This is a genomic window from Vreelandella janggokensis (assembly GCF_031451615.1).
In the GTDB taxonomy this organism is placed as follows: domain Bacteria; phylum Pseudomonadota; class Gammaproteobacteria; order Pseudomonadales; family Halomonadaceae; genus Vreelandella; species Vreelandella janggokensis.
Genome location: NZ_JARWAJ010000007.1, coordinates 1 through 52737 on the forward strand (window position 1 = coordinate 1; position 52737 = coordinate 52737).

The following is a 52737-nucleotide window of genomic DNA, read 5'->3' on the forward strand; positions in this document are numbered from 1 at the left end:
CCCGTTTGTCGGGAACAAACGGGAACCGCTTTAGCGGGCCCGAAGGGCGAGTCTCAGGATGAGACGAGTAAAGTAGCGGAGAGCCGCCCTGATCATCGTCAGGCACCTATCCCGCAGAAACCCCCGAGCACATCGTGCTCGGGGGTTTTTGTGTGCGTGGAAGAAAACCGCTATTGAAAAGGCGGCTTGCGCCGCCCTTAAAAACGATGCTGGTCATTAACCGCAGATCACTTCCAGCGCTTCAATCAAGCTGTCCATCTCGTCATCGGTGCCGATGGTGATGCGCAGGAAGTTGTTGAGTTCCGGGGTATTGAAATGACGGACCAGGATGCCGCGTTCACGTAAGTCAGCAAATATCTGAGCCCCTGCATAATCAGGGTGCTGGGCAAGCACAAAGTTAGCCTTGGAGGGCAATACCTCAAATCCCAGCACTTCAAGGCGCTGACGGGTACGCTCACGGGTGGTAATCACATGCTCGCGACAGGCTTCAAAATGCTCGACATCCTTCAGTGCGGCGATGCCCACCAGGCTGGCCAGACTATCCACGGGATAAGAGTTAAAGGAATCCTTTACCCGCAGCAAGCCATCAATCAATTCCTCCGAACCTACCGCATAGCCAAGGCGCAGGCCTGCCAGGCTGCGGGATTTGGAGAATGTCCCGGTAACGAGCAGGTTGGGGTAGCGGTCAATCAACGCTACAGCGCTCTCAGCGCCGAAATCGACATAGGCTTCATCCACCAATACCACACGATCCGTGACCCGGTTAAGCAGCGACTCAATGACCTCCAGCGAGTGTGCGTGGCCGGTAGGTGCATTCGGGTTGGCAAAGATAACGCCGCTTCGATGAGTTTCCGCCGTCAACGCATCGATATCGACTTCCCACTGCTTATTGAGTGGGTGCTTACGCAACTCAACGCCATAAAGATTGGCGTAAACGGGATAGAAGCTGTAGGTAATCGAGGGAACGTCTAGCGGCGCGCCATGGCGGAAAAACGCCTGAAAGGCAAGGGCGAGCACTTCATCGGAACCATTACCGACAAACACCTGGCTGCTGGCTACCTTAAACGTCTCCGCGAGCGCCTCACGCAGTGCTGTAGAGGTTGGGTCCGGATAGAGACGCAGATGATCGGTTGCATAATCGCGGAGCGCGTTGCCGACACCAGGGGCAGGCGGGTAAGGGTTTTCATTGGTATTGAGCTTTACAAGCTGCTCACGTGGCTGCTCACCGGGCACGTATGGCGTAAGTTCGCGAACGGCCGGACTCCAGTATTGGCTCATGGGGGTAACCTGATTATCCTTGCAAGATAGCCCATGGTCGCTTGAAGGCTAACTGAGCGCAAGCATTCAGCTCTCAGGGGTGGGCGTCGCACCTTGTAGGCGTTATGCTGTCACAAGTGCGCGTAACAAAGAAAATGTCCAACACGATAAGGAGAGACCCAATGCAACTCAGGAGTTTGCTAGCCGGTTCGGCTATGTTGGCACTTCTAGCTGGCTGCGCGAGCGGCCCAATGGAACAGCCGCAAGAAGAGGAAGCGACCGCACAGGCGACTTATCAGGGCTCACTGCCTTGCCGTAACTGCGACGGTATCGATCTGGATGTCACCATGATGGGTGAAGAAATGAGTGCTGCAGAAGAACGCACCTTCACGCTGAATGCGTCCTATCGCAACCATCCGCAAAATCCACCGGATGAAAACTATCAAGGTAATTGGGAAGTTCTCAGTGGAACTCCATCGAATCCCGATGCCACTGTTTACGAGCTGACGCCTAACGGCGATGGCCAGATCTATTACTTTTTACGCATCGATGAAAGCACCTTGGAGTTGATCGACCCCGAGCGTCGTCGCTTTGAAAATGGTGAAACGCTGCAGCTTACCCGCCAGTAACGGCACATGTTGCACATGTAAAGGCGGCCATTGGCCGCCTTTTGTGTATGTAATGAATGAAATGGAGGCTCACTGCGGTGGCAAAAGCCAAAAGCGCTTTCGTTTGCACCGAATGCGGTGCGGAATACCGGAAATGGCAGGGGCAATGTTCCAGTTGCCAGGAATGGAACACGCTAAGCGAGGTGCGTCTGGCCAGTGCCCGCCCCGGCAGTGGAGCTGGTGGCACCGGGCGGGCAGGCTATGCGGGGGATCACTCTCGACAGATTGTAGACCTTGGCCAGGTTGATCTCAGCGAAGTCCCGAGGCTAACGTCGACCTTTGCCGAATTTGACCGTGTGCTGGGCGGTGGCCTAGTGCCAGGTTCTGCGGTGTTGTTGGGTGGTAACCCTGGAGCAGGGAAGTCGACGCTACTGCTGCAAACCGCCTGCAAGCTGGCCCAGCAACGACGTATCGTCTACGTGACGGGAGAGGAGTCGCTTTCTCAGGTGGCCATGCGTGCCCATCGGCTGCAGCTCCCCACCCAAGGCTTGAAGATGCTGGCGGAAACCAGTGTGGAGACCATTCTGGCAGTAGCCGAACGGGAAAACCCCGAGGTTCTGGTGATCGATTCGATTCAGACCATGCACCTTGAAGATATCGCCTCGGCACCGGGTGGGGTTGCCCAGGTACGTGAGTCGGCCGCGGCTCTCACTCGTTTTGCCAAGCAAACGAATACCGTTCTGCTATTGGTGGGGCATGTCACCAAAGATGGCACGCTGGCAGGGCCGAAAGTACTTGAGCATATGATTGATGCCTCGCTGTTACTTGAAGGTGGGGCCGACTCCCGTTTTCGTACCCTGCGCGGCCAGAAAAACCGCTTTGGCGCTGTCAACGAACTGGGCGTGTTCGCCATGCTCGAGCAGGGCTTGAAAGAGGTCAAAAATCCCAGTGCGATTTTCTTGTCCCGGCAGGAAGAGCAAGCGCCGGGCAGCCTGGTAATGGTGGTCTGGGAAGGCACGCGACCTATATTGGTAGAAGTGCAGGCGCTGGTGGATGAGTCGGCGCTGGGTAATCCACGGCGGGTGGCGGTGGGCGTGGATCAGAACCGACTCGCCATGCTATTGGCTGTTCTTAACCGCCATGGCGGCTTGTTTACCGGCGACCAGGACGTATTTTTAAACGTCGTGGGGGGCGTCAAGGTACTCGAAACCAGCGCGGACCTGGCCGTGCTTTTGGCAGTTGTTTCCAGCCTGCAAAACCGTGCTTTACCACGAGAACTGGTGGTGTTTGGTGAAGTCGGCCTGTCGGGCGAAATACGTCCGGTGCCGAGCGGGCAGGAGCGGATTACCGAGGCGGCAAAGCATGGCTTTCAGCGAGCCATTGTGCCACGCGCCAACGCCCCGAAACAGCCACCAAAGGGGATGGAGGTCATCGCCGTGGATAAATTGAGCGATGCGCTCGATGCCCTCTAACCGGTTGCGATTGGGTTACACTGAATTGATATCAATGAGCCAAGGAGAGACACCATGAGTTCCATTCGATTAACGCAATACAGTCATGGTGCTGGCTGTGGCTGCAAAATTGCGCCCGATGTCTTGGATCATATTCTTGCCAAGGCAGGCCCTGCGGCCAAGAATAAGCGGCTTGTCGTCGGTAATCAGGGGCGTGAAGACGCGGCTGTTTATGACCTGGGTGACGGTCGCGGCATGATTGCCACCACTGATTTCTTTATGCCCATTGTCGACGATCCGTTTGATTTTGGGCGTATTGCCGCCACCAATGCGATCAGCGACGTCTACGCCATGGGCGGCACCCCGGTCATGGCGTTGGGGATTCTGGGCTGGCCCCTGGATAAATTAAGTGCCGACGTCGCCGGTGATGTGGTGGCCGGGGCCCAGGCCGTCTGTCGTGAACTTGGCGTGTCTCTGGCGGGAGGCCATTCCATCGACGCGCCCGAGCCGATATTTGGGCTGTCGGTGAATGGCCTGGTGGAGCTTGATAAATTGAAGCTAAATTCCCATGCCAAGCCCGGTGACCTGCTGTTCCTTACCAAACCGATTGGCGTTGGCATGCTCACGACGGCGGAAAAACGTGGCCTGCTAGCCGCGGGCCATCATGGGTTGGCACGCGAAACCATGCTGCAATCGAATCGTATTGGGGTGCCGCTGGCTGAGATAAAAGGCGTGAATGCCATGACGGATGTCACCGGGTTCGGCTTGGCTGGCCATCTGTCCGAGATGTGCCGAGCCAGTGGTGTCATGGCACAAATTGATTTTCGTCGCTTGCCGCGCCTGGCTGAAGCGGAAAGCTATCGTCGGCAAGGGGCAGTGCCTGGTGGTACGCAACGCAATCGCGATGCGCTGGGCAGTGCGCTACCCGATATGGATGAAGCCCACTGGCAATGGCTGTGTGATCCACAAACCTCAGGTGGCTTGCTGCTGGCGGTCGATCCGGCGTGGGAAGACGATGTCGAACGCATTGGACGTACGTTCGGGCTGACGTTGCAGCCGTTTGGGAAGCTCAAAAAGCCCCAGGGCGAGTCACTGATTGAGGTTATCGGGTGATATTGCCAACGGTGTCTGCCGATCTTCAGCTTATTCGTCAGGGCCATCCATTGATTGATGTACGCGCGCCTGTTGAGTTTGCCAAGGGGGCCTTGCCCGGTGCTGTCAACTTGCCACTGATGGAAGATGAAGAACGCCGCCGCGTCGGCATTGCGTACAAGGAACAGGGCCAGCAAGCGGCGATTGCACTGGGCAACGAGCTGGTCAGCGGGGCCGTCAAGGAGGCCCGTATGGCAGCTTGGCGGGATTATTTGACCCGTCACCCCGAAGCCGTGATTTACTGTTTTCGAGGTGGCTTGCGCTCGCAAATTGTTCAGCAGTGGCTTGCCGAGTCAGGCGTGGTCAGGCCACGTATCGAGGGAGGCTGGAAAGCGCTGCGCCAACGCCTGATCGCCCATATAGACGTGGCGGCTCAACAGCCACTGCTGATAGTGGGCGGTTTGACGGGCTGCGCTAAAACGGTGCTGGTCAATCGCTTAGCCAATGGCGTCGATCTGGAAGGCTTTGCCAAGCACAAAGGCTCCGCCTTTGGTCGTTCGCCTGAGCCTCCACCTTGCCAGATCGACTTTGAACACCGATTGTCAAAGCGCTTGCTTGCGCTTCCCGGTCCTCTGGTGGTGGAAGACGAGTCGCGGCAAATAGGTGAAGTGAATGTGCCGTTAAGCTTTTGGGGTGCGATGGAACACGCGCCGCGTTTACGCGTCGAGATGCCCCTGGACTGGCGTCTGGAGCAGCTGCGGCGCGACTATATTCTCGATCTCGAGCACGCCTACCGGCTCCGTTACGGGCCTGAAGAAGGGTGGCAGCGAATGTGTCGGCAGCTAAGTAACGCCTTGTTGCGGTTGAAGAAGCGACTGGGCAACGCGAGGTTGCAGCGGTTGCAGAGGCTGCAAGCACTGGCTTTTACGGCGCATGAGCAGGGCAATACACAAGCGCACGAGGCTTGGCTAGCCCCGCTGCTCACGGAATATTACGACCCCATGTATCGCTATCATCTGGAACGCCAGCGTGACGCTGGTGTACCTGAATACCACGCGGGGGACTGGGAAAGCTGCCTGGCGGCGGCCCGCCAATGGAGCCTCGACCAGACAACTGCTCGCTAAGCAATCGAGATGGTTAGAGCGATGCGGGGCGAAGCCACTGACTCAGCAAGCGGTCAAGCAGTGCCGCCAGTGTGTCAAAGCGCTTGGGGCTCTGGCGTATATCCGCCTCGGTCTGCAGGAAGTCGCGGCGTTCTGCCTCGAGAGGATGGCGCGCCAATAGCGGCTCGATACTTTCTTGAGTGACTTCAAGGTGGCATAGCAGCCCGACCACGCGGCCTGCGTCCCAACTGAAGCCCTGAAGCGGTGCCGCTTCGCTCCCCCCGCAGGGTAAGGCATCATCGGGCAGGCTGAAGACATAGCGATGCCACATGAAGGCATCGAACTGCTCGGGCAGGTCGATGGGACTTTCCGGTGCCAGGTGGATGGTGTGCCAGCCTGATTCGGGGTAGGTGCCGAGGGCGACCACGCTGCCGAGCGCGTCGGCGATCCATAACGCTCCCAGGCCAATACCCAGTAAAGGCTTCTGGCCATCCAGATAGCGATTAATCAGCTTGTTTTCGGCCTTGAACCAGGCCGGTGGCTGTTCGATGAAGCGGTCTGGCCCGTCCAGAACGATAAGGGCGTCACTATCGCTGGCGCGTGGGACCAACTCATGATCATAGAGATGAAAAATGGTGAAGCTGTGCCCCATACTGGTTAGCCAGTCGGTTAATCGGGCGGGTCCATGGTCAGGGCCGTGCTGTAGCAGATGAATATGCATGGTAATCTCCTCGCCGGCCTTGCGGCAATTTGCCAACAGAGGCTGCCGACACGATGGCGACGATAACGTATTGTCCGGCGTTCACCAATAACTTGAGTCACTCAATCCAGGAATAGCGTATGGCGTCCACCAATCCCCCCGGCTTTTATCAACGGCTACAACAGTTGCCGCTAGCCGCTCAGCAAGCATTTATGGCCGCACTCTGTGAGCGACTACTGCCCAACTATGCGCTTTATGAACAGACCACCGGGCATGGCGATGGGCATACGCTGCGGGCGGTGCTCAACCTGGTCTGGGAGCGCCTCAGCGTGCCCGGCGCGAGCATCGATTTTGCCCGTCAGGCAGAAAAACTGGCCGAATGTGAGCCGCCCGAAGGCGACGAAAGCTTTGGCGCGCGTCGGGCTCTGGATGCGGTCGTGTCGATATCGGCATTGCTGGATACGCTGCAGGGCGAGTCGCCGGAAGCCGTGCTGGATGTCAGCCGCACCTCACGCGCCGGGGTACGCGCCTTTATCGAGCTGACCGAAGGCGAAGAAGACGCCAACGCGCTGGCGCTCCTCATCCGTGACCATCCATTGACGGAAGACGAAAATAACTTCCAGGACGCTGTTTTAGAAGAAGTGTCGCAGCCGCTGACCAAAGACACCCTGAAAGATATTCGCCAGCTTGGCCGTAATGGCGGCGTCAGTAACCTGGGATTATCGCTGGACGACGCATAACGCTGGCCGCCGCCGGACAAGTCGACGGCTTTGAGCGGGTCACAAGCGCATGTCGATACCGCGTTCGGCCATGTAACGCTTCGCTTCAGGAATGGTGTATTCACCGAAGTGGAAAATGCTGGCGGCCAAGACGGCGTCAGCGCCGCCTTTCAGTACCCCGTCAACGAGGTGGTCCAAGTTGCCTACCCCGCCCGACGCAATCACCGGCACGCTGACCGCTTCTGCAATCGCGTGGGTCACCCCCAGGTCAAAGCCTGACTTGGTGCCGTCGCGGTCCATGCTGGTGAGCAGTAGCTCGCCTGCACCGAGGTCCACCATCTTTTTTGCCCACTCGATGGCATCCAGCCCTGTCGGGCGGCGTCCACCGTGGGTGAAAATCTCCCAGCGTGGCGGTTCACCCTCGCCGGATACCTTTTTGGCATCAATGGCCACCACAATGCATTGACTGCCGAAGCGCTCAGCCGCCTCAAAGACGAAGTCGGGGTTGGTGACCGCTGCCGTGTTGATGGAGACTTTATCGGCGCCGGCATTCAGCATGGTGCGAATATCGTCGCAGCTGCGGATACCGCCGCCCACGGTAAGCGGAATAAACACTTCCCCCGCAATACGCTCCACCATTTCCACCGTGGTGGCGCGGTCTTCATGGCTCGCGGTGATGTCCAGAAAGGTGATCTCATCGGCGCCCTGCTGGTTGTAGCGCTTGGCGATTTCCACCGGGTCACCGGCATCGCGGATACCCACGAAATTCACGCCTTTGACCACCCTGCCTGCATCGACATCCAGGCAGGGAATAATGCGTTTGGCGAGACTCATTTACGGCCTCCCGTCAGTTGATCGCTCAGGCGCTGGGCGTCGGCAAGGTCCAGGCTGCCTTCATAAATAGCGCGTCCGGTGATGGCGCCCAGGATGCCGCTATCAGCGACCTTGCAAAGGGCTTGGATATCGTCAAGATTAGTCACACCACCTGAGGCGATGACCGGTAGGCCGCCTTCTCGGGCAAGCTCCGCAGTCGCCTCGATATTGACGCCTTGCATCATGCCGTCTCGGGCGATGTCGGTGTAAACAATGCTCGATACACCGTCGTCGGCGAAGCGTTTGGCCAGATCGGTGGCCTTGAGCGTGGAGACCTCTGCCCAGCCGTCGGTGGCCACAAAGCCTTCCTTTGCATCGAGACCGACAATGATATGGCCCGGGAAAGCGCGGCACATATCAGTGACGAAATCCGGCTCTTTCACCGCTTTGGTGCCGATGATGACATAAGAAACGCCTGCCTTGAGGTAGTGCTCAATGGTCTCGGCCGAGCGGATGCCGCCGCCAATCTGAATGGGGAGGTCCGGATAAGCCCGCGCAATGGCCGTCACTGCGTCGCCATTGACCGGCTTGCCTTCAAACGCACCGTTCAAATCCACCAGATGCAGGCGGCGTGCCCCCGCTTCCACCCAACGGGCGGCCATGGCAACGGGGTCATCGCCATAGGAGGTGGCATCGTCCATTCGGCCTTGCTTCAAACGGACACACTGGCCGTCTTTGAGATCAATCGCGGGAATTACCAACATAACCAAACCTCTTAAGGCGTCCAGGTGACAAAGTTTTCCAGCAGGCGTAGACCCGCGCGGGCACTTTTCTCGGGGTGAAACTGCACGGCGAAGGTGCTGTCGCGGCCGATGGCGACATGAGCATTCACACTGCCATAGTCCGTTGTACCGAATACGTGAGCGTCATCCGCCGCTTCCACATAGTAGCTATGCACAAAGTAGAAATGTTCATGCTGCTCGATGCCTTCCCATAGCGGGTGCGGCTGACGCTGATGTAACAAGTTCCAGCCCATATGTGGCACTTTCAAGCGCTGGTCGTGCTGGTCGCGCATGGTGGCGGGAAAGCGCTTCACGTTGCCAGGGAAAAAGCCCAGACAATCAACGCCACCGTTTTCGTCACTGCGTTCCAACAGCATCTGCTGGCCTACGCAGATACCCAAAAGCGGCTTGGCCTGGCGCGTCAGGATGTCGTCGACCAATCCGCGTAGTTCAGTCCGCTCCAGTTCGCCGACGCAATCGCGGATCGCCCCCTGGCCAGGCAAGACCAGCCGGGTGGCCCCTAAAATGCGTCGTGGGTCACGGGTAATGACCACGTTTTCATGAGTAACATGCTCGAGTGCCTTGGCGACCGAGTGCAGATTACCCATGCCATAGTCGATGACAGCGATGGTCATTAAGCGCTCCTTATAAGCTTCCCTTGGTCGAGGGCATTTGCCCTGCCATGCGCGGATCTTCGCTAACCGCCATGCGCAGTGCCCGGCCGAAGGCTTTGAAAATGGTCTCGACCTGGTGGTGAGCGTTCAGGCCCTTCAGGTTATCGATGTGCAACGTAACACGTGCATGATTGACGAATCCTTGGAAAAACTCGGCAACCAGTTGGGTTTCGAAGTGGCCGATGGTGTCGCGTGTAAAGTCTGCCTTCATATACAAACCGGGGCGACCCGAGAAATCCACCACGACACGGGATAATGCTTCATCCAGCGGGACATAGGCATGGCCGTAGCGATAAATGCCGCGCTTGTCGCCCACGGCTTCGGCAAATGCCTGGCCAAGCGTGATGCCCAAATCCTCAACGGTGTGGTGGTCATCGATGTGCAGGTCGCCCTTGGCATTGATGTCGAGGTCTATCATGCCATGACGTGCTATCTGGTCGAGCATGTGATCGAGAAACGGTACGCCGGACTGTCCAGACAGGTGACCTTCGCCGTCAAGGTTGACGCTGACGCTGATCTGCGTTTCGTTGGTGTCACGGCTTACCGTGGCGATTCGCGCTGACATCATGCAACTCCTGCGCTGTTGCGCACTCTAGAAGAAAGCCGATGGCCCAAATGAACATACCACCGAGCGAGAAGGATAAAGCCTTCTGCAAAGCGGCCATTATAGTGAATCGGTGCCCCCATCCGCTACAATGCTTAAAAGGTAACCGCCTTCCATTGTGAAGAAAAAGCAGCCTTGCTGCGTTGGTGAAGAGGAATACTCCATGCCGGTGACACTGCATTACGTCGACCAAGCCCGGTGGCAAGCCGATGAGCAAGTGCGCCTTGATCTGATACGCATCTATTATGATGCGCCACAGGACCGAATGCCCAGCCAAACGGTCGAGCCTTTTATCGAGCAGCATTTGCAGCAGCATTTTTTCGGCTGCGCCCATTTCAATGACCGCTTATTGGGGGCTGTCGCGATCAAACAGGGTCAAGACGGTGCCTGGTGGCTATCAGATTTGTGTGTTCGCAAGACTACCCGGCGCCGGGGCGTAGGGTCCCGTTTGATGGCGTTACTCGGTGAAAAAGCCAAGCAGGATGGGCGTGTCTTGCGCATCGCCACGTCGTCGCTACCGTTGGCCGACCGCGTCTTGTTGTCAAAACTGGGGTACCGGCCTGTCGCAAATACTGAAAAGCCGTCTTTAGAGGCCCCGGTAACCAGCGATTTTGTTGAATTAGACCCTCGTTGAATTAAACCCACAAGGAAAGGGTAATGAGACAATTATTACGCATTGTACTCGCTGCAATTGGTATTTTGGCGATTGTGGCTGTCGCGGCTGTCGTGTACGTAACGACATTTTTAGACCCGGAGGACTTTAAGCCTCGCCTCACTGCCGTGGTCGAAGAACAAACAGGACTGAACCTGGATCTGGATGGACCGATCAACTGGTCGTTTTATCCGCGTATTGGCGTCAGCGTAGAGACGGCCAATGCCAGGCTTCCCAGTCAAGATGAAGAAGACACGGCGTTTGCGGCGGTCGACCGTGCCGAGGTCAGCGTCGCTTTTGCGCCCTTGTTACGCGGTGAAATAGCCGTTGATGGCTTGACCCTGAACGGCGTGCGTTTAAATCTGCAGCGCAATGCCGACGGCGAGGGCAACTGGGAGCCGCTTCTGGACAGGCTTGTAGAGCAAAGCGAAGAAGCCGAAACCGTGCTGGCGCCAGCGAGTGCGGGTCCCAACGTGGATGCTGGCAGCCTGGAAGTCGTGCTGAGTATTGCCAATGTCAATATCAGCGGGGCCAATATCCGTTTCCGGGATGAGCAGGCCCAAGCCCTGTGGCATGTGCGAGACCTGAATGTCTCTGGTAGTAACGTCAATCCTGTTCGTGCCTTTCCGCTTAAGGCCATGTTCACCTTGACCAAGCACAATAACCTGGACGCTGAGGCATTGGAGCGAGCGCCCAATATATCAAGCGATATCGGCCTTGAAACACGCATGCAACTTGGCTTGTCAGAACAGAAGTTTGTGCTGGAAAACACCCAACTTAGTACGCGCACACGGTTTGAGGCTGAAGGCGAACCGCAGCAGTTCGACGTATCAGCGACTGAAGCCATTGTCCGGCTCGCTGAGCAGCAACTGAGCATTCGCGATGGAAAGCTGGAAACCACTCTTCGCCATCCGGAAAACTGGGATGGTGGGCTGGCGCTGGCGCTTGCGTTTGGTCTGGATGGAGACTGGCAGGCGCAAACCGCACGGTTAAAAGAACTGCAACTGACCGGGCCTGATAACCTGCGTGTCAGCGGTCACCTTAACGTGTCGCAATTCCGCGATGCGCCGGAATACCAAGGTCAGTTAACCGTCGCGCCATTCACCTTGCGCCCGTGGTTGGCTCGGTCGGGTGTGGTGCTTGAGACGACAAGTGAAGCGGCACTCAGCGATGTTGCCATGACCAGCCCCATTGAAGGGGACTTGCAGAAAGTATCGCTACCCAGCCTCTCGCTGGTAGTGGATGACAGTACTTTTACTGGCAATATCGCGTCGCGACTGGACGGGTCGCGTGTCGACTTTGATCTTCAAGGTGACGTGCTCAACCTGGACCGTTATCTGCCGCGCCAAGAAACCGAACAGCAAGCAAGCTTGGAGGTTATCAAGGCCGCCGTTGCCGACGGCCCGGCTGAGCTCCTGCCCCAGGCGTGGTTGGCGTCGTCAAGCGTGAATGGCAGCCTGAATATCGAGTCGCTTGAGCTGGCGGGCATGGCGTTCAGCGATGCGCGCCTCCAGATGCAGGGCGATCAGGGGCTGCATCAGCTAAGCAATTTTGAAGCGGGCTTTTACAAAGGCGAATTGACCGCGAGCGGGCGCATAGACGCCACTCAGGATGAACTGCAGTGGGCGCTTTCACCCACCATGCAAAATGTTCAGGTAGCGCCGCTTATCGAGACGTTGAGCGAGGGTGATGAGGCGTCTCCGCTGAGGGGGCGACTTAATCTGAGCGGAGATCTCACAACGCGCGGTAATCAGCGCGAGGCATTGCTGCGCCACCTGAATGGCGACCTGAAGGCCCGGTTAACGGAGGGCGCCATTCTCGACATTAATGTCTCTCAAGAGATGTGCGAGCTTGCTGCCCGGCTGGAAGGCGAGGAAGTCCAGCGTGACTGGTCAAGCGATACCGCCTTCGATGAGTTTGCCGCAACGCTGCAGATTCGAGACGGCGTGGTGCGCAGCGACGACTTGATCATCACCGTGCCGGGGATCGAGGTAAAGGGCGAGGGCGAATACGACCTCACCAGCCAACGGTTTGATACGCATGCCAATGCCGGGCTTGTGGATACCGCAGATGCCGCGTGCGATGTGAATCCCCGTCTTGAAGCACTGCCGTTGCCATTGCGTTGCGAGGGCCATATCAGCGACGCCCGTGGCGAGTGGTGTCGTTTTGATCGTGATGCTTTTCAGGGTGCTGTTGTCGAGCTCATTCAGGAAGAAGCCGGTGGGCAGGTAAGCAAAGCCCTTGAGGAACGCCTGGGCGAATCGCTTGATTCACTTGACGAACGTCTGGGTGAAGGCAGTGGCAATGCCTTGCGTGAGGGGCTGCAGCGTTTATTTGATTAGTGGCCATCAGCCCGAACAGCGCCGGTCTTGAATCGGCGCTGTTTTTTTATATCAGCGCAATGCTTGATTAAGGAGTTTGCATGACGGACATGCCCGCGCCGCGGCTGGCCGCTGAGGTGTTTCAACAGCGTTTGCTAGACTGGTTTGACCGCTACGGTCGCCATGATCTGCCCTGGCAATCACCGCGCAGCGCCTACCGCGTTTGGGTCTCTGAAATCATGCTGCAACAGACCCAGGTGGCCACGGTCATTGCCTATTTTGAGCGCTTTATGGCGCGTTTTCCGACGCTGGAGGCACTGGCCGAGGCGCCTCAGGATGAAGTGCTACACCTGTGGACCGGGCTAGGTTACTACGCCCGAGCGCGTAATCTGCATAAAGCCGCGCAAGTGGCGCTTGAGGCCCACAACGGGGAACTACCCACCGACAGCGTCGAGGGGCTCATGGCGCTGCCTGGCATCGGCCGTTCGACGGCGGGAGCGATTATCGCCCAGAGCACCGGGCGGCGTGCTGCTATCCTGGATGGCAACGTCAAGCGTTCGCTGACGCGCTTGCATGCGGTGGCGGGCTGGCCGGGTAAACCTGCCGTAGAACGCAAACTGTGGGCCCTCGCTGACTACTACACGCCCGATTCCCGCGTGGCGGATTACACCCAGGCCATGATGGATTTTGGTGCCACGCTATGTAAGCGCAGTACCCCGCTTTGCGGGCATTGTCCTTTCAATGATGTCTGCCTGGCCTACGCGCAAGGCGAGACCAAGCGCTATCCTGAATCCAAGCCCAAGAAACCCTTGCCCACGCGGGAAACCATCATGTTGATGCTTTACGACCCAGACGGACGGGTGTGGCTTGAGCAACGTCCGGCAAGCGGGCTTTGGGGTGGGCTTTGGAGCCTGCCGCAGTTTGACAGCCAAAGCCAACTGGCCTCATGGTTGGATGACCATGTGCTGGGGCCTGAGCGTTTGCCACCTCTGGCCTGTTTTCAGCATACCTTCAGCCATTTTCGTCTGGCGATTACCCCGCAGCCAGTCAGTTGCGATAGGCTGAAGGAAGTGCGCGAAGGAGGTGTCTGGTACGACCCCAGCCAACCGGCTGAGCTCGGCCTGGCCGCCCCCGTAAAGTCGCTGATCAATCAACTTACCCCTTTCACACTGACGTCGACGCCAGGGCACGCTTGACCCTGAGTAGCCGCTAAGTCTAGGAGCCATCTCATGCCGCAGACCGTATTTTGCCGCAAGTATCAACAAGAGCTGGAAGCCCTGCCATTTCCACCCCTGCCGGGGAAGCAGGGCCAGGAAATCCAGGCAACCGTTTCCAAGCAGGCCTGGGAAGACTGGCAGGCATTGCAAACGCGCTTGATCAATGAAAAACACCTCAACATGTTAGACCCCGAGGCTCGCGCCTACCTGATGGAGCAGATGCAGCGCTTTTTCGATAACCAGGAAACTGACCAGGCCGAAGGTTACGTGCCGCCGACACAAGCCACATAACTTGCCGACAAAACGGAAAGTTTTATAAAGGAGTTGACGAAAAGCCGAGATTCTTGTTTAATACGCACCGTTGGCAGCGGCCAGATAGCTCAGTCGGTAGAGCAGGGGATTGAAAATCCCCGTGTCGGCGGTTCGATTCCGTCTCTGGCCACCACACTGCTGGGGTATCGCCAAGTGGTAAGGCACCGCTTTTTGGTAGCGGCATTCCCAGGTTCGAATCCTGGTACCCCAGCCATTGCCGACTTTACGTGTAGCCGACATAGCTCAGTTGGTAGAGCAACTGACTTGTAATCAGTAGGTCCCGGGTTCGACTCCTGGTGTCGGCACCACTAAAAAGTGGTTGATAGCAACACGTTACGAATACTGAAAAGCCACCCAAACGGGTGGCTTTTCTCGTTTGCGTAACACCTTGCGTAACAAAAACCTACGGCATGAAAATTGCCGATCCCGCCTTTATCCCCACCTGGTTACTCGCCCGAGTTCGGTACATGCGGAATGCTCAGGTCGTAAATATCCATCATGGATGCTGACCGGTGGCCACTCGCTTGCTGTTTGTCGTGAAGGTTCCCCTTCGTATCCGTAATGCCCCGGCGCTTGAGGTCGTGAAGGCTGAAGCGCTCTTCCTGTGTAATCACTCCCTGTTCTAATGCGCGCGTAACAAACCGCTGCCAGGCCGAGTCAAAGCTGCTCTTGCGCAGGGCGTCACCGTTCCTGGACACAATCAGCGGCCGCCGTTCTTCCAGCATAGGTATCGCCCGCCCTCGCTTCTGCCAGATCTCGTCGCGGCGTTTGTGCGCGGTATCAATCGCCTCGCGTAGCCGTGGGGTCCACGTCACGATGTTATCGCGACTGCCTTTGCGGCGGTTGGTCAGCAGCCCATGCTCGGTGATGTTGGCATCGGTAAGCGTCACTACCTCTATCCCGCGCAGGCGGCACAGGTAGGAGATCTCCATCGTGATCCACAGGTACGTGGGGCAGGAGCCTATTTGCCCGCGCCTTGGGTAGTCATTGCCGCGCTCTCGGGCGTGAGCGATCAACTTCGCCATGATGGGGCCTGTGGGCAAGCGCTGCTGCTTGCGTTCTTTCGCGTGCTCAACGCCTGCCGCCGGGTTTGAGTCGCAGTAACCGCGGTTGATGCCCCAGCGAAACAAGCGACCCAAGTACCGCGCGATGTGGTTGGCCTTTGACGGCGTGCCGGCGGCGGCAATCTGGTCCACCAAGCGTTGCACGAGCGCTGGGCTGAACTGCTTGGTCGATAGCTCGCCCAGGGGCTTGCCAATTTTAGTGGGTATTTTCAGCAGCGAATCACGACAATACTCGTAATCCTCGCGCGTCTTGGGGGTTAAGGCTTGGCACTGGGCGGATTCATGGAAGCGCTCGCACAGATATTTGAGCGAGTGCTTGTCAATGCCATCCTCTTCCTCGGCAATCTTATGCAGCTCTGACAGCGTTGCCTTGGCGTCCGCGACGTTTCTCCGGCGCTGGCGCCCGGCTTCGTCACGCGTGAGCATATACCAGCGTCCATGACCCCGATGGTCAAAAAATACCCCGCCCGGGATGCGACTTTGATCGATGTGGCCGGGGATGTGCGGGTTGTGCTTACGGGGCCTGGAGCGTGTTTTCATAGGATGTCGGTCGCTTCAAGTGTGTCGTTGCTGCTGGCGGGGGTTAAGCCGCCTGCTTGGTTGATGAGTTCTATTGTAGTCCAGGGGCCAAGGCGCCCCTGGAAAACCTGAACGCCCTGGTCACGCAAGCAGCGGGCCACGTCCCCTGGGCGCTGATAGCCGGTGATCTGTTTGAGATCTTCGCACGATAGAACCGTATTCGTACCCATGTGTGCTACTCCTCATTAGTCGCCCGTGTAACGCTGACCGGCCGGGCCATACCCTCGCCCGTCACGCCACTTATGTTCGTCGCGGGCCATGCTGTCTTCCATTGCTAGCTGGCGCTGCTCCTCGAGGAGCGATTGCACTGCCGGATTACCAGCAATACGCCTCAGGTTTAAGAGCTCGTCTTGCTGGCGCTGGATAATGCCGGTGGCCACCGTGGCGAGTTCCCAGCGATCGGCTGGTGTTTCGCCGTCATCGCGAACCTTGCCCAGCCCGTAGCAGTGGCCACAGGGCTTGTCGCGATTGCCTTTGATGTGGTCGTGCCCGGAGCCCATGCAAAGCGGGCAGTCGTCGGGCGCGAGCTCTCGCCAGTTGGCCAGCCAGTCCGCCTGTGTCGTGGCGCTTTGAATCCCTTTATCGAGATCCTGGTAGATCACCAGCCACTGCCCATCGAGGGACTCTGTGCCCTGGTGCTGTGCGACTTCGTGGTAACGGCCACCGCGCTCGCGGTGGGTGTGGGTTGGCTGGGTCATTGGTGGCCCTCGGCATGCTGACGTAGTTCTTTCGCTCGCTGACCCAGAAGATCAAAAGCAGCATCCCAGCCAGCGTCAAAACCATCCTCTTGGGGCGTATCCTCATGAGGCCCTGATTGAAACTTAACAAGCTCTAGCGCCTCTGCCTGCTTGATTGCATCGCGGCGGGCGAGGCTGGTGGCGGGCGATTCGTACATCGCGGCCTTCCATTCCCCAATGTCCTCATCTAACTCGCCTGCACCCTCAAGCGCGGGCACTAGGTCGTTCTCTACCAGCAACAGGCTTCCTCTTAATGCCTCTTGCAAACGCTCAACATGTGCCGCCAAGGCGTCACGCTCTTCGACCAGCTCCTTAACTAGCTGTGGCTCAATGCCCACAATCTCATTGCCCAGCGACTTCTGAATCTCACCGAGCGATTCACAGGCCGCGACAAACATGCGCTTATGCCTTCCTAGGTCCTCGATCACAACGTTTACGCCCTCGTGGGCTGCGCCAATGTCACCTTTGTTGCCTGTCATTTCTGAGATGGTCGCTAAGTGGCTGTGGTATTCGTCTCGCTCCCTTAGCGCTTCAAGTATCTGTTCGATGGAGAGCTGTTGGCCGTCCTTTAGAATTGCCGCGCCGTCATCGCAAACGCCTTGTGTATATTCGCTCATATCGCCATGTCCTCCTGAATCGCTTCTCTGGGCTCGGGCCGATTGGCTACGTCAAAGCACGCCATGTGTGGATCCGGTTCGTGTGCATTGCAGATTTGCGTAGCGAATACCTGCACCCCGTGGCGATCGCAACGGCCGTAAGGTGTACGGCTTGGCTTTTGCTGCAGCGAAGAGCGCTGCTGAAAAGGGCAGTGCTTATCTTCATCAAAGCCCTGGTGTCCGTAGTGCTGGCAGCTAACGCACGCCCTGGGTGAGTGCATGAAAGGCTCGGCGACTGTCGGCTGATGATTCACTTCCCGCCTCCCAGCAGCGGCATGCCGTCTTCGTCCAGCTGCGCGCCGGCGGGGAGGAAGTCGGTACCAGGCGCGCGCTTGAGTAGTTTCAGCCGCTCGTTTTCGGTCCGGGCGGTGTCGATCACCTGTCCGGAGATCTCGCCCACCGCCTTGGAGCGCTGAATTTCTTCTTTCAGGTCATCGCCGGTTAGAGATTCATCGCCTAGGCGTTCAAGCTGGGCAAACAGGTGGTTGCGTAGGTCATCGATCTTGTTTTTCATACCTGCTTGCTCCTGCGGTTGATTTTGCGGTTCAGTGCCCCGCGTAGCTGAATAAGCTGCGGCAGCGGGGCCGGTAGATTGTGATAAGTATTGCGGCGCATCAGGTCGGCACGGCTGATCAATTCGAGGTTCCCTGGGACGAAGTTGCGCTTATCGCCATCACGGAAGATGACAGCATGTCCAGGTGGCACAGGTTCGCCGTGATGCTTCTCCCATTCGATGTGGCTGACGGCTACAAAGTCATGGCTAGTGATGCCTGTATCGGTCATCTTGCGTTCCAGATAGCCGTCTTTGGTGACGCGCTCGGAGCCGATCGGCAACCAGGAGGCAGGGCGATGTCCTTTCTTGAAGCGGCCACGCTCGCTGCCTGGTGGGCTAAAATGAGTGCCTTTGTTCCAGGGGGCTTGACCAGGCTTAAAGCAGCCGGGCTTTTCGCGCTCCATGTACTCGGCTGACTTTCTCCAACCGTGATTAACAGCCTGGTTCTGAATGCTTGACTCACTGCGCCGGAAGATCCGGCCCAGGGTGATGTTGTCCGTGTCTGGATAGGCTTTCTTCAACGCCGCCAGATCTTCCGGCGACCAGGTCTTGCCGTTGTTGGCGAGGTAATCGGTCACTGGCTGCCCCCTAACATTTTGCTAGCGTCGGCAATATGCTTTAGCGGCCGCGCAAGGGCAGTGCCCTTGGCCAGATCAATGCAGCGGCTTAAGTCCTCACGCCGCTGGCGCTCTTGCTCGCCTATCGTCAGGCTGCCGCGCTTGGGTTTGGTGATCAGGTCCATGCCGCGTTTGCCGGACATGTAGCGGCTGTATACGGTTCCTGCTGCGATTCCGTAGATTGCCGCCAGCTTCGATAGTGACAATTCCTCACCGCTGTACGGGTCGTTTACCAAGTGATCAAGCTTCGGCACGGACAACCTCCTGGGCGATTTCCTCGCGGTGAAGCTGCTCGACGTCGACGATCTGCATACCTACTCGATGTGCAACGTGCAGTTCCAGGTGAGCGCCCTTCGATGCCTGCCAACCGGGCAGCAGGGCGATGGTGTCGCAGGTGAGCATTTGGCGTAGGTCCTGCCTCAGGTACTCTTCCCAGCTGAGCTCCTCGGTTTCGCTTTGCTTCTCTGCCGGGTTGACGACCTCATAGCCAAGCGCCCGCAGCTGGTGAGCCGTTAAGTGGAACGCGCCAAAGTTCAGACCTGGTAACCCCGTCATGGGGCCGCTGATGTAGATGCGTTTCATGATTGGCCCTCGCTATTGCGCTGAACCTCACCACCGAGCCACTCAACGATTCGTTCCACGCTGTCGCGCAGGCATTCCGCCATAAGCAAAAAGTCGCTTTCCAGGCGGGCTAAAGCATCGTCGCCATCGTCTAATTCATCCGCCACTTCAATGAGCGCGTCACCGAAGCGAATCGACTTGAGCGCCAGGTCGTCATGCAGGATGAAAGACAGCTGGCCTTCGATGTTGAGCGCCAACTTGCTGGCCTGCCGGCCGCTTTCGAGCAGCTGCTGCATTTCGTCTGACTCGAGGTCCACCTGGCGGCCGCGTACCACGCCGTCATCGCCTTTGGCTTTTAGCTCCACCTGGTCGCCCATCTGAAGGTCAGCTGGGCGGCTGGCGGGGTCGCCGAGCCACGTTGTCATGGCGCGCATGGGCAGCGTCTGGGATGCCAGCGGGGTAACGCTCAGGCTGCCCAAGGTTTCGCGCAGCAGGTCGAGCACATCCTCAGCGCGGATGCGGCTGCTGGCGTTGATGCCAATAAGCTGGCGCTCGGTATCCCACCACAGGTCTATTTTCTGGCTGCGCACGAATGCCCGGGGCAGCAGATCCTCGGTCACCTTCTCTTTGAGCGCGGTCTTCTCTTTGCGCGTGACCTTGCGTCCCTCGGTGGCTTCGATCTCGGCTACCAGATCATCGACTTCCTCTTTAACCACTGACGCGGGGAGGATGCGTTCTTTGCGTAGGGCGCTGATAAGGCGGTGGCCCTGAATCTCATGGAGTAGTTGTCCACCGCCCTGCCGACCGGCTGGCGCTGTCCAGCCAAGGCGGCGAGCATCGGCGTTACCCATCGGTTGGTTCTTATAGCAGGCCAATTGCTCGGCTAGCTGCTCGGCGCTTAGCTGAACGGCTGCATGGACGCGGTAGAGGTGAAGGTGTTTGAACCACATGTTAGGAGTCCTTTTGTTTTGTCTGGTCGCTGCCCTTGGCTGGCGCTGGCTTAAAAATCCGGTCGAACTGTTCTTCAAAAGTCATGGCTTGTTCACATGCCGCCTACCATCACGCGCGGGACGTCTTCGGCGGGGTAGTTGGGGTTGTGGTAGCACCACTCTGATTTGATGCGGTGCGGGAAGTGGTAGCCGTCGCAGTAGCAAGTCAGGTGACGCCAGCCGCGCTGGTCCGCCCATTGATCAATGCGTAGTGAGTTAACGTTGCCGCAACTGCGGCACCGCACCGGGCGCAGGTAGTCGTTTGGATGCTTGGCCTTCACTTGGCGTGCATCACACACGCGGCAACGGCAATGGCGGCGCCTGTCTCCCACGAGGACGACCTGGCCGTGTTTATTGCGGACTATCACGCGACGGCCTGCTTTGCCGCGTCGTACTGCTGGATAGCCCAGACGATGGCGTAGCAGCACCAGAGGTAGTGGCCTTTCCACTTCTTGCAGTCGACTTCCCAGAAATCCTGAAAAAACTCTTCGTCGTTGAAGCGGAATTCCAGAGCAGCTGTGATAGCGGTGTGCTCGTTATCAGCCTCGCCAAGCACTTCTATTTCGACTGCCTCCCAGGCTTCGGCTTTGTCCTCTTCATCCCAATCCTCGGTGGCGACTTCAAACCACTCGGTAATTTCCGATCGGAACTTTTCGGGCTGCCATTCTTTGGTGATCTCTTCCGGCGCAATGCTGGGGCCGGCTTGTAGCTTTTCTTGCCAATAGCCGGGGTTGATACGCAGCTCTTCATCGCGGAAAAACTTGAACATGTCCTCAATGCGCTGAAATACGTAACAACCCATGTCGCCGCTGATGCAGAGGAAGCCTGGCCAAGTAGTGATGTTGAAATAGCGGTCGTTACTCTCAGGGCGCGCGCAACGCAGGTGGCGATGCAGTCCTTCATCGTGAATCACCGTTAACTGGTGCTCGGTGATCGTGTCCTGGAAGCGCTCAAGCGGCGTTTTCTGAATAGCTGTCATCGTCATCACCTCAAAACTGAACAAGCTGGTTATCGGTAGACGCGTCCGGCATCGCGTACTGTGCTGGCGCGTACTCATCCAGCGCTGGCCCTGCTGGCCGCATGCCTGGGCATTGCTCGGCCACGTTGATGTTGTCGTCCCAGTCGCGATGTCCGGATCGCTTACTAAGCGGCACGCCGCGGGCTTCCTCAGCAGCGAACACCGCCACGCCTTCGCAGTACTGCATAACGGTCTGCTCTTGTTCGGCCTCGGCATCGTGGCCCGCCAGGGCGCCCATGGTGCCGATGATCGCGACCAATGCCGCCGCCCACAGGCCGTTTTTCGTTTGCTGTTTCATGCGGCTTGCTCCTGCGTGGCGTTGGCTTCGAGTGGGTGGCGCAGTAGGCAAATGCGGCCTTCGATGTGGGCACCCCACAGCACATCACGCAGGCAGTTGCGGGCAGCTTCTTCGGTGGGCATGGGCTTCGCCATATCCACAACAACGCGGGTGCCGTAAGCGCCGGTGAACGCGGGTAGGTAGCCGCCTTCGACCGGCTCAGTATCAATCACGGTGTTGTGCAGCGTGTAGCCGTCGGCCATGGCGAATAGGCGCCAGTGCTGGATCAGGAAAAGGATGCTTGTGGTGTGGTTCATTGGTTCGCTCCCTGGCTCTGGTGTGCGCGAACGCTGGAGAGCATGTCTTCAAGGTTTTCCAACGCCAGCACCGGTGACGTGACCGGCGGCAGGTCGGTGGTGAATACCTTTGGCTCTTGATTGGTAAGCCTTTCGATCACTGACACGCTACTAGGGGCCAAAGTCAGCACGACATGGCGGCCTTGCTTGATGTTCATGTCCATCACACGGTCGGATAGCTCGTGTACGCGATTCCGCACCAGCTGCTTGATGGTTTGGTCGTGGATGCTCATGCGTAGAGGCTCCCTACGTTCCGGCGGCTAACGGTGCGGCTGGCGCTTACTTGGGTGCGGGTGCGCACCGGTGGGCGGTGGCGCATGGCCTCGGCGTCTGGGTTGATGCCACTCACAAGCAGGGCAACGAGTAGCGGGGCGATCCAGCCGCGGCGCATGGATTCAGCTACAGCGCCAGCGGCTTTAAAAACGCCAAGCTTTTGGTAGCACTTGGTTAAGCTCCTGCGGACCGTTTCGTGTGAGCGACCGGTAGCCTGGGCAATCTCTTTGTAGGTGTGGCCACCAGCGAGCAGCATGAGGTCGGTGGCTTCGGTGCGGGTAAATCCGAGGCTTCCGCGCTCTGGGTTTATCTGGGCTTTCCAGTTGCCTTGTGTGATTTGCATGTTGGTTCCCCTTGCGTGCTTGTTGGAACCATTAAAGTACCTTTAAGGTACATAGTCAAGGATGGTATGTTCTTTTTAGGTACATGTTCAGGCAAAAATAAACCGCCTGTTTGGGCGGTATTCATTGATAGGTACCAAAAAACCCGCCTTTCGACGGGTCCTTTTTTGATAATCGGTTATTTTTATGCGGCGCTGGCGGGCATCCTGTTTTGAATAGCCTGGCCGATTGATCTAGCAACAGCGGGGCTGGCGCCTTTAATTTTCAGGTTTGCTTTGAGTGCTTGGGGCCCGTAACGCTGGGTATAGACACCAAAGAGCTCGTCGGCATAGGAACCAGACAATGAGATTACGTCGTTGTAATCAAGGATCACCGTCTCGTTTTGCTTGGTCAGAGCTTCGATACGAGAGCGCTCCTGGGCAGCTGTGATACGGTTAGCCAAGGAGCCTTTATATTTCAGTGTATTAGGCATGTTTATTGCTCCTAGAGTAGGGCGGCTTGGCGAGAGCTACAGCAAGATGTCATCTAGAATATCTTGCACATCGTCATGAAACGGCTCTTCTTCAAGAATACGGCCAAGCTCGCTAATATTTAATCTACATGCGATTGCTACACCTTTCCAGTGTGGCATCGCACAAAAATAACCAAATTCGTCATTCTTTCGTGTGTGTGGGTTCGAGACCATTAATGTGTCTCCCGTCGCTACCCACAGATAACCGTTGTAACCGGTGACGAGCTGCATCAGCTTTGCTAAACCAAGCCCCTGGTGATTGTTGCCGTCGTGCCAAGGGCGTGCGTCAGCTTGTCCTTCGAAAGGATTGCCCATGCCATCTTCAGGAATCATCTGGGCAAACTCATCATGATCTCTGTCTTTCGTCGTGTTTCGTGGGGTGAGGCACCACCTGATCGCAGACTCATCATCTACAACGTCTGGGACGCCAATTCGCTGGCACTCTCTTAAAAACCCTTTCCCCTTATCAGCAACAGAGAACTCTATGACAGGATTGTTGGGGTTCCAGTTCAGCGCCATTGAAAACCCCATGCCTTCAGCGTGCGCCCGAACGTTATCATGTAGCTCGCCGATAACAGAGCAAAGCTGTGCAATACCTGGCTGATCCTCTACACGTAAGCGAATGCTGTTATTTGTCTCTGACGTGGCAGCATCAACATCATCTGCATTTTGCAGCATCTGAATAGGGCTGTAGTTAACGCCCTGATTGACCCTATTGAATTGATAACCGTCGATGCCGGTCAATTTATAGGGCACTTGCATCGCCTCGAGCAAGCCGCGATGGTTATCAGGGTCTGCATAATGCAGGTCACGAATTTTCCTATCATAGCCAATACACGTGACGGTGGTGATAAAACCTGGCGTGAGAAACCCGCTTGGAATGTACAGCAGACCATTCTGTTCAGGTGCAATATTTTGCTGGTTTGCCACCGCGTAACTGATGCCGCGTTCTGCCATGCATGCCTCTAAAATCTTAAAATGAACGATTGCTTATTTAATGCATGCCCCGCCACGCAGTACGATCTTGTTAAAGCTTGGTCTTGGCTTCTACTGCTACACCGAGGATCCGACAGTTGCCGTTGATTGGAATAAGCGGGTAAGCGGGGTTGAGAGGCTTCAGGTAGCGCTGCCCGCCGTCAACGATCAATTTTTTGAACGTCGCCTCGTTGCTTTCGTCCAGCTGGGCCACAACGAGCTTGCCCGGGGTGGGCTCGATACCGGTATCGACCAGCACCAGGGTGCCTTCGGGAACGCTGGGCTTTACCCCCGCGGGTGCCGTCATCGAGTCGCCGGTCACTTCCAGCCAGAATGCGGGGCCCTTGGCGTCATAGTCGGTGGTCTCGTGCCGTTCTTCCATGCCTGCAGGATAGGGAACAATGCACTCTGCGAACCAGCCCGCCTGCACTTCCGATACTACCGGGTAGCGGTGGTAGCGGATCGGCTGCGCGGCTGGAGCTGTGTTGGCGTCGTAGCTAGCATCTGCATCACGCGTGCCGCTCTCATGGTCATAGTCCAGCCACCCTGAGGGCTTCCCAAAACAGCTCTCTATATGCCGGGCGAGCTTACTTCCAATGTTTTTGGTTGGATTTGCGCCCATCACTCGGCTCATTTGAGTCGGTTCGCGGTCTACCTTAATGGCGAACGGAGTTGTGCCGCCTGCCTCTTTGGCAAGTTGCCGCACATTTTCTAGGCGTATTTGGGCGATTTCCTTCATATCCATATTGAACGCTATTTGTACTCTAAGGGTACAGTGCCTTTACGGTACAGTTTTTGCGAGCTACTATGTACCAAATTGGTACTTAAGAGGGCGCGGAAATGGGCCAAAGCTCGCATAGTGAGTTCTGGAAGTCTTTATCTATTGGTCAGCGAGAGAACATTGCCGATTCGGCAGGAACATCGGCTGAGTACTTGCGGCAAGTGCTTGTTTATGACCGTCAGCCAAGCGCTGATATGGCAAAGCGCCTGGAAAATGCGACAGCTGGCGCTTTGACCCGCCAAAGCCTGCGTCCAGATTTGTTCGCCGATATGCAGGTGGCCTCTCAATGATTCCAGTTTATCCAACGCTGCCCACCAGCACAGCGCCTGCGATGTGTCTGTTCGGGCATACAGTGTTTTGCGGAGAGAAGTGATGAGCAATCAAGCCAATAGCAGCAAAGAAACGTTTGAAGCCCTTAGTGGCCTTGCCCAAGAGCAAGCCTGTTCAGTGCTGGCGCATTATCTGAAGGACGGTGGCCCTGTGACAGGTAACGACGCCAGGGAATCGGTCGAGGAGGCCGCCCGCAACATCCGGGCGGCTTTTGCAGAGCTAGAGGGTATTACTCCTCTTGATCAAGACCCTGGTAATAAGCAGCCAGATCGCGGTGAAGGTCAATGAGGTTGGCGGCAATGGCTTTGCCTTTTCCCTTTTCGGTGAGCGTATTCGATTTTATGTCGGCTGCTCTTAGCAGTTCGAGTACAGCTTCGTGCGCTGCTTCGTTGGCGCTCTCTGATAGAGGTCCGTTCATAGATAAAGCTCCTGACTTGATGTGTGGAAACTTCAGGTTAACAGAGCTTTATCCGGTGACGGTCGAGGGCGCTTTTTTCTTTGGTTGTAAGCGATCTTCCATGGGTTTTTGTTCAGGGGGTGTGGTATGAGCACTGCAAACGACGAACAGCGAGATCTTGATGTGGCAAATGCCGAGGTGCTTTTAGCCAAGCATGGGTTAAGTACGCCATGTGCCGTGCTGCGCCCTGCGCCAGAAGTGGTGCAGCGGGAATGGGAAAAGCGCTGCAGGCGCCAGAAGTCAGAAGCGGCGTTTGCAACAAAACTTTCTGATTTGCAGCAGTGGCAGCTGGAGGTACAGCTTGGGCAGTTGATTAAACAGGCAACGCTCGCCCGTGAAAGCGCTGAGGAATCCGAGATCAAGGCGCTGAAAGCGCGTTGGGATGAGGCCGAGGCGCTTGAGTCTATCAGCGAATGCCGCAAGTGCCTCGGCCTGACGGATGGGCCTATTGGTCAGCTAGATGGTCGGGACGATGATGCTTAACCATTTCGATAATAAAATCCATGTGGTGCTGGCCTCTATAAGCGAGTGGCGGAAGTCCTTTTTCAAGAAAGGCGACAACTTCGTAGGCCTCTTCCGGCAGCTTGAACGTACTCAATTCACCAGTGAGCGCAGCGATAATTTTGCTTTTGTTTGCGCTCGGCAAATCAGAAATGTGCCAACGGTTTACAAGGGCGGCTTTCAGCTGCAGTACACCTATGTTTTCCCCAGGCGCCAAGGCTGGCCCAAATTCCTGCCTTACGTGATCGCAATAGCATTCAACCAGATAATCTTGAAATGCTACATGCATAACGTCCACCAGCATATTTGGCTGCATCGCATCCAGGCTATCGATCTTTCCGCCAGACGCATTGTTAAGCGCAATTTGCCATCTGCTGTCGTAATCAATCGCTTTTGCCACGTCGCTTTCCTTCTATTAGTGGACAGTGTTGCAACTACCACCTTAGAGGATGGTGGCGTGGCTTTCTATTGTGGGGGTGGCCATGTCCGTTGAAGCAATGAGCTGGGCCCTTCATCAGCAAGCCGTGACCGATCCCGCTGCAAGGGCGGTGCTGTTCGGGCTGGCTAACCATGCCAATCATGAGGGGCGCCATGCCTTTCCGAGCGTGAACTTGATCTGCCGTTATACCGGGCTGGCGACCCGCACTGTGAAGGCCAAGCTAAAGCTGCTGGTGGATTATGGTTTGATCCGCAAGGGTAACCAGCGGGTAGCTGCTGCCATCATCGACCGCGCGGATCGTCGCCCCACTGTGTACGACCTTGACCTAACCAAGGGGCTCGATAAGACGTCCATCGGTGACGAGGAACGGGATGCAACACCTGCACCCCGTAATAATAAACGGGGTGCGCCAGAAACACCCCGCGAACCTAACGGGGTGCATTTCACTGCAGAACGGGGTGCGAGAGATGCACCCGAACCGTCCTTAACCATAACCCCCTCTCTCTCTAACGCGAGCGAGCCAAACGTTTTTCAGCAGGCGGCGCAGTCGACCGATGACGGAACACCACCGCCCACCGGTGCCCGCCGGTTTGCGATGACGCTCGACTGGCAACCCGATCCCGAACACCTGGCCACGGCCTGCTGGCGCATCGGCTTGCCTACCGACACGACCCCCGAGCCGCACCAGCTGGCCAAGTTCACCGCGCACCATGCCGACCACCCAGAGCGCCAGCACGGTACCGGCAATTGGCACGCCAAGCTGGCTGACTGGCTGCGCAACGACCTCAAACACGCCCCCGCTCAATCGTTAGGAGCCGACCATGCAAACCGCACAGGATCTCACTCAGCAGGCCGTTGCCGCGATGAGCGCGACGCCGTCCGCCAGCAACTCGCCGACCCATACGACACCAGTTGGGCGGAGGACTTCTGGGAAGACGAGCCAGATACCTCCGGAGCGCAAGGAAGCAATCACCGCCCTGGTGAGCAAGGTATTTACCCGGCTGGAGGCGATTTTCCCGAGGACGTTTTCGAGTGCGTTTCCGACGGTGGACATGCTGAAGCTCAGCCGCCGGGAGGTGGCGCAGGAGCTGGCGCGGTGGCCGATGCTGCCCACGAACCAGACGATCGAGCGGGCGTTGAGCGAGATCAAGCGCACGGGGAATACCTGGCCGCCGACGATCCCCGAGTTAATCGCGAAGCTTCAGCCCAGCGCCGAGGATGCGGGTATGCCGAACAGCGCTGACGCATGGCGTGAGGCCGTGAACCATGCGCACCACCCAGCCGAGCATTGCTGGCGCCATGAGGCGGTGAGGTTGGCAGGGCAAGCGGTGGGCTGGTGGGAATTGACCCACACAACGGCGCAAAGCACGTGGCCACGTCTGGAACGACGCTTTGAGAAACATTACGCCGCACTGGTTAACCGCGTGCTGGCGGGTGAGGAGCTGCAGGCCCAGGGTTTGATTGGCCATGAAGGCAGCGAGACCCGGGGCGCTAAAGCAGAACGGGCAAGCCGCGAAGCTGCCCAGCAACAAGCCGAAGCGGCGGGAATGCCGCACCGCATGAACCCAGAGCAGGGCATGCGTTCATTACGCGCCGCCCTTGGAGGACGTTAATCATGAATACCGCATTTCAACCAAGCGGCAATGAAGTGAAGCAGGCCGCGTTCAATGAGCACCGCCGCTCTGGAAAGTTGAGTTCCTCACGTGGCGTTGTGATTACCACGCTGGCCAGCCAAGGACCGATGACCCGCAATCAGTTGGCGACTGCCACCGCGTTGCCTTTGGCGAGCATTTGCGGTCGCTGTCGTGAGCTTTTGGATCTCGGCTATATCGATGTTGCCGGTATGAGCGCTGATTCACCTGCTCGCCAGGTGCTGCAGCTGACTGGAAGCGGCAAGGGATTGGTGCTGGAAGCGTCAGAGATAGCTGGAGAAAAGCGAGGTGAAGGATGACCAAAGCGAAAAACTGGAGCCATGCCGAGCTTTGCGAGATCGCCGTCAAATGGCTGAGGCGACCAAATAGCAACAACGGCCATGGCTGCCATGTGGCTGTGAGTGAAGTGCGTTCAGGTTGGACGGGTGAAGTGCCGGATGCCATTGGATTCCGGCAAGCAGGCTATGCACCCCACGACGGCTCAGTGGTCGTTGAGGTGAAGGTTAGCCGCTCGGATTTCCTGGCCGATAAGAAAAAGCCGCATCGGATCGAAGGTGGCTTGGGCAATTGGCGGTACTTCATGTGTCCAGAGGGCATGATTGAACCGGATGAATTGCCCGACGGCTGGGGGTTGCTGTGGGTGAATAGCCGTGGCCACGTCAAGCCAAAGGCTGGCGCCGCCTTCGCGCTATGGCAGTCGAGTAACTATCGCTCTCACCAAGGAGCTCTTGCCGACTTCCGTCAGGAAAGCGACTGGAACGGTGAGCAGTTCATCCTGGTGAAGCTTTATGCCCGCATTGGCGATCCTGAAGCCGTTAATCAAAAGCTTCGCGAAGCGTGGGGTGAGCATGCCCGCATCGCCAAGCGCTGTAATGGAATGGCAGAGGAGATAAGCGACCTGAAACGTAAGCTGAGCCAAGCGAAACGTGATGACGCCTACGGCATTGGTGAGCTATCAGCAGGCTTGGATGGCTTGCGAAAAACGGCAGGTGACCGGAAAAGCCCCAGTCGACCACTAACAGCGCGGGGTGGGTCATGACTCAGTATAAAGGCGGTCAACAAGCCCGCTGCGCCGCCATGCTTTGCCAGAATCCCCGGTTTTGGCTCTATCTGGATCACCGTTGGCGCTCGAGGAACGCGCTTGAGTTTCGCCAATTCCCCGATGGTACGTTTAAAGCGGCGGGCGCCACTCGATGGCTCCGTAAGGCATGCGGCATCCAGAGCCGCGCCGAACTGGATCATAACGATGATGCTAGCGCGATGTTCGATAGAGTCATGGCCAGCTATCAGAGCTGGGAACGTCAGCAGCGCTTAAATGAGCGCATAGCAGGGGGTGAGGCTTGAGGGCAATCAGGGCTTCGTCAGGGGCAGCGGTAAAGCGCCGCGCGCCGTCTCACGATTATGAGGGGAGTGAGCAGAAAGCGTTGATCAGTTGGCTGCATGGGGAATGGCGTCGAGGTAGCCAGGTGGGGCAGGCGTACCCAGTGACTTACCACGTGCCTAATGGTGGCCAGCGCAACAAGAAAACCGGCTCTGACCTCAAGGCGCAAGGCGTGAAGGCGGGTGTCTCTGACCTGGTCGTTATGGAAGCGCGCGGAGGGCTACATGGACTGTACCTGGAGTTTAAAGCCACGCCGCCCAGGCATTCGGCTATTGCGTCGACTCAGCGCGACTGGCTGGCGCTGGCGGATGATCGAGGTTATGGCGCCGTGCTTGCGCGTGGGCTTGAAGAGGCGCGCGCGGTGTTGCGGGCGTACATGGCATTGCCGTTAACCGAGGTGGTCGGTGATCGCCACTGCCTTGAAGTTGGTACCGACTGGAGGAAGTGATGCAGCTACCGCCGAGCGTACAGCAGATAGCCGACGTGATCGGGGCAGATAAGGCGCTGACGATGGTTCGCCACCTGCGCCAGCGGTGCAGCGGTAAAACGCTGTATGTCTATGTGCCCAAGCCTGAGCGGTTGCACGCCAACCATGCCCTGGTCGACATGCTGGGGTACGCGGACGCCATGGCGCTCTGTGAAGAGTTTGGCGGCACGCATCTTTATCCGTCTCCCTGTAAGTACCTGCAGCGGGCAATCAGGAACCGGGTGATTCTCGCGCTTCGCGACACTGGCCTGTCCGCGGATGAGGTCGCTCAGGAATTGGCCATGTCGCGTAAATGGGTGGCCAACGTTATCGATGCCCGCGACATGGTGCGCCGCGGCGATAGCATCGAGGTGGTCGCCCGATCGGTAAAGATCTCGCCTTTAACCCTCGGCTACATCCTCGACATTGATGTTGAAGACGTTGGGCCAGTTACGCGCCGTGGTGAACCTCGCCAAGCCAGTCCCCAAATGCCTCTTGGCCTTTGAACTACATATAGCGGAGCGCTCATAGATCCACGCCATAGACTTCTCTCAACGTTTATGTGGAGGCAGCTATGCATTGTGGTTCAACGGCTTCGGTCAAGGGGGCCATGTGTCTATGAGCGAAATACCCAGCAGGGATACGCAGCTTGATCGCATCGAGTCGAGCATTGCTCAGGTGCTTGACCGCCTGACCCGCATGGAAGAACGCCAAAATAATCACGCTGGGCAAATTGAGAGCCAAGCCAGCCAGATCTCTGAAATGGCGATACGCCTGCGTGAAGTAGAGGTGAATCACGCTGTTTCATCCAGGCTTGCCGACCAAAGCAAACAACAGCTTTCAGGGCGCTGGGCCGCTGTAGGTGCCGCCGCTCTGGTGCTGCTGGGGTCTATTGGAGCGGCGTTCGGCACGCTCTTCATTAACATCATTAAGGGGGCTATATGAGCCAACGTATCGCTAAGCACTTCAACCGTGCTGAGTTCGCGTGCAATTGCGGGTGTGGTTTCGACACCGTGGATGCTGCAACGCTTCGGATCCTCGATGCCGTGCGGGAGCATTTCGGCAAGCCTGTCACGGTGACCAGCGGCTGCCGCTGTGAGACCTATAACCGCAAGGTCGGCGGCGCGGCGAATAGTCAGCACACCCTGGCCCGCGCGGCTGATATTCAGATCAAGGGCGTGGCGCCTGATGCGGTGTATGACTGGCTGGCCTCGAATTACCCCAGCGCCAGCCTGGGCCGCTATGACACCTTCACCCATGTCGATACTCGCTCAAACGGACCAGCACGATGGTGATGACTTACATGATCCCCCTGTTGCTCGTGCTGGCGGGCAACGCGACCCATATCCTCAAGAAGCTGATCGAGGTGCGCCAGCAGGGCCATGACTTGACGCTGTTCGGCTTTCTGCGTGTGAGGCCCTATAAGTCGGCGCTCTCCCTGGTTGGCAGTTTGGCGGGCTATCTCTTGCTGGCTGACCAGGGCGTTACCAGCTTAGTGGCGGCCTTTGGTGTTGGCTACGCGGCTGACTCAATGCTTGAGGTAGTTGGCGCTAAGGCGCGGACGGTCGTCAAATGATCGGCCTGTTGCGGTCCTGGAAGCTATGGGCGGGCTTGGCCTTGGTTGCGGGTGCTGCTGGTGTGGTGGCCGTTGGGCTGGATCAGGCCCACACGATAGGCGAGCAGCGTGCCGAAATGGAAAGCCAGCAGGCGTTAGTGGAATCCCTGGGCTATCAGCTCCAGGCCCAGCAGCGCCAGCACGAGAAGAACCTGGCTGCACGTGACGCCGCCCTGGTCGCAGAGCGTGAGCATGCACGTGCTGCCCAGCAACGAGCAAAGACCCTATCCACCCAAATCAACCAAGAGAGGGCGGCCAATGCCGAGCTTGATGCGTGTATGGGCCTGCAGTTGCCTGACAGTATTGCTGAGCGCCTGCGCCAGTGACCCGATCGTGGTGACTGAGCAGGTCCCCCTACTTCCTCCTACTGCCTACCTGGAGACGTGCCCTGTATCGCTGGGGGATGGCTCGCTCGGCGCTGCCCTGGTCGGGCTACGCGAGACCGTCGAGTGCGATCGTGCTGACAAGGCAGCCTTGCGCGCGTGGGTAGACGAGCAAGCGCCTGCCGATGATGAAAGCCGCTGAACTTTTTAGGTACTCCCGGCGGGGGTGAGCCCTGCGGGTGACAGGCATCGCGGAAATTCATGTGAGCGAGGCGCGCCAGATCCGGTTGATTGTTGTTGTTTGAGGAAGCCATGGCGTTCAAGGGAAAAGGGAAGGCGGTCAACCGCGAAGAATTGGCTGAGGTTTTCGGCGTATCGCTCAACACGGTTTCTAACTGGATCCGTGGCGGCTGCCCGTTTGATCAGCGCGGCAGGCAGGGCAAGCCGTGGCGCTTTAACACCCGCGATGTATCCGAGTGGCTGCGTGATCAAGCTCGCCTCGAGGTAGAGGGCGACGGCCCCCTCGATGAGTTCGAGCTCAAGATGCGAAAGCTCGCCGCCGAGACGTCGCAAGCTGAGTTGGATCTCGCCACAGCCCGCCGCTTGGTGGCACCGATTGACGAGTTCGAGCGTGCCCGGGCACTGGAGAATGCGACGGTTCGCGCCAACGTGATGAACGTGCCGAGCCGCGTGGTCAGTCAGTTGATAGGTGAGACCGACGAAGCCCGCTTCAAGGAAGTGTTATCCGCCGAGCTAGTGCAGGCCCTGGAGTCAGCGGCAGAAGCCGACGTTGAGCTTGATGATGAAGAGGGCACCGATGGCGGCGACGATTGAGGCGGCTGAACAGTTCAGCAATACAGCAGGCGTACTGCGTGCACTAAAACGCAGTGCCCGCCACCTGGTGCCGCCAGCCCCACTGAAACCCAGCGAGTGGGCAGAGCAGAATGTCCGCATCCCGACTGGCAATGCTATCCCGGGCCCCATCCGTTTTGATAACGCCCCTTATCAGCGTGAACCTATGGACATGGCCACGCACCCCGCATGCTATCGGATCTCTTTGATGTGGGGCGCGCAAGTCGGCAAGACGCAGCTGGCGCTCTGCCTGCAGGGCTACGGCATTGCCCATGAGCCGCGCAGCCAGATGATGATGCAGCCCAGCCAGGGCGACCTGACCACCTGGCTGGAAACCAAGTTCAACCCCATGGTCGACGCTAACCCGGTGCTGCAAAGCCTGCTGGCAAAGCCTCGCAGCCACGAAGGCGTCAACAACCAACGCATGAAGAGCTTCCCCGGTGGCTTCCTCATGTTTGCCTGGGCAGGCTCCACAAAGACCATGCGCGGTCGCTCGGCGCCCTGGATCGTTGCCGATGAAATCGACGGCTATGGCGGCACGCCGGAAGGCGACGAGGTGCAGCTGCTTTGGCAGCGTGCGGCGACCTTTGGTGACCAGCGGTTGCTGGTGGAGATCAGTACGCCGACCATCAAGGGCGAGTCGCGCATCGAGGCCGCTTATGACCAGGGCGACCAGCGCCACTTCCATGTGGCCTGCCCGCACTGCGACACACACCAGGTGCTTAGCTGGGACCAGGTGAGTTGGAGCCGAGACGACGAGGGTAATCACAAGCCAGAAACGGCCGGGTATACCTGCAAGCATTGCGGCGTGTTATGGAACGATGGCGAGCGGATCGCCGCTATCCGGACTGCCGAGAAAGTAGGCGCTGGATGGAAGGCGCTAAAGCCGTTTCGTGGCCACGCCAGCTATCACCTTAACGAGCTCTACAGCTGCTTTCGTCGGCTGCGCGACATCGTGCAATCTTTCCTCGATAAGAAAGCCGCCGGCGACCTGCAGTCCTTCATCAACGTATCGCTGGCGGAAACCTGGGAAGAGCAGGGCGAGCAGGCCGAGCCGCACGTACTGATGCAGCGGGCTGAATCATTCAGGGCGCCGGTACCTTCTGGCGGTGTTGTGCTGACCACTGGCATCGATATGCAGCAGGACCGGCTCGAGATGGAGACCGTGGCTTGGGGCTATGGCGAGGAATCATGGTCCATCGATTACACCGTCCTATGGGGTGACCCGCTGCAGGATGAAGTCTGGCGCGACCTGGATGATTACCTGGCCACCACATGGGCGCATGAGAGCACCGCCCAGCTTGGCATTGTCGCCGCCTGCCTGGATACAGGTGGCAGCAGCGGCTACACCCAGCGCGCCTATGAGTACGCTCGAGGCAAAACGGGCCGCCGCTTATTTGCCATCAAGGGCGTCGGTGGCTGGGATCGGCCAGTGGTTACCGCGCCTTCACGCAAGAAGACCGGCCGAGGCCAGCGTAAGGTTGACCTGTTCAGTGTCGGTACCGACGAGGCCAAGCTAACCGTGATGCGCCGACTGGCGGTCGAGCATGCGGGCCCGGGCTACTGCCATATTCCTGCCGAGCGTGAAGCCGAATGGTTCCACCAGTTAACCGCCGAGAAGCTGGTCACCAAGTATGTGAAGGGCGTTCCCAAGCGCGAGTGGCACCAGACGCGCCCGCGCAACGAAGCACTGGACTGCCGCGTCTACGCTTACGCCGCATTTAAAATAGCGTCGCCAAGCCTCAAGCGACATGCTGCTCGCCTTGCCGAGTATGACGCCAAGGAAGATGACGACGATGGCGTTCAGACCACACCGACAGCCTCTCAGAAAGAACCACCGCCAGCGGAGCCGAAGCCCACGAAACGCAAGACTAGGCGCAAAGCAACGCGCCCACGGAAGAACTGGGTCAACAACTGGTGACGCATGGCCTACATACCCGACAGTTTCACGGCAGGCACCACCCTGGCGATCACGGTGGCATTAACGGCGTACCCGCCTCCGGAGTGGGCGGGTACGCTGATCATTCGTGGCGCACAATCTATAGACCTCGAATCCCAGCCTGACGAAAAACTGCACGCCTTCTCTGCGTCCGCCGAGACAACCGGCGCCTGGACGGCTGGCGCCTACTGGTACAGCTTGCGCGTCAATAACGGCGAAGAGGTGCACGAGATTGAGACCGGCACGCTAACCGTTGCGCCTGACCTGGCGGATCTTCAGGAAGGGTATGACGGGCGCGGTCACGCGGAAAAAGTTCTGGAGGCCATCGAGGCGGTTATTGAAGGCCGGGCAAGTAAAGACCAGGACAGTTACCGCATCAACAACCGAGAGCTTCGCCGCACGCCAATCAGCCAATTGCTCAAGCTTCGTGATGTATACCGCCAAGAGGTTCGCCGAGCGCGTGCTGCGCGACGTGGCCGCGACACGCTGGGCCGTCAAGTGCTAGCGAGGTTCAACCGTGATTAACCCGTTCAAGCGTCAGCGGCCAACAGAGCAGGCGAGCCAGCCTAACCGCGCTTCACGCATGCGCCAGATACCCAGAGCGCTGGCGCGTACCCTGCTGGGGCAGGCGCGGGCGGATCGTCTTTCTGGCGACTTGCCGACAGTGCCGGTGCCTGCAGACCAGTTCGTCGACAAGAATCAGCGGGCGTTGGTGGCGCGTTCTCGCCACCTGCTCCTAACCAACGACTACGCCCGCGGCTTCGTCCGCAAGGTGCGCCAAAACGTGGTGGGCCGAAAAGGCATCGCGCTACAGGCGCAGGCAAAAGACGCCGATGGTTCGCTCGACGAGCGGGCCAATGACGCCATCGAGGCCGACTTTTCCAAATGGTGTGACCGCAAAGTTTGTGACGTTACCGGGCGCCGCTCCTTTCGCCAGCTGCTATCGCGGGCGGCAGAAGACGCCGCCATCAACGGCGAGTTCATGTTTCGTATCGTTCGCGGTCGAGACCTTAACCCCTGGGGCATTGCTATCCAGGTGCTTGACCCGCAGCGGTGCCCGGTCGAGGTCAACGAAGATCGTCTGCCCGGCGGGCAGTTTATCCGGCAAGGCATCAAGTACAACCGGCTCGGGCGCGCCGTGGGCTACCTGTTTGGCACCCTTGATCCGTCGGAAAGCGATTATCGTTTTGGTGGCCGCAACTTCGTCGAGGTTCCGGCTGATGAAGTCGTGCATGGCTTCCTGGAAGACCTGGTTGGTCAGCGCCGTGGGCTGCCGTGGATGGTCACGGCTGTGCTTCGTATGCACCACCTCGACGGCTTTGAAAAAGCAGCGCTCGTCAACGCCCGCGTGTCGGCGGCCAAAGGTGGCTTCTTTGAATGGGAAGAGGGCATGGGCCCTGCCGACGAGGAAGAGGACGAGCACGAGCCGTTGTACATGGATGCCGATCCCGGCAGCTACCAGGAGTTACCGCCCGGTCTCAAGTTCAGAGGCTGGGATCCTCAGTTCCCAAGCGGTGAGCTGGCGCCTTTCAGTAAACAGAGCCTGCGAGGTATTGCGACCGGCTTAGGTATCGACTACCCGACACTCGCCAATGACCTGGAGGGCGTCAACTTTTCAAGCCTCCGGCATGGCGTGCTGGAGTCTCGCGACGCCTGGATGGATCTGCAGGAGTGGCTGATCGAGCAGCTGCTAGAGCCAGTGTTTGAGGCCTGGCTACCCAGGGCGCTGCTCAAAGGCATTCCCGTGGCGGGCGCTAATGGCGCGACCCTTCGCGCCGAGCGCATCGAGAAATATCGCGAGCACGCATGGCAGGGCCGTCGTTGGGATTGGGTCGACCCCGACAAGGACAGCAAAACAGCGGCTCGAGATATTGCCAACAAGATCAAATCGCCCAGCCAGGTGATTCGTGAGCGTGGTGGTGACCCCCGCACTGTTTGGCGTCAGTGGGCGAGCGACCGACAGGCAATGATTGATGCCGGCATCCCCGAAGAGTTGGTAGACGCCACCTTGGGCAACCCCACCATGAACAGCGGCAGCAGCACGCCCCAGGGCGAAACCGCAGGAGAGGCAAGCAATGAAGGATAAGCGCGAAACCGAAGACCGGATGCACCAGCCCGTGCGAGATCCAAAGGCACCGGTGGCGGACAAGGCCCGGCAACTTCAGGGCACACACCAGACGCGCAGCGTGACCGATGAGCAGCTGCGCAAAATTCAAAAGGAAGGCCTGCGCCGCGACATGATCGTTGGCGAAGTGCGGGCCATCGATAAAGAGAACCGTACGGTTGAGCTGGCGTTTTCCAGCGAGGCCGAGGTGGAGCGTTGGTTCGGCATTGAGGTGCTGGACCATAGCCCCGGAGCCATGCGCACTGATCGTCTCGCTGATGGCGGGGCAATCCTGGTCAATCACGACTGGGACGATCACGTGGGCGTGGTGGAGTCTGTCACCGTAGGAGACGACCGGCGGGGCCGGGCGACTGTGCGCTTTGGGAAAGGCGCGCGTGCTTCTGAGGTGTGGCAGGACGTGGTCGACCGTATCCGTCGCCATGTCTCGGTTGGCTACTCAATCCACAAGGTAGAGGTTGAGGAGCGGGCCGGGATGGCTGACATGGTGCGCGTCACCGATTGGGAGCCGCACGAGATCAGCTTCGTCTCTGTGCCGGCGGATGCGTCGGTGGGCGTAGGGCGCTCGCAGGAACCACCGCCAGCGGAGCAAGGGCCGGGCGGCACCGATACTGCCAGCAGCGAAGGTAATGGCGCTGCTGGCGCATCCCGAACACACCGAAAGGAAAGCGAGATGAAAGAGAAAATTCTCCGCGATAAAAGCGGCAATCTGGTTCGCGCCAAAGTTAACGAGCAGGGCGACATCGTCGAAGTGCTTGAGATGATCGAGCGCGCTGGCGACGCTCAGGCGCAGGCCCGTACGGCAGGCGTTCAGGCAGAGCAGACCCGCGTCAAAACCATCATGGATATGGGACGCGAGTACGAGAACGCCGACCTGGCGACCCGCTACGTTAGCGAGGGCAAAAGCCCAGAGGAGTTCCAGCGCGCCCTGCTGGGGGAAATGCACAAGCAGCGCTCCAAGGCGGTCACCGATAACGGCGAAGGCGAAACTCGCTCAGCCAGCATTGGTATGACCGACAAAGACCTGCGCCGTTATTCAATGATGAACGTGGTTCGGGCGCTGGCTAACCCCAACGACAAGCGAGCCCAGGAAGCGGCTAAGTTTGAGCTGGAGCTTTCCTCAGAAGCTGAACGGCAGTATGGCAAGCAGGCGCGCGGGATACTGATTCCGGATGACGTTCTGTCTCGTGCGTTCAACGCCGGTGGCGCTGCTGATACCCCTACCGGTGCCACCACAGGGGAAGGGTTAGTCGATACGCAGTACATGGCGGGCAGCTTCATTGAGATGCTGCGTAACCGTACTGCTCTGATGCGATTGGCCACGACCATGAGTGGGCTGGTCGGCAACGTTGAGATCCCCAAGCAGACCGGTGGTGCTACCGCCTACTGGTTGGGTGAAGGTGAAGACCCCGACGAGGGCACGCCGACCATTGGGCAGATTGCGTTATCGCCCAAGACCGTGGCGGCCTATACCGACATCACTCGCCGACTGATGCTGCAGTCAACGCCTGATGCCGAGCGTGTGGTGCGCAATGACCTGGCATCAGCCGTCGCCCAGGCTATCGACCTAGCAGGCTTCTACGGTGCTGGCGGCAACGAGCCAACCGGTATCGCCCAGACCTCTGGTATCAACGCGGTCAACCTCGCCACTGCCGGCAAGCCGACTTATGCCGAGACGGTGCAGATGGAGAGCGAGATCGCCGCTGATAACGCTGACGTTAACTCTATGGCGTACGTGATGGCGTCAATGATGCGTGGCCACTTCAAGACCACGCAGAAGTTTGATGGCACCAACGGCGCGCCGATCTGGGAGCAAGGCAATACGGTTAACGGTTACGGCACTGAGGTGACCAACCAGATCCAGAGCGGTGACATCTTCTTTGGCAACTTCGCCGACCTGATCATTGGTATGTGGGGCGGTCTCGATCTGACTGTTGACCCTTACAGCCTATCCAAGTCAGGCGGTACGCGGCTGGTGGTCTTCCAGGACGTTGATATGGCGACCCGCCGGGTAGAGTCCTTCTGTCTCGGCCGTAACACGCCCTAAGCGGTAACTGACTGGCGGCCCCGCATTTCGCGGGGCCGTATCTACTAAGCCATTCATTGAGGTAACTCCATGAGCAAGCAATCCAAAAAAGTCGACATCGAGTGCACCAGTGCCTTCATGGCCTCAGGCAAAATGATCAAGCCTGGGCAAGTGGTTCGGGGTGTGCCCGCGACCGAAGCGCAAGGCTTAAAACGCCGCGGTAAGGCGAAGATCCTTGAGGCTAGCGTCGATGCAGAAAGTGATGATGTTGATGTGCCAGGCCTTCAGGATCTCACCGTTGAAGAGCTCAAAACCACCGCAAAAGAGTATGAGATAGAAGGCGCGGAGAAGATGAAAAAAGCCGAGCTAATCGCTGCTATTGAAGCCGCTGAGGCTGGAGACGAGTAATGCCAGCGCCGGATTGGGAGAACCTCGACGACTTCCTTGATGAAAAGGAATTTGCCGTCTCTGTCACGGTGACGCGCGCTGACGGAACAGTGCTCACCCTCTCCGGCATTTATGAAGATCAATACCTGGACGCCCAGCTTGGCGAGTACCGCATGGACAGCGAGCGCCCAAGGGTTTGGTGTAAGCAAGCCGATGTTAACGGCGTTGCCCGAGGCGATACCTGCACGGTCGAAGGCATCACGTATGACGTGATGACGCAACCGCAGGGCGATGGTACCGGAATGGCAATGCTCGACCTGGCAGTGACGGCCAATGCTGGATTTTGATGTTGATGCCGACGACCTGCAGCGGGTCGTCGAGGAACTTGGGGCCATGCCAAAGGAGGTGAATGCCTCTTACAACCGCGCCCTAACACGTACGGCGGCCACACTGCGAAAGCTCTCCAGCAAGGGGCTGGTCAGCGAGTTGGGTTTACGCCGTGCCAAGGCGGCACGTAAGCGTCTGAAGACGATTCGCGTAAAAGGCTCCAAGAGCGGCGACTACCGCAAGATGGCCTCGGTCAAACTGTGGTATGGGCTCAACGACATTGCCGTTTCTGAGTTCAAAGGCCGCGTTAGCGAGACAACGTCAGGTGCTGGGTACTCGGGCCCTGCTGGCAGTCACAGCTTTCCAGGTGCCTTTGTGGCCAAGCCACGCGGTGCTAATCGGCGCACCATCATGCGTCGACGCGGTGCCCGCCGCCTGCCCATCCATCAGGAAACCCTGCCCGTAAAAGACAGGGCTGACGTCTTCGTCGAAGACGAGATATTCAACCAGCTTGAAGTCATCTTCTGGCGCCACTTCCGCCGCGACCTGGAACGCCGCATCGCTTACCTGAGGGCCGCATGAACGCTGATACCGAGATCGACCTGGCGGGGCTTCATCAAGCGATCATCGATACGATTGCCGCCGGTTTCCCGTCCATCAAGACGGTCGCCGATTATCCGGATGACCGGCAGCGCATTGAAGTACCCGCTGCGCTGATAGAGCTGACCGAGCTAAACGCAGCCCCTGACGATGACCCAGGTACTGGCCAGCTGGCCATGGAGGCACAGTTTGAGCTTCGTTACCTCATCGGCTGGCGCGGCGCTAACCAGGGCAGGGTTATCCGTTCTCAGGTAACAGCGCTGGCGCACTTTATCCATCAACAGCAATGGGGCCTGCCGGTAGAGCCTGCCCGAGTGCTAGTGGCTGAGCCTGATGAATTTAGCCCCGAGCTTGATCAATATCTGGTGTGGCGCATTGAGTGGGCGCAAATCATCCATATAGGCGAGAACGAATGGATCGACGACGGGGTTACTCCCAGTGAAGTCTGGGTGGGCATTGCACCCCTGATTGGCCCTAAGCATGAGGAACTTTATGCCCGCCAGGATGGTGGTCAGCACGAAGAGGAGGGCAGCGAGTGAACCAGGCTTGGCGACTGCAGGAATTAGAAAGACGCCTCAATAACATGGTGATGGTCGGTACCGTCCTCGAGGTCGATCACCCTACCCGCAAACTTAAAGTCGAGATCGGCGAGATCCGCACGGCGTGGCTTAACTGGCCAGCGGAAATGGGCCGCAACTATCGCCGCTGGCGCCCGCTTCGAAAGGGCCAGCAGGTAGTGCTTTCCAGCCCCTCCGGAGATCCTGCCCAAGCGGTCATCACCGGCATGCTGTATAGCAACGCGCTTTCGGCACCTTCCAGCAACCCCGACCTTGACCTTATCGAGTTTGAGGACGGCACCCGTTTCCAGTACGACAGCGCTAACCATGAATGTGTGGCTCAAACAGGTGAGAGCCAAATTACTATGGATCGAGACCGTATCTTGCTATCGAGCAACGGCTCGACGCTTGAGCTCGACGCCGAGGGGATTCGCCTCAATGGCGCCCGTATTGACCTGAACTAGGAGCGTTTATGCCTGCCGTTACCCGTTTGGGAGATAGCTGCACAGGCCACGGTGATTTTCCACCCAGGGCCAGCACCGGTGGCAGCGGCAATGTCTACGCCAACGGCATCGCCGTGCACCGCCAAGGCGATGGGTGGGCCACGCACTGCAACAGTGTGCCGGTTTGTCACGGCGGCAGCCTGGGGTCTGGATCCGGCACGGTCTACGCCAACGGCCAGCAACTCGGGCGCGTTGGGGATCCGGTTGATTGCGGGTCCAGCGTGGCCACTGGCTCGGGCAATGTCTCCGCCGGATAGCTAGAACCACCGCCAGCGGAGGCGTTGAGCTTGCTGGCGCATCCTCACAGTCATGAACGGCATGAACGCGCAGTCCGGGCGCACGTTATCCGGCATCGACCACTTGCGGCAATCGCTCCGCGACATACTGACAACGCCTATCGGCACTCGGGTGATGCGGCGTGACTATGGATCCCGCCTCTATCAGCTGGTCGATGCGCCAATGAACAACACCACCCTTGTCGAACTATACGCGGCCACCGCCGAAGCCGTGGCCCGTTGGGAGCCTCGCTTCAAGCTAACGCGTGTGCGAACAGAAAGCGCCTCGCCCGGGCATATCTTGCTCACCCTGGAAGGTGAATACCTGCCGACCGGTGAAATGATCAATCTCGACGGCATACAGGTGAGCTAATGAGCACCACCATCGACCTATCACAGCTACCCGCCCCCACCGTCGTCGAAGAACTCGACTTTGAGGAAATCTACGCCGAGCGCAAAGCCGCCCTGCTCGACCTGGTCAGCAGCGAACAGCGCGAGGAAGTCGAAGAAACCCTCGAACTCGAAAGCGAACCGCTCACCAAGCTATTGCAGGAAAACGCCTACCGGGAGCTGGTATGGCGGCAACGCGTCAACGAAGCGGCCAAAGGCGTCATGCTCGCCTACGCCATCGACGAAGACCTCGACAACCTCGTCGCCAACTTTGAGGTAGAGCGCCTGGAAATCGACCCAGGCGACCCAGACGCCACGCCGCCGGTACCGCCCACGTATGAGAGCAACACAGAACTACGCCTGCGCGGGCAAGAAGCCTGGGAAGGCCTCAGCATCGCCGGCCCAACCGCCGCCTACGAATTCCACGCCCGCAGTGCCGACGGTCGCGTCGCCGATGCCCGCGCCCTATCCCCCGAGCCCTGCGACGCCCTCATCATCGTGCTATCACGCGAAGGCGACGGCACCGCAAGCCAAGAGCTGCTCGACATCGTCTATGACGCCCTAACACCCGAAGACATCCGCCCGGTCTGCGACCGTGTCACGACCCAATCAGCCGAAATCATCGACTACCTGATCGACGCCGAGCTGCAGCTATACGACGAAGCCACCACCGCGCAAGAAGCCATATTGGCCGCCGCCAGTGCCCGCTTGCAGCGCTTTGTTGAAGCCCAACACCGACAGCGCCGCCGACTCGGCGTCAGCATCTACCGCGACGCCATCAAAGCCGCCCTACACGTTGAAGGCGTCGAGACGGTGAACCTCATATCGCCGCCCGAACACATCATCATCGACAAAACCAAGGCCGCCCGGTGCACCAGTCAAAACGTCAGCATCGGCATCACCAGCGGGGGCAGCGATGAGTAACCAACAGCTACTCCCCCACAACACCACACCGCTCGAACGCGCCGCCGCTGTAGCCCTCGCCGACATCGAGCGCGTCCCGGTACCGCTTCGCCAGTTATGGAACCCCAACGACTGCGCCGCGCACCTGCTCCCCTACCTAGCCTGGGCGTTATCCGTGGATCGCTGGGACCCCACCTGGTCAACCGAAGCCAAGCGCGATGTATGCCGCTCGGCCTGGGCCGTGCATAAACGCAAAGGCACCATTTCAGCCTTGCGCCGCGTCGTCGAGCCGCTCGGCTACCTGCTCGAAGTAGACGAATGGTTCGAGCAACAGCCCGAAGGCCCGCGCGGCACCTTCGCCCTGCGCATCGGCGTACTCGACACCGGCATTACCGATGCCATGTACGAAGAGCTCACCCGACTCATCGACGACGCCAAGCCGCGAACCCGCCACATCACCGGCCTCGACCTGCTCGGCGAAAGCCGCGGCAAATTTCACATCGGCATTGGCATGTACGACGGCGACGTCACCGCCGTTTACCCCTACGCCGCCGGCGAAACACAGGTCACCGGCACGTTCTATATCGGCATCGGGCTAGAGGTTACCGACACCACCACCGTCTACCCGCAGACCTAACAGGAGAACCCCATGCCCCAGTTTTATACCCTGCTAACCGAGATCGGCCGGGCCAAACAAGCCAATGCTATCGCGCTTAAACAACCAATCGAGATCACCCAGCTAGCAGTAGGCGACGGCGGTGGCAGTCTGCCCACACCAGAGGGTGACGAAGAACAGCTAATCAATGAGGTGCGCCGCGCCTCGATCAACACCAGCGACGTTGACCCCGACAACCCCAGCTGGATCGTCATCGAGCAGGTGATACCGCCCGATGTCGGCGGCTGGACTATCCGCGAAATCGGCATCTACGACAACGCCGGAGACTTGATCGGCTACGGCAACTACCCAGAAACCTACAAGCCGGTCTTAGACGAAGGCAGCTCGCGCACCCAAACCGTGCGCTTTGTGCTGGAAGTAAGCGACACCGCCGCCATCACGCTCAAAGTCGACCCCAGCGTCGTGCTGGCAACCCGCAAATACGCCGACGATGGCGACGAAGCCACAAGCCAAGCTGCCGCCGACGCACTGCAACAGCACGCCGAAAGCCGCAACCATCCACCGGCGACCGAAGCCGAGCAGGGCATGGCCCGCGTGGCGGATCAAACTACGGTCAACACCGGCGAAAACGACACCCGCTTCGTCACCGCGAAAAAGCTCAAAGCGTGGGCAACCCAGTGGGTAAAACAGGCCACCGAAACCGTCGCCGGGATGCTCAAAGTCGCGACGCAGGCACAGGTCGATGCGGGGAATGATGACGAAACGGCAGTAACGCCTAAGAAACTGAATGGACAGATGTCAACAGCGCTTGAGGCTGTTGCGCTGACGAGCCTGACAAAACTCCTATCGCCGGGACGATTAGACGATGCATTTAAAGGCGAAAATCAGTCGCTTGCTGAAAGTGGGTATCAGATGCTGCCAGGTGGGCTGATTCTTCAGTGGGCTTCTGTTGTCGTTACCGCGAACAGTATGGCATCAACTAGTTTTCCGTTCGAATTTCCGAGCGAGGTGATAGCTCACTCACAAGGCACGCTTTATGTAGGAACCGGAACAAATGAGCTCAATATCACGCTCGCGTCTATCGATACCTCTGGGTTTACAGCTCGGACATTTCGTATAACAGGAAGCGCCAATGATGATGAGAAAGTTACTGTGATCGCAATAGGTTACTAATAACGGAGAATTAATTGTGAAATACAGCCAATCTCGTAATTCTTTCTATAGAGACTCGCTTCAAAAGAGGTATGAAGCTGCTGGAAACTGGCCTGATGACCTTGTCGATGTCACTAACGAAGAATGGCAGATCTACGGCCAGGGTGAACCTCCAGAAGGTATGCAACGCGGTGCAGATAAAAACGGCCGACCAGCCTGGGTGCCGATCCCACCGGATGACCTCGACACCCTCGCCGCCAAAAAGCGCGGCGAGATCGAAACCGCCCTGGCCGCCAAGCTAGCCGCAGGCATGCCATATACCATGCCCGACGGCACCGAAGACATCATCCAGACCCGCCCGCAGGATGAACCCAACCTGCTAGGCCTGGCCATCGAAGCGCGCGACCTACGCGACAGCGGCGAAACCGACGCGGTGCAGGAGCTACGCACCCAGTCAAACGCCGTCTACAGCCTGACCCCACAACAGATGATCGACGCCACCGACGCCGCCAAGGCCTTCAAAAAGGCCCAGCTGAAAAAAAGCTGGTTATTGAAAGCCGACATCGACGCCGCCCTTGAAGCCGAAGACCGCGAAGCCCTCGACGCCATCAGCTGGTAGACACCGCCCTAGCAACGAAAAGCCCGCCAATTGGCGGGCTATCCGTTTCACTATCGCTCTTTTTTGATTTTAAGAAGGCTTTCCCTGAAAGCTTCTAATACCTCTTTGCTCTCGGAGGACAAAGAATCACCACCTGCAAAGGACAACACCGACTCCTTATAAACACTCAGGGCAGTGAAATAATGTTCATCATTAAATTGCTTTATTTTCTTAAGGGTCATCCGTTCAGAGTCGGGGTGAGCGTAGTATTTATTTCTTATCTGCTTTATGAGCTTGCCAAATCCGGGGCTAAAAACAGCCTCTCTATCAGACGTGCGGTTAGCATTTCTAACGGCGATTATCGCAGAATCATCAATCAAAGAATCGATTAATCTAGGCAATTCACTCCTATCCTGTATTGGCCCTTCCTTCATCAAATAGCACTCAAGCCGATGCGGCAGAACCTCAAATTCCCTAGCCCAGCATAACTTCATAAATTCATACATATGGGCCAGCCAGGACACGTAACGTTCCTGTAAAACAAACCAAAATTTATAGTCATCCTCCAAGCTGGCAAAATGCCGTTCGAGCAATAACATAAATGACTCAAATGCAAACCGGCACCTTAAAGCCTCGTGATTAAGCTGAAAGACAATTTTTTCATCCTTACCCATAAAGCCTCCGAACCATCAAAGAACCATCCTGCAACGCAGACAACCAGTGGTTAGTAGGAAGTCAAATCTGCGCCAGGAAGAACCACCGCCAGCGGAGCCTTGCGCGCGTGCCCGCCATGCTGTGCCTATCGTCAGCAGTTCACCACCTGATCAGGCAAGAGGCAACCGCAATGGCATTTTTACATGGGGCCGAGGTCCTTGAAATCGACACTGGGCCGCGGCCTATCCAGACCGTCCGCTCGGGGGTTGTTGGCATCGTCGGCACCGCGCCGGATGCCGAAGGCGCGACCGCCGCCGAGCTTATCATCGGAAACGCGCCCTCCAATACGGCCATTCTGTACACCGCGGCAGAGGCAGGTAACGGCGGCAATAACATCCGTGTTCGCTACGTTGCCCCAGGCGAGTCCTCCGCCACCCTGGCGGTGGCCATCAGCGAGAAAGACATCACCGTCACCCTCGGCACCGATACCGAGGGCGAGATCTCAAGCACTGCGAATGAGATCGTGACAGCCGTCAATGATGCGGCCGAAGCCTCAGCGCTGGTAACCGCGGCATTGGCCGAAGGCAGTGATGGCAGCGGCATCCCGCGTGACCGTGATTGGCGTCAGCTTTCCGGCGGTGCGGCTGAACCGTTCCCGCTCAACCGGCCGACGCTAGTCGCGGGATCTCGCACAGAGGCCGTCCGCCTGGGCACGTCCGGCACGCTGCCAGGTGCAATGGATGGAATCTTCGACCAGGTCGGTGCTGTGGTGATTGTGGTTCGCGTCGAGAAGGCCGAAACCGAACAGGAGACCCTGGCCAATATCGTTGGTGGCGTAAACAGCCAGACCGGCGACCTTGAGGGCGTGCATGCCCTGGCTGGCGCTGAGAGTGTCGTCGGCTTCTCTCCCCGTATTCTCTGCGCGCCCGGGTTTACCCACCAACGCGAGACTGGCCTGCGCAATGCTGTGGTCGCCGAACTGCTAGGCATCGCCGAGCGTCTGCGCGCGGTGATCGTCGCCGATGGTCCCAACACCACAGACGACGCTGCCCAACAGTACGCCAACGACTGGGGGAGCGCCCGGGTCTACCTAGTGGATCCGTGGGTGCAGGTGCTGCAGTCCGATGGCAGCTATGCCAGCGAGCCACCTAGTGCCCGTACCGCGGGCATCATCGCCAAGATCGACAACGACCTTGGCTTCTGGTGGTCGCCCTCCAACAAGCCGATTAACGGCATTGTCGGCACCTCTCGGCCGGTCGACTTCAAACTGGGCGATGCCAACAGCCGCGCCAACTTACTCAACGAAGGCGGTATCGCCACCATCATCCGCCAGGACGGCTACCGCCTGTGGGGTAACCGCTCGCTGACCGACGACACCAAGTGGCACTTCCTTTCCGTGCGCCGTACCGCTGACATGATCAACGACAGCATCCAGCGCGCGCACCTCTGGGCCGTCGACCGCAACATCACCAAGACCTACGTCGAGGACGTGACCGAGGGGGTTAACGAGTACATCCGCGGGCTGGTTGCCGAAGGCGCGCTGCTCGGTGGCCGCTGCTGGCCAGATCCCGACCTCAACACGCCCGCCAATATCCAGCTTGGCAAGGTGTACTTCAATTTTGAGTTCACACCGCCTTATCCGGCTGAGCACATCACGTTCCGCTCGATGCTGGTGAACGATTACATCGAAGAGGTATTCGCGTAATGGCCGCTCGCAACATTATCAAGCAAATGACCGTGTCGGTTGATGGCCGGGGCTACGCTGGCCAGGTCATGCAGTACACGCCGCCCGTGTTGAATATTGCGACAGAGGAGCATCGCGCTGGCGGAATGGATGCCCCCATCACCCTGGACATGGGCATGGAAGCCCTGGAAACCAGCTTCGTGCTGCGTGCTTACGATGCCGCTGTGCTGCGTCAGTTTGGCGTCAGCGAAGGCAACGCCGTCCCGCTGGTCGGCCGCGGGGCAATGCAGTCCTACGACGGCACCTGGCGTCCCACCGTTCATAACATGCGCGGCAAGATCACGTCGCTCGATCGTGGCACCTGGGAACCCGGGCAGGCGGCGTCCATGACCATCACGATGCGCCTGGACTACTACCGCGAAGAGCATGACGGCCAGCTGGTCCACGAGATCGACATCGAGAACATGGTGCGCATCGTCAACGGCAACGACTTTTTAAGCGGCCTGCGCACCGCGCTGGGCGTTTAACCCGTTTCGGTCGGCATGGCAGTCCTTGGCCGGTGATTCCGCCGGCCCTTTTTATTTACCCACAACGAGAGACTGAAAATGGACGAGAAAGCCAACACACCTGATTACCTCGCTTATGACGACAGCGGCTTCTGCAGCATTACCCTCAACCGCCCGGTCACCCTGGCCAGCGGCTCTGAGGCAAACACCTTGCGTATGCGCGAGCCCACCGTCGATGACCAGATCGTCTCTGACGAAATGAAAGGCAGTGACGGTATTCGTGAGGTCACGCTGTTCGCCAACCTGTGTGAGATCGCGCCCGACGATATTCGCCGGTTGAAGCTAAAAGACTATAAGCGCGTGCAAGAGGCCTACTCAGGTTTTTTGTAATTGGTGCGGATGAGGTGCGTCGGCTAGCCCTGGCGCTCGCATCGCACACTGGCTGGGGCGTTAAAGAGATCGGCGACCTGCGTACCAGCCGCTTTCTTTGGTGGGTAGCAGGCCTGCCCCGAGGGTAAGGACAGGTTATGGCGAACCAACGGCTAAATGCCACTATCTCCATCGGCGGCACTGTCGCCAAGTCGCTTACCCGTGGCCTGACAGACACGCGCGGGCAACTGGCCGATGTGGGCGGCGCGATCAACAAAGCGACGCGCCGGCAGACAGTCCTCTCTCGCGAAATCGGCAAGATGGGCCGTCAGGGCATGAACGTGGAGCCGTTGCGGCGCGAATACGCCCAGCTGAGCAACGAGATCGATAGGGCGCGCCGTAAGCAGGAAGCACTCCAACGCCTTGCCGGTGCCGATGTGGCCGGAAAGTTCGGCAGGATGACCTCCGAGGTAGGGCGGCTGGCGCGGCGTACCGCCATGTTGGGTGGTGCTGTCGGCGTTGGCATCTTTGGCGTGGCGAACAGCACCGCCGAGCTCGGCGATAACGTCGCCAAAACCGCCGACAAACTCGGTATGGGGATTGAGGAGCTGCAGGCCTACCGCTACGCCGCTGAACGCTCAGGCGTAGCAAGCAAGACCTTCGACATGGCCACACAGCGTATGGTGAGGCGCGTCTCGGAAGCGGCCAACGGTACCGGCGAGGCCAAGGACGCCATCAAGGAGCTCGGGCTATCAGCCGAAGCGCTGGCCTCAATGACGCCAGACGAGCAACTAAACCACTTCGCCGATGCACTCCAGAACGTCGAGAACCAAGGCGAGCGCGTCCGCTTGGCCATGAAACTGTTTGATTCTGAAGGCGTTGCCATGGTCAACATGCTGCGCGGAGGAAGCGAGCAGCTTAACAAGTTCGGCGAAGACGCCCGCCGTACCGGCTATATCCTCAGCGATGCCGCGGCACGTGACGCCGAGACGTTTAAAGACACGCTACTGGATACCCAGCTTAGCCTGTTCGGCCTCAAGAATATTATTGGCTCGGCGCTAATGCCGGTCGTCGCCGACATGATGGGCAAGTTCACGGGGTGGCTTGCAGAGAACCGCAATGATGTACGTGATTGGTCAGAGCTGTTTGCTGAAAAGCTTCAGGCCGCTGTGCCGATCATTCGAGATCTGGCGTCCGGTATCGGTACCGTTGTTGCTAACGTAGGTAGCGCAGTGGCCACCACCGCTGAGCTTGTCGGAGGCTTCGACAATCTAGGCGTAATCATCGGTACGGTCTTTGCATCAAAAGCCATTTTCTCTGTCGTCTCCTTTGGCCTGGCGTTGGGACAAGCCGCTGGCGCCGTGTTCTCCCTGGTGGGGGGTGCTTCTGCGTTAACCGCTGGTATAACTTCTGTAGTAGGTGTTTTTAAAACACTGGGCCTAGCGTTGCTCGCTACGCCTATTGGCTGGATCGTTGCTGGCATCGCGGCGATCGCGGGGGGCGCTTATCTGATCTATAAGCATTGGGAAAGTGTTGGCCCCTGGTTTTCTGATATGTGGGAGGGAGTCAAGCAAATAGCAAAAACCACCTGGGACTCGATGAAAGCCACTCTGGCTTGGTCGCCAGTGGGCTTGATTATTCGCTCCTGGGGTGCGATGGCCACCGCGATCGGGAGCGTTGTAACCGCTGCAAAAGACATGGCCTTGGCTCCGTGGAACACAATTAAAGCCACTATGGCGTGGTCACCGGTGAGCTTGATTATTCGCTCATGGGGGCCGATGGCTGGCGCGATAGGCAGTGTTGTCAGTGCTGTTAAAGATATAACTGGCGCTGCCTGGGACTGGATGAAAGCCAAGCTATCATGGTCGCCGCTGGAAGCCGTCACCAATGCCTGGCAGGGACTGACTGGCTTCTTTTCCGGCCTGTGGGACGGCATTACCGCTAAAGCTGAAAAAGCCCTGGACTGGATAACCGGCAAGCTGGAATGGGTAGGCAACGCCTTCAGCACGGTGTCAGGTTGGATTGGCGACGATGATGACAGCGACACGCGGGGCATTCTGGGTGGTGCGAGTGCGGCATCGCTTACGCAAGAGCGTGATCCTGACGAGGCAGTGCAACGCGGCCAGCAGGCGGCAGAGCGCGCCTTACCGCGCCCTGACTTCAATACGAACAATTCAGGCGGCCAGCAAAGCAGCGCAAGCGAGAAGGTCAAAGAGGTGGTCAACAATATCACCAACAACCTGACGCTGCACGTGACCCGCCGAGACGGCGAACAAGACGCCTCCTACGCCCAACGCATTGCCGACATGGTCCTCGAGGAGCTGAACGAACGCCAACAAGGGGCGCTTTACGATGGCTGACATCATGCTTCAACTCGGTGCCTATCCCTTTGGCATCGATACCGCTGCCTACCAGCAGCTATCACGCGCTACCCGATACAACTGGGCGGCCCAGCAGCGGGTCGGCAATCACGATGCGCTGCAGTTTACCGGTTACGGCGAAGATATTATTACGCTCACGGGCCGTATTTACCCAGGCTGGCGCGGTGGCGTTAACCAGATCAGCGATATGCGAGATCAAGCCGCTGAGGGCAAGCCGATGTTGCTCGTGGATGGCAACGGCTATGTGCATGGCCGCTGGGTCATGCTCAGCATCGAAGAGCAGGATGACACCTTCGCTCGCGCGGGTGTGCCACGTCGCCAGCAGTTCACCCTACAGATGAGGTTCTACGACGATGGCCCGCAAGTACAGAACTAAGGACGGCGATACCGTTGACTGGGTTTGCTGGCGCGCTTACGGCCGCCTCAGCGAACGAATCACCGAGAAGGTGCTGGAAGCCAACCCCGGCGTTGCCGAGCACGGCCCGCTGTTACCTGGCGGGCTACAGCTGAACTTGCCTGATATAGAACAGCCAGCACCGACCCGGAGGATCCGCCTGTGGGGGTAACGCCAGTCTTTCGCATCACGGCCAACCAGGAGGATATTACCGAAGCGCTGCGAGAGCGCTTCGTCTCCCTTCGGCTGACGGATAAAGCGGGCCTTGAGTCCGATGAAGTCACCATCACTTTATCTGATAATGACGACGACGAACCTATCACCTTGCCGCCAGCAGGTGCCGAGCTGCATGTATGGCTGGGCTATGACGACCAGGCCGATGATATGGGCATCTATGTCGTCGATAGCCTTGAGTCGATCTGGCCGCCCAACCAGCTAAAGATCGTCGCAAAAGCGGCACCGCTAGCAGAGAGCGAGTCTGGCCAGGGCAGTACCCGGCTGATGCTCCAAACCAAAAAGACCCGCAGCTGGGAGGTAGGGACCACCCTTGGCGAGCTTGTGCGCTCCATCGCCTCAGAGCATGACCTGGAGCCCGCCGTGCAGGAGATAATGGCCGGTATCCCATTGCCGCATGTTGACCAGGTCAACGAATCAGACATGAACCTGCTGACCCGGCTGGCGCTTGAGCATGACGGCATCGTCAAGCCCGCCGGCGGAACGTTACTGCTGGCGCGCCGGGGAAGCTCCCAAAGCGCTGGGCAGGGGGGTGAGCCGCTACCCACCGTTGAGATAACGCCCAATATGGTCACTCGGGGCAAGATGCGACTCGCTAAGCGTGGGCGTGCAGGTAGCGTGGTTGCCCGCTGGCGCGATACGGAAAGCGCCACCACGCTTGAGATTGCCGAGGGGGAGGGCGAGCCGGTGCAACGCCTTCAGACGATCTACCCCGACGAGGACGCCGCGCGCTCGGCGGCAAGATCAGAGCTCAGGCGTGGAGAGCGCGGCGAGCAAACCCTTGACCTGACGCTGCCGGGTAACACCGCATTGATGGCAGAGGGCCGTTTGAAGCTCAGCGGCTTCAGGGAAGGGGCAGATGGGGAGTGGTTGATCACTGAAACGGTGCACCGATTGGACACCGGTGGGTTTGTGAGTCAAGCCAAAGGCGAGCTACCGGGTAGCGAATAGATCAGTGTAAGAAAAGGCTTACACGTGTAAGAGATGCTCCATTTGACTTTGGGTGCGTAGAAAGGTCATTCATAAAACGCTAAGCTGAGTGAGAAAAGTAGGATAAAAATATTAGGAGAAACGAATGGCCCTCACAGAATGCCCTGAATGCTCTCATCAAGTCAGCGATACTGCCTTCAAGTGCAGCAGCTGCGGCAAGCAGCTACGGAAGCCAAAGCGCGGTTTTTTCGGAAAGATTTTTAAATGGACCTTCATCCTCTTCAATATTCTCATGGTGATTTGGATGTTTGCTTATCTGGGCGAGATCGGCGGCATGATGGATGGTGCCACAGATGAGTACTCAGAGGCTGGCACTGCGATAGGTGGAACGTTGGGCGTTGGTATGCTGCTAACGTTCTGGGTGTTCGGCGATGTAATCCTTGGACTGTTTGTTTTATTCACTAGGCCAAAATCTGAATGAGGTTATCTATGAAACCTGCAGTCCTCGCTATTGCTTTGCTCGCAGGGTTGGCGTCAACCGCGAATGCACAAGAAATACCCCGCTTCGACGTTGAGGCTCA

75 protein-coding genes, 3 tRNA genes and 1 pseudogene (1 of these 79 only partly in view) are annotated in these 52737 nt (G+C 58.3%); 52 read left to right on the top strand and 27 right to left on the bottom strand.

Translation table 11 applies throughout. From position 1 onward, the window contains the following. Window positions 1-216: 216 nt before the first annotated feature. Window positions 217-1278, bottom strand: coding sequence for a histidinol-phosphate transaminase (gene hisC, locus QC816_RS16145; RefSeq protein WP_085919119.1), 1062 nt, complete (start codon window positions 1276-1278; stop codon window positions 217-219). A gap of 161 nt (window positions 1279-1439) precedes the next feature. Between hisC and QC816_RS16150 the strand changes: the two genes are divergently transcribed. From QC816_RS16150 to mnmH, 4 genes are all read left to right on the top strand, one after another. After that, window positions 1440-1886: a copper resistance protein NlpE N-terminal domain-containing protein gene (locus QC816_RS16150; protein WP_085919118.1), complete on the top strand. Its 447-nt coding sequence runs from the start codon at window positions 1440-1442 to the stop codon at window positions 1884-1886. A 77-nt stretch (window positions 1887-1963) separates the two neighbouring features. Further along, window positions 1964-3337: a DNA repair protein RadA gene (gene radA, locus QC816_RS16155; RefSeq protein WP_085919117.1), complete on the top strand. Its 1374-nt coding sequence runs from the start codon at window positions 1964-1966 to the stop codon at window positions 3335-3337. Window positions 3338-3391: 54 nt separating this feature from the next. Further along, window positions 3392-4429, top strand: coding sequence for a selenide, water dikinase SelD (gene selD, locus QC816_RS16160; protein WP_085919116.1), 1038 nt, complete (start codon window positions 3392-3394; stop codon window positions 4427-4429). Continuing rightward, entirely contained in the window at window positions 4426-5532 is a 1107-nt protein-coding gene (gene mnmH, locus QC816_RS16165) for a tRNA 2-selenouridine(34) synthase MnmH (protein ID WP_199284537.1), read from the top strand. The genes selD and mnmH overlap by 4 nt, the downstream gene beginning before the upstream one ends. A gap of 13 nt (window positions 5533-5545) precedes the next feature. Here the strand turns inward: mnmH and QC816_RS16170 are convergent, their stop codons facing one another. Further along, window positions 5546-6232, bottom strand: coding sequence for a type 1 glutamine amidotransferase (locus tag QC816_RS16170; protein ID WP_085919114.1), 687 nt, complete (start codon window positions 6230-6232; stop codon window positions 5546-5548). Between the two features lie 119 nt (window positions 6233-6351). On the opposite strand from QC816_RS16170, the gene QC816_RS16175 reads away from it, so the two are divergent. After that, window positions 6352-6951: a YjaG family protein gene (locus QC816_RS16175; protein WP_264827702.1), complete on the top strand. Its 600-nt coding sequence runs from the start codon at window positions 6352-6354 to the stop codon at window positions 6949-6951. Window positions 6952-6990: 39 nt separating this feature from the next. On the opposite strand, the gene hisF is transcribed toward QC816_RS16175, so the two are convergent. The 4 genes from hisF to hisB are packed head-to-tail and all read right to left on the bottom strand — an operon-like array spanning window position 6991 to window position 9764. Continuing rightward, the gene (gene hisF / locus QC816_RS16180; RefSeq protein WP_085919113.1) at window positions 6991-7764 is read right to left on the bottom strand and encodes an imidazole glycerol phosphate synthase subunit HisF; all 774 of its coding nucleotides are present in this window, start codon (window positions 7762-7764) and stop codon (window positions 6991-6993) included. Then, window positions 7761-8507 (bottom strand): 1-(5-phosphoribosyl)-5-[(5-phosphoribosylamino)methylideneamino]imidazole-4-carboxamide isomerase, encoded by a 747-nt coding sequence (gene hisA / locus QC816_RS16185; protein ID WP_085919112.1) that lies wholly within the window; start codon window positions 8505-8507, stop codon window positions 7761-7763. The genes hisF and hisA overlap by 4 nt, the downstream gene beginning before the upstream one ends. Window positions 8508-8518: 11 nt before the next feature. Then, window positions 8519-9160: an imidazole glycerol phosphate synthase subunit HisH gene (gene hisH, locus QC816_RS16190; RefSeq protein ID WP_066319841.1), complete on the bottom strand. Its 642-nt coding sequence runs from the start codon at window positions 9158-9160 to the stop codon at window positions 8519-8521. 10 nt (window positions 9161-9170) lie between these two features. Beyond that, entirely contained in the window at window positions 9171-9764 is a 594-nt protein-coding gene (gene hisB, locus QC816_RS16195) for an imidazoleglycerol-phosphate dehydratase HisB (protein ID WP_085919111.1), read from the bottom strand. Between the two features lie 202 nt (window positions 9765-9966). On the opposite strand from hisB, the gene QC816_RS16200 reads away from it, so the two are divergent. From QC816_RS16200 to QC816_RS16230, 7 genes are all read left to right on the top strand, one after another. Then, window positions 9967-10437 (top strand): GNAT family N-acetyltransferase, encoded by a 471-nt coding sequence (locus QC816_RS16200; RefSeq protein WP_085919110.1) that lies wholly within the window; start codon window positions 9967-9969, stop codon window positions 10435-10437. A 23-nt stretch (window positions 10438-10460) separates the two neighbouring features. After that, window positions 10461-12797, top strand: a complete 2337-nt coding sequence (locus tag QC816_RS16205) for an AsmA family protein (protein ID WP_309783369.1) — start codon at window positions 10461-10463, stop codon at window positions 12795-12797. An 80-nt stretch (window positions 12798-12877) separates the two neighbouring features. Further along, window positions 12878-13972 carry an A/G-specific adenine glycosylase gene (mutY, locus tag QC816_RS16210; RefSeq protein WP_309783372.1) on the top strand — a complete coding sequence of 365 codons (1095 nt, stop codon included), beginning with the start codon at window positions 12878-12880 and terminating at the stop codon, window positions 13970-13972. 33 nt (window positions 13973-14005) lie between these two features. Beyond that, window positions 14006-14284 carry an oxidative damage protection protein gene (locus tag QC816_RS16215; RefSeq protein ID WP_085919107.1) on the top strand — a complete coding sequence of 93 codons (279 nt, stop codon included), beginning with the start codon at window positions 14006-14008 and terminating at the stop codon, window positions 14282-14284. A 78-nt stretch (window positions 14285-14362) separates the two neighbouring features. After that, window positions 14363-14438: transfer RNA gene (locus QC816_RS16220), tRNA-Phe, on the top strand. Window positions 14439-14444: 6 nt separating this feature from the next. Then, window positions 14445-14519, top strand: a tRNA-Gln gene (locus QC816_RS16225). 18 nt (window positions 14520-14537) lie between these two features. Continuing rightward, window positions 14538-14613 (top strand) — tRNA-Thr (locus tag QC816_RS16230). A 138-nt stretch (window positions 14614-14751) separates the two neighbouring features. On the opposite strand, the gene QC816_RS16235 is transcribed toward QC816_RS16230, so the two are convergent. From QC816_RS16235 to QC816_RS16325, 19 genes are all read right to left on the bottom strand, one after another. After that, window positions 14752-15795 carry a site-specific integrase gene (locus tag QC816_RS16235; protein ID WP_309783374.1) on the bottom strand — a complete coding sequence of 348 codons (1044 nt, stop codon included), beginning with the start codon at window positions 15793-15795 and terminating at the stop codon, window positions 14752-14754. A gap of 110 nt (window positions 15796-15905) precedes the next feature. Then, on the bottom strand, window positions 15906-16118 hold the full coding sequence (locus QC816_RS16240; protein ID WP_309783376.1) for a DUF4224 domain-containing protein: 213 nt from the start codon (window positions 16116-16118) through the stop codon (window positions 15906-15908). 15 nt (window positions 16119-16133) lie between these two features. Beyond that, window positions 16134-16646 (bottom strand): hypothetical protein, encoded by a 513-nt coding sequence (locus QC816_RS16245; protein WP_309783378.1) that lies wholly within the window; start codon window positions 16644-16646, stop codon window positions 16134-16136. Then, the gene (locus QC816_RS16250; protein ID WP_309783380.1) at window positions 16643-17302 is read right to left on the bottom strand and encodes a hypothetical protein; all 660 of its coding nucleotides are present in this window, start codon (window positions 17300-17302) and stop codon (window positions 16643-16645) included. Before QC816_RS16250 ends, QC816_RS16245 begins: the two co-directional genes overlap by 4 nt. After that, window positions 17299-17595: a hypothetical protein gene (locus QC816_RS16255; protein ID WP_309783382.1), complete on the bottom strand. Its 297-nt coding sequence runs from the start codon at window positions 17593-17595 to the stop codon at window positions 17299-17301. The genes QC816_RS16250 and QC816_RS16255 overlap by 4 nt, the downstream gene beginning before the upstream one ends. Further along, on the bottom strand, window positions 17592-17855 hold the full coding sequence (locus QC816_RS16260) for a hypothetical protein (protein ID WP_309783383.1): 264 nt from the start codon (window positions 17853-17855) through the stop codon (window positions 17592-17594). Before QC816_RS16260 ends, QC816_RS16255 begins: the two co-directional genes overlap by 4 nt. Continuing rightward, on the bottom strand, window positions 17852-18472 hold the full coding sequence (locus QC816_RS16265) for an HNH endonuclease signature motif containing protein (protein ID WP_309783386.1): 621 nt from the start codon (window positions 18470-18472) through the stop codon (window positions 17852-17854). Before QC816_RS16265 ends, QC816_RS16260 begins: the two co-directional genes overlap by 4 nt. After that, a complete protein-coding gene (locus QC816_RS16270; protein ID WP_309783387.1) occupies window positions 18469-18765 on the bottom strand; it encodes a helix-turn-helix domain-containing protein in 297 nt (98 codons plus the stop codon). Before QC816_RS16270 ends, QC816_RS16265 begins: the two co-directional genes overlap by 4 nt. Then, entirely contained in the window at window positions 18752-19093 is a 342-nt protein-coding gene (locus tag QC816_RS16275; protein ID WP_309783389.1) for a DUF4406 domain-containing protein, read from the bottom strand. The genes QC816_RS16270 and QC816_RS16275 overlap by 14 nt, the downstream gene beginning before the upstream one ends. Further along, a complete protein-coding gene (locus tag QC816_RS16280) occupies window positions 19090-20022 on the bottom strand; it encodes a recombination-associated protein RdgC (RefSeq protein WP_309783391.1) in 933 nt (310 codons plus the stop codon). Before QC816_RS16280 ends, QC816_RS16275 begins: the two co-directional genes overlap by 4 nt. 92 nt (window positions 20023-20114) lie before the next feature. Further along, window positions 20115-20429 (bottom strand): hypothetical protein, encoded by a 315-nt coding sequence (locus QC816_RS16285; protein ID WP_309783394.1) that lies wholly within the window; start codon window positions 20427-20429, stop codon window positions 20115-20117. Then, a complete protein-coding gene (locus QC816_RS16290) occupies window positions 20426-21040 on the bottom strand; it encodes a hypothetical protein (RefSeq protein ID WP_309783396.1) in 615 nt (204 codons plus the stop codon). The genes QC816_RS16285 and QC816_RS16290 overlap by 4 nt, the downstream gene beginning before the upstream one ends. A gap of 10 nt (window positions 21041-21050) precedes the next feature. After that, window positions 21051-21377: a hypothetical protein gene (locus QC816_RS16295; protein WP_309783398.1), complete on the bottom strand. Its 327-nt coding sequence runs from the start codon at window positions 21375-21377 to the stop codon at window positions 21051-21053. Beyond that, window positions 21374-21673, bottom strand: coding sequence for a hypothetical protein (locus tag QC816_RS16300; protein ID WP_309783399.1), 300 nt, complete (start codon window positions 21671-21673; stop codon window positions 21374-21376). Before QC816_RS16300 ends, QC816_RS16295 begins: the two co-directional genes overlap by 4 nt. Beyond that, entirely contained in the window at window positions 21670-21945 is a 276-nt protein-coding gene (locus QC816_RS16305; RefSeq protein ID WP_309783401.1) for a hypothetical protein, read from the bottom strand. The genes QC816_RS16300 and QC816_RS16305 overlap by 4 nt, the downstream gene beginning before the upstream one ends. Continuing rightward, entirely contained in the window at window positions 21942-22328 is a 387-nt protein-coding gene (locus tag QC816_RS16310) for a helix-turn-helix transcriptional regulator (RefSeq protein WP_309783403.1), read from the bottom strand. The genes QC816_RS16305 and QC816_RS16310 overlap by 4 nt, the downstream gene beginning before the upstream one ends. 182 nt (window positions 22329-22510) lie before the next feature. After that, window positions 22511-22798, bottom strand: coding sequence for an STAS-like domain-containing protein (locus tag QC816_RS16315; RefSeq protein WP_309783404.1), 288 nt, complete (start codon window positions 22796-22798; stop codon window positions 22511-22513). A gap of 36 nt (window positions 22799-22834) precedes the next feature. Then, on the bottom strand, window positions 22835-23794 hold the full coding sequence (locus tag QC816_RS16320) for a hypothetical protein (protein WP_309783406.1): 960 nt from the start codon (window positions 23792-23794) through the stop codon (window positions 22835-22837). A gap of 70 nt (window positions 23795-23864) precedes the next feature. Then, window positions 23865-24557: a LexA family protein gene (locus tag QC816_RS16325; RefSeq protein WP_309783408.1), complete on the bottom strand. Its 693-nt coding sequence runs from the start codon at window positions 24555-24557 to the stop codon at window positions 23865-23867. A gap of 95 nt (window positions 24558-24652) precedes the next feature. Here QC816_RS16325 and QC816_RS16330 point away from each other — a divergent pair, with 95 nt between their 5' ends. From QC816_RS16330 to QC816_RS16340, 3 genes are all read left to right on the top strand, one after another. Continuing rightward, a complete protein-coding gene (locus tag QC816_RS16330) occupies window positions 24653-24883 on the top strand; it encodes a hypothetical protein (protein ID WP_309783410.1) in 231 nt (76 codons plus the stop codon). A gap of 82 nt (window positions 24884-24965) precedes the next feature. After that, complete coding sequence (locus QC816_RS16335; RefSeq protein WP_309783411.1) at window positions 24966-25211, top strand: hypothetical protein; 246 nt, start codon at window positions 24966-24968, stop codon at window positions 25209-25211. 256 nt (window positions 25212-25467) lie between these two features. Beyond that, the gene (locus QC816_RS16340) at window positions 25468-25863 is read left to right on the top strand and encodes a hypothetical protein (RefSeq protein ID WP_309783413.1); all 396 of its coding nucleotides are present in this window, start codon (window positions 25468-25470) and stop codon (window positions 25861-25863) included. Here QC816_RS16340 and QC816_RS16345 read toward each other — a convergent pair. Further along, complete coding sequence (locus QC816_RS16345; RefSeq protein ID WP_309783415.1) at window positions 25826-26281, bottom strand: hypothetical protein; 456 nt, start codon at window positions 26279-26281, stop codon at window positions 25826-25828. The two genes, QC816_RS16340 and QC816_RS16345, sit on opposite strands and share 38 nt — an antisense overlap. Window positions 26282-26378: 97 nt before the next feature. On the opposite strand from QC816_RS16345, the pseudogene QC816_RS16350 reads away from it, so the two are divergent. From QC816_RS16350 to QC816_RS16485, 28 genes and pseudogenes are all read left to right on the top strand, one after another. Further along, window positions 26379-27110, top strand: a pseudogene (locus QC816_RS16350) (helix-turn-helix domain-containing protein); the annotation flags it as partial. A 73-nt stretch (window positions 27111-27183) separates the two neighbouring features. Continuing rightward, window positions 27184-27933: a replication protein P gene (locus tag QC816_RS16355; RefSeq protein WP_309783658.1), complete on the top strand. Its 750-nt coding sequence runs from the start codon at window positions 27184-27186 to the stop codon at window positions 27931-27933. Window positions 27934-27935: 2 nt separating this feature from the next. Continuing rightward, window positions 27936-28271: a MarR family winged helix-turn-helix transcriptional regulator gene (locus QC816_RS16360; RefSeq protein ID WP_309783416.1), complete on the top strand. Its 336-nt coding sequence runs from the start codon at window positions 27936-27938 to the stop codon at window positions 28269-28271. After that, entirely contained in the window at window positions 28268-29011 is a 744-nt protein-coding gene (locus tag QC816_RS16365; RefSeq protein WP_309783418.1) for an adenylosuccinate synthase, read from the top strand. Before QC816_RS16360 ends, QC816_RS16365 begins: the two co-directional genes overlap by 4 nt. After that, entirely contained in the window at window positions 29008-29316 is a 309-nt protein-coding gene (locus QC816_RS16370; protein WP_309783419.1) for a hypothetical protein, read from the top strand. The genes QC816_RS16365 and QC816_RS16370 overlap by 4 nt, the downstream gene beginning before the upstream one ends. Continuing rightward, window positions 29313-29801: a VRR-NUC domain-containing protein gene (locus tag QC816_RS16375; protein WP_309783422.1), complete on the top strand. Its 489-nt coding sequence runs from the start codon at window positions 29313-29315 to the stop codon at window positions 29799-29801. Before QC816_RS16370 ends, QC816_RS16375 begins: the two co-directional genes overlap by 4 nt. Then, window positions 29801-30325 carry a hypothetical protein gene (locus QC816_RS16380; protein ID WP_309783424.1) on the top strand — a complete coding sequence of 175 codons (525 nt, stop codon included), beginning with the start codon at window positions 29801-29803 and terminating at the stop codon, window positions 30323-30325. Before QC816_RS16375 ends, QC816_RS16380 begins: the two co-directional genes overlap by 1 nt. A gap of 112 nt (window positions 30326-30437) precedes the next feature. Continuing rightward, a complete protein-coding gene (locus tag QC816_RS16385; RefSeq protein WP_309783425.1) occupies window positions 30438-30764 on the top strand; it encodes a hypothetical protein in 327 nt (108 codons plus the stop codon). Then, window positions 30761-31114, top strand: a complete 354-nt coding sequence (locus QC816_RS16390) for a D-Ala-D-Ala carboxypeptidase family metallohydrolase (RefSeq protein WP_309783427.1) — start codon at window positions 30761-30763, stop codon at window positions 31112-31114. The genes QC816_RS16385 and QC816_RS16390 overlap by 4 nt, the downstream gene beginning before the upstream one ends. Then, entirely contained in the window at window positions 31108-31395 is a 288-nt protein-coding gene (locus tag QC816_RS16395; protein WP_309783429.1) for a hypothetical protein, read from the top strand. Before QC816_RS16390 ends, QC816_RS16395 begins: the two co-directional genes overlap by 7 nt. Next, the gene (locus QC816_RS16400) at window positions 31392-31760 is read left to right on the top strand and encodes a hypothetical protein (protein ID WP_309783431.1); all 369 of its coding nucleotides are present in this window, start codon (window positions 31392-31394) and stop codon (window positions 31758-31760) included. Before QC816_RS16395 ends, QC816_RS16400 begins: the two co-directional genes overlap by 4 nt. 7 nt (window positions 31761-31767) lie before the next feature. Then, window positions 31768-31959: a hypothetical protein gene (locus QC816_RS16405; RefSeq protein ID WP_309783434.1), complete on the top strand. Its 192-nt coding sequence runs from the start codon at window positions 31768-31770 to the stop codon at window positions 31957-31959. A 110-nt stretch (window positions 31960-32069) separates the two neighbouring features. Then, window positions 32070-32591 carry a helix-turn-helix domain-containing protein gene (locus QC816_RS16410; protein ID WP_309783436.1) on the top strand — a complete coding sequence of 174 codons (522 nt, stop codon included), beginning with the start codon at window positions 32070-32072 and terminating at the stop codon, window positions 32589-32591. After that, window positions 32575-34530 (top strand): phage terminase large subunit family protein, encoded by a 1956-nt coding sequence (locus QC816_RS16415; protein ID WP_309783438.1) that lies wholly within the window; start codon window positions 32575-32577, stop codon window positions 34528-34530. The genes QC816_RS16410 and QC816_RS16415 overlap by 17 nt, the downstream gene beginning before the upstream one ends. A 3-nt stretch (window positions 34531-34533) precedes the next feature. After that, window positions 34534-35073 carry a hypothetical protein gene (locus tag QC816_RS16420; RefSeq protein ID WP_309783440.1) on the top strand — a complete coding sequence of 180 codons (540 nt, stop codon included), beginning with the start codon at window positions 34534-34536 and terminating at the stop codon, window positions 35071-35073. After that, on the top strand, window positions 35066-36634 hold the full coding sequence (locus tag QC816_RS16425) for a phage portal protein (RefSeq protein ID WP_309783442.1): 1569 nt from the start codon (window positions 35066-35068) through the stop codon (window positions 36632-36634). The genes QC816_RS16420 and QC816_RS16425 overlap by 8 nt, the downstream gene beginning before the upstream one ends. Continuing rightward, complete coding sequence (locus QC816_RS16430) at window positions 36624-38717, top strand: phage major capsid protein (protein ID WP_309783444.1); 2094 nt, start codon at window positions 36624-36626, stop codon at window positions 38715-38717. Before QC816_RS16425 ends, QC816_RS16430 begins: the two co-directional genes overlap by 11 nt. Window positions 38718-38786: 69 nt before the next feature. Further along, window positions 38787-39104: a Rho termination factor N-terminal domain-containing protein gene (locus QC816_RS16435; RefSeq protein ID WP_309783446.1), complete on the top strand. Its 318-nt coding sequence runs from the start codon at window positions 38787-38789 to the stop codon at window positions 39102-39104. After that, window positions 39104-39430, top strand: a complete 327-nt coding sequence (locus tag QC816_RS16440; protein WP_309783448.1) for a head-tail joining protein — start codon at window positions 39104-39106, stop codon at window positions 39428-39430. Before QC816_RS16435 ends, QC816_RS16440 begins: the two co-directional genes overlap by 1 nt. Next, window positions 39417-39992: a hypothetical protein gene (locus QC816_RS16445; protein WP_309783450.1), complete on the top strand. Its 576-nt coding sequence runs from the start codon at window positions 39417-39419 to the stop codon at window positions 39990-39992. The genes QC816_RS16440 and QC816_RS16445 overlap by 14 nt, the downstream gene beginning before the upstream one ends. Next, the gene (locus QC816_RS16450) at window positions 39989-40549 is read left to right on the top strand and encodes a hypothetical protein (protein WP_309783452.1); all 561 of its coding nucleotides are present in this window, start codon (window positions 39989-39991) and stop codon (window positions 40547-40549) included. The genes QC816_RS16445 and QC816_RS16450 overlap by 4 nt, the downstream gene beginning before the upstream one ends. Further along, entirely contained in the window at window positions 40546-41031 is a 486-nt protein-coding gene (locus tag QC816_RS16455) for a phage baseplate assembly protein V (protein WP_309783453.1), read from the top strand. Before QC816_RS16450 ends, QC816_RS16455 begins: the two co-directional genes overlap by 4 nt. Before the next feature lie 8 nt (window positions 41032-41039). Continuing rightward, window positions 41040-41327 (top strand): PAAR domain-containing protein, encoded by a 288-nt coding sequence (locus QC816_RS16460; RefSeq protein WP_309783455.1) that lies wholly within the window; start codon window positions 41040-41042, stop codon window positions 41325-41327. A 61-nt stretch (window positions 41328-41388) separates the two neighbouring features. Continuing rightward, the gene (locus tag QC816_RS16465) at window positions 41389-41718 is read left to right on the top strand and encodes a GPW/gp25 family protein (RefSeq protein WP_309783456.1); all 330 of its coding nucleotides are present in this window, start codon (window positions 41389-41391) and stop codon (window positions 41716-41718) included. After that, window positions 41718-42659: a baseplate assembly protein gene (locus QC816_RS16470; RefSeq protein ID WP_309783458.1), complete on the top strand. Its 942-nt coding sequence runs from the start codon at window positions 41718-41720 to the stop codon at window positions 42657-42659. The genes QC816_RS16465 and QC816_RS16470 overlap by 1 nt, the downstream gene beginning before the upstream one ends. Next, window positions 42652-43275 (top strand): phage tail protein I, encoded by a 624-nt coding sequence (locus QC816_RS16475; RefSeq protein WP_309783460.1) that lies wholly within the window; start codon window positions 42652-42654, stop codon window positions 43273-43275. The genes QC816_RS16470 and QC816_RS16475 overlap by 8 nt, the downstream gene beginning before the upstream one ends. Window positions 43276-43287: 12 nt before the next feature. Further along, window positions 43288-44427, top strand: a complete 1140-nt coding sequence (locus QC816_RS16480; RefSeq protein WP_309783462.1) for a phage tail protein — start codon at window positions 43288-43290, stop codon at window positions 44425-44427. A gap of 16 nt (window positions 44428-44443) precedes the next feature. Then, window positions 44444-45025, top strand: a complete 582-nt coding sequence (locus tag QC816_RS16485) for a DUF4376 domain-containing protein (RefSeq protein ID WP_309783463.1) — start codon at window positions 44444-44446, stop codon at window positions 45023-45025. 50 nt (window positions 45026-45075) lie between these two features. On the opposite strand, the gene QC816_RS16490 is transcribed toward QC816_RS16485, so the two are convergent. Beyond that, window positions 45076-45678: a hypothetical protein gene (locus QC816_RS16490; RefSeq protein ID WP_309783464.1), complete on the bottom strand. Its 603-nt coding sequence runs from the start codon at window positions 45676-45678 to the stop codon at window positions 45076-45078. 170 nt (window positions 45679-45848) lie between these two features. On the opposite strand from QC816_RS16490, the gene QC816_RS16495 reads away from it, so the two are divergent. The 9 genes from QC816_RS16495 to QC816_RS16535 all read left to right on the top strand — a co-directional run. Beyond that, on the top strand, window positions 45849-47363 hold the full coding sequence (locus QC816_RS16495) for a phage tail sheath subtilisin-like domain-containing protein (RefSeq protein ID WP_309783465.1): 1515 nt from the start codon (window positions 45849-45851) through the stop codon (window positions 47361-47363). After that, on the top strand, window positions 47363-47869 hold the full coding sequence (locus QC816_RS16500) for a phage major tail tube protein (protein WP_309783467.1): 507 nt from the start codon (window positions 47363-47365) through the stop codon (window positions 47867-47869). Before QC816_RS16495 ends, QC816_RS16500 begins: the two co-directional genes overlap by 1 nt. 78 nt (window positions 47870-47947) lie before the next feature. Beyond that, window positions 47948-48238, top strand: coding sequence for a phage tail assembly protein (locus tag QC816_RS16505; RefSeq protein WP_309783469.1), 291 nt, complete (start codon window positions 47948-47950; stop codon window positions 48236-48238). A 137-nt stretch (window positions 48239-48375) separates the two neighbouring features. Next, window positions 48376-50577 carry a phage tail tape measure protein gene (locus QC816_RS16510; RefSeq protein ID WP_309783471.1) on the top strand — a complete coding sequence of 734 codons (2202 nt, stop codon included), beginning with the start codon at window positions 48376-48378 and terminating at the stop codon, window positions 50575-50577. Next, window positions 50570-50974: a phage tail protein gene (locus QC816_RS16515; protein WP_309783473.1), complete on the top strand. Its 405-nt coding sequence runs from the start codon at window positions 50570-50572 to the stop codon at window positions 50972-50974. Before QC816_RS16510 ends, QC816_RS16515 begins: the two co-directional genes overlap by 8 nt. Further along, entirely contained in the window at window positions 50952-51164 is a 213-nt protein-coding gene (locus QC816_RS16520) for a tail protein X (RefSeq protein WP_309783474.1), read from the top strand. The genes QC816_RS16515 and QC816_RS16520 overlap by 23 nt, the downstream gene beginning before the upstream one ends. Then, a complete protein-coding gene (locus QC816_RS16525; protein WP_309783476.1) occupies window positions 51155-52177 on the top strand; it encodes a contractile injection system protein, VgrG/Pvc8 family in 1023 nt (340 codons plus the stop codon). The genes QC816_RS16520 and QC816_RS16525 overlap by 10 nt, the downstream gene beginning before the upstream one ends. Before the next feature lie 124 nt (window positions 52178-52301). Beyond that, window positions 52302-52637: a zinc ribbon domain-containing protein gene (locus QC816_RS16530; RefSeq protein ID WP_309783478.1), complete on the top strand. Its 336-nt coding sequence runs from the start codon at window positions 52302-52304 to the stop codon at window positions 52635-52637. 8 nt (window positions 52638-52645) lie between these two features. Next, window positions 52646-52737: the 5' end (the start) of a hypothetical protein gene (locus QC816_RS16535; RefSeq protein ID WP_309783480.1), read on the top strand. 244 nt of this gene lie beyond the right edge of the window; only the first 92 of its 336 coding nucleotides appear in the window; its start codon is at window positions 52646-52648; its stop codon lies beyond the right edge, outside the window.

Coding starts and splice junctions, on each gene's coding strand:
- hisC (WP_085919119.1), bottom strand. CDS start 1,278: ATGAGCCAATACTGGAGTCCGGCCGTTCGCGAACTTACGCCATACGTG.
- QC816_RS16150 (WP_085919118.1), top strand. CDS start 1,440: ATGCAACTCAGGAGTTTGCTAGCCGGTTCGGCTATGTTGGCACTTCTA.
- selD (WP_085919116.1), top strand. CDS start 3,392: ATGAGTTCCATTCGATTAACGCAATACAGTCATGGTGCTGGCTGTGGC.
- QC816_RS16170 (WP_085919114.1), bottom strand. CDS start 6,232: ATGCATATTCATCTGCTACAGCACGGCCCTGACCATGGACCCGCCCGA.
- QC816_RS16175 (WP_264827702.1), top strand. CDS start 6,352: ATGGCGTCCACCAATCCCCCCGGCTTTTATCAACGGCTACAACAGTTG.
- hisF (WP_085919113.1), bottom strand. CDS start 7,764: ATGAGTCTCGCCAAACGCATTATTCCCTGCCTGGATGTCGATGCAGGC.
- hisA (WP_085919112.1), bottom strand. CDS start 8,507: ATGTTGGTAATTCCCGCGATTGATCTCAAAGACGGCCAGTGTGTCCGT.
- hisH (WP_066319841.1), bottom strand. CDS start 9,160: ATGACCATCGCTGTCATCGACTATGGCATGGGTAATCTGCACTCGGTC.
- hisB (WP_085919111.1), bottom strand. CDS start 9,764: ATGTCAGCGCGAATCGCCACGGTAAGCCGTGACACCAACGAAACGCAG.
- QC816_RS16200 (WP_085919110.1), top strand. CDS start 9,967: ATGCCGGTGACACTGCATTACGTCGACCAAGCCCGGTGGCAAGCCGAT.
- QC816_RS16205 (WP_309783369.1), top strand. CDS start 10,461: ATGAGACAATTATTACGCATTGTACTCGCTGCAATTGGTATTTTGGCG.
- mutY (WP_309783372.1), top strand. CDS start 12,878: ATGACGGACATGCCCGCGCCGCGGCTGGCCGCTGAGGTGTTTCAACAG.
- QC816_RS16215 (WP_085919107.1), top strand. CDS start 14,006: ATGCCGCAGACCGTATTTTGCCGCAAGTATCAACAAGAGCTGGAAGCC.
- QC816_RS16235 (WP_309783374.1), bottom strand. CDS start 15,795: ATGCTCACGCGTGACGAAGCCGGGCGCCAGCGCCGGAGAAACGTCGCG.
- QC816_RS16240 (WP_309783376.1), bottom strand. CDS start 16,118: ATGGGTACGAATACGGTTCTATCGTGCGAAGATCTCAAACAGATCACC.
- QC816_RS16245 (WP_309783378.1), bottom strand. CDS start 16,646: ATGACCCAGCCAACCCACACCCACCGCGAGCGCGGTGGCCGTTACCAC.
- QC816_RS16250 (WP_309783380.1), bottom strand. CDS start 17,302: ATGAGCGAATATACACAAGGCGTTTGCGATGACGGCGCGGCAATTCTA.
- QC816_RS16260 (WP_309783383.1), bottom strand. CDS start 17,855: ATGAAAAACAAGATCGATGACCTACGCAACCACCTGTTTGCCCAGCTT.
- QC816_RS16275 (WP_309783389.1), bottom strand. CDS start 19,093: ATGAAACGCATCTACATCAGCGGCCCCATGACGGGGTTACCAGGTCTG.
- QC816_RS16280 (WP_309783391.1), bottom strand. CDS start 20,022: ATGTGGTTCAAACACCTTCACCTCTACCGCGTCCATGCAGCCGTTCAG.
- QC816_RS16290 (WP_309783396.1), bottom strand. CDS start 21,040: ATGACAGCTATTCAGAAAACGCCGCTTGAGCGCTTCCAGGACACGATC.
- QC816_RS16295 (WP_309783398.1), bottom strand. CDS start 21,377: ATGAAACAGCAAACGAAAAACGGCCTGTGGGCGGCGGCATTGGTCGCG.
- QC816_RS16300 (WP_309783399.1), bottom strand. CDS start 21,673: ATGAACCACACCACAAGCATCCTTTTCCTGATCCAGCACTGGCGCCTA.
- QC816_RS16305 (WP_309783401.1), bottom strand. CDS start 21,945: ATGAGCATCCACGACCAAACCATCAAGCAGCTGGTGCGGAATCGCGTA.
- QC816_RS16310 (WP_309783403.1), bottom strand. CDS start 22,328: ATGCAAATCACACAAGGCAACTGGAAAGCCCAGATAAACCCAGAGCGC.
- QC816_RS16315 (WP_309783404.1), bottom strand. CDS start 22,798: ATGCCTAATACACTGAAATATAAAGGCTCCTTGGCTAACCGTATCACA.
- QC816_RS16320 (WP_309783406.1), bottom strand. CDS start 23,794: ATGGCAGAACGCGGCATCAGTTACGCGGTGGCAAACCAGCAAAATATT.
- QC816_RS16325 (WP_309783408.1), bottom strand. CDS start 24,557: ATGGATATGAAGGAAATCGCCCAAATACGCCTAGAAAATGTGCGGCAA.
- QC816_RS16330 (WP_309783410.1), top strand. CDS start 24,653: ATGGGCCAAAGCTCGCATAGTGAGTTCTGGAAGTCTTTATCTATTGGT.
- QC816_RS16335 (WP_309783411.1), top strand. CDS start 24,966: ATGAGCAATCAAGCCAATAGCAGCAAAGAAACGTTTGAAGCCCTTAGT.
- QC816_RS16340 (WP_309783413.1), top strand. CDS start 25,468: ATGAGCACTGCAAACGACGAACAGCGAGATCTTGATGTGGCAAATGCC.
- QC816_RS16355 (WP_309783658.1), top strand. CDS start 27,184: ATGAGCGCGACGCCGTCCGCCAGCAACTCGCCGACCCATACGACACCA.
- QC816_RS16360 (WP_309783416.1), top strand. CDS start 27,936: ATGAATACCGCATTTCAACCAAGCGGCAATGAAGTGAAGCAGGCCGCG.
- QC816_RS16365 (WP_309783418.1), top strand. CDS start 28,268: ATGACCAAAGCGAAAAACTGGAGCCATGCCGAGCTTTGCGAGATCGCC.
- QC816_RS16370 (WP_309783419.1), top strand. CDS start 29,008: ATGACTCAGTATAAAGGCGGTCAACAAGCCCGCTGCGCCGCCATGCTT.
- QC816_RS16380 (WP_309783424.1), top strand. CDS start 29,801: ATGCAGCTACCGCCGAGCGTACAGCAGATAGCCGACGTGATCGGGGCA.
- QC816_RS16385 (WP_309783425.1), top strand. CDS start 30,438: ATGAGCGAAATACCCAGCAGGGATACGCAGCTTGATCGCATCGAGTCG.
- QC816_RS16390 (WP_309783427.1), top strand. CDS start 30,761: ATGAGCCAACGTATCGCTAAGCACTTCAACCGTGCTGAGTTCGCGTGC.
- QC816_RS16395 (WP_309783429.1), top strand. CDS start 31,108: ATGGTGATGACTTACATGATCCCCCTGTTGCTCGTGCTGGCGGGCAAC.
- QC816_RS16400 (WP_309783431.1), top strand. CDS start 31,392: ATGATCGGCCTGTTGCGGTCCTGGAAGCTATGGGCGGGCTTGGCCTTG.
- QC816_RS16410 (WP_309783436.1), top strand. CDS start 32,070: ATGGCGTTCAAGGGAAAAGGGAAGGCGGTCAACCGCGAAGAATTGGCT.
- QC816_RS16415 (WP_309783438.1), top strand. CDS start 32,575: ATGGCGGCGACGATTGAGGCGGCTGAACAGTTCAGCAATACAGCAGGC.
- QC816_RS16420 (WP_309783440.1), top strand. CDS start 34,534: ATGGCCTACATACCCGACAGTTTCACGGCAGGCACCACCCTGGCGATC.
- QC816_RS16430 (WP_309783444.1), top strand. CDS start 36,624: ATGAAGGATAAGCGCGAAACCGAAGACCGGATGCACCAGCCCGTGCGA.
- QC816_RS16435 (WP_309783446.1), top strand. CDS start 38,787: ATGAGCAAGCAATCCAAAAAAGTCGACATCGAGTGCACCAGTGCCTTC.
- QC816_RS16440 (WP_309783448.1), top strand. CDS start 39,104: ATGCCAGCGCCGGATTGGGAGAACCTCGACGACTTCCTTGATGAAAAG.
- QC816_RS16445 (WP_309783450.1), top strand. CDS start 39,417: ATGCTGGATTTTGATGTTGATGCCGACGACCTGCAGCGGGTCGTCGAG.
- QC816_RS16450 (WP_309783452.1), top strand. CDS start 39,989: ATGAACGCTGATACCGAGATCGACCTGGCGGGGCTTCATCAAGCGATC.
- QC816_RS16460 (WP_309783455.1), top strand. CDS start 41,040: ATGCCTGCCGTTACCCGTTTGGGAGATAGCTGCACAGGCCACGGTGAT.
- QC816_RS16465 (WP_309783456.1), top strand. CDS start 41,389: ATGAACGCGCAGTCCGGGCGCACGTTATCCGGCATCGACCACTTGCGG.
- QC816_RS16470 (WP_309783458.1), top strand. CDS start 41,718: ATGAGCACCACCATCGACCTATCACAGCTACCCGCCCCCACCGTCGTC.
- QC816_RS16475 (WP_309783460.1), top strand. CDS start 42,652: ATGAGTAACCAACAGCTACTCCCCCACAACACCACACCGCTCGAACGC.
- QC816_RS16480 (WP_309783462.1), top strand. CDS start 43,288: ATGCCCCAGTTTTATACCCTGCTAACCGAGATCGGCCGGGCCAAACAA.
- QC816_RS16490 (WP_309783464.1), bottom strand. CDS start 45,678: ATGGGTAAGGATGAAAAAATTGTCTTTCAGCTTAATCACGAGGCTTTA.
- QC816_RS16495 (WP_309783465.1), top strand. CDS start 45,849: ATGGCATTTTTACATGGGGCCGAGGTCCTTGAAATCGACACTGGGCCG.
- QC816_RS16500 (WP_309783467.1), top strand. CDS start 47,363: ATGGCCGCTCGCAACATTATCAAGCAAATGACCGTGTCGGTTGATGGC.
- QC816_RS16505 (WP_309783469.1), top strand. CDS start 47,948: ATGGACGAGAAAGCCAACACACCTGATTACCTCGCTTATGACGACAGC.
- QC816_RS16510 (WP_309783471.1), top strand. CDS start 48,376: ATGGCGAACCAACGGCTAAATGCCACTATCTCCATCGGCGGCACTGTC.
- QC816_RS16515 (WP_309783473.1), top strand. CDS start 50,570: ATGGCTGACATCATGCTTCAACTCGGTGCCTATCCCTTTGGCATCGAT.
- QC816_RS16520 (WP_309783474.1), top strand. CDS start 50,952: ATGGCCCGCAAGTACAGAACTAAGGACGGCGATACCGTTGACTGGGTT.
- QC816_RS16530 (WP_309783478.1), top strand. CDS start 52,302: ATGGCCCTCACAGAATGCCCTGAATGCTCTCATCAAGTCAGCGATACT.